Below are 55,304 nucleotides of genomic sequence, written 5' to 3'. Positions count from 1 at the left end.
TGGCCCTGGCCCTGATGGGCACCGTTCTGCTCGGCGCCTGCGATGGCGGGTCGGACAATCCCCTGGTGGGAAGCTGGAAGATGGTGCCGGAGAAGGGCAACGCCCTCTCGGAAGGCATCGGCTTCCTGATGCAGAACCAGACCCTGATCTTCACCGAAGACAGCATGATCACGGCGGGGGAGGCCACCAGGGTCACCTATGAGGCCGAGGGGGACCGCATCGTGGTCTATCCGGAGGGAAGCTCCAACCGCGGCACGGTCTATCTGGTACTGGGGGAGGACCGCATCGCCAACGAACTGCCCATGGGTCAGCGCGTCATCTTCCAGCGGGTCGAGCAGTAAGGGGCTGGCCCATGGCGCAGCAGGACAAGGTCGGCGTGCTGTTCGTCTGCACCGGAAACATCTGCCGCTCCCCCACCGCGCACGGGCTGTTCCGCCACAAGGTGCGGGAAGCCGGCCTTGAAGACCGGGTGCGGATCGAGAGTGCGGGCACCCACGACTACCATGTCGGGGAGCCGCCGGACCGCCGCTCCATCCGCCATGCGGCAGCGCGCGGGATCGACCTCTCGGACCTCCGCGCCCGCAAGGTGGGGGCGCAGGATTTCAGCCGCTTCGACCTGATCCTGGCCATGGATCGCGGGCATCTCTCCCATCTTGCCCGCATCGGCCCGCCGGGCGCGCAGGACAAGCTTCACCTGTTCCTGGGCTTCGCCGTAGGTCCCGCCAGGGGCCGGGACGTGCCCGATCCCTATTACGGCCATGCCGACCATTTCGACGAGGTGCTGGAACTGGTGGATCAGGGGGCCGAGGGGTTGCTGGCGGAGGTCAGGCGGCGGCTCGGGGACTGAGCGCGCCTACCATTTGCGCCGGATCATGACCACGGGGCAGATCGCCTCCACCCTTTCATCGGACAGGGCCTCCGACTGTGCTTCCCCGGCCGGATCGAACCAGGTCAGCCGATGCCCATCGGGGCGATGCCCGTCGTAACGGCGCAGTGCCACCGGCCCGTCCGCACGCACCACATAGACCAGATCGCCCTCCAGCGCCCCCATGCCCTGGAAGGCGTAGCAGACGAAGCCGGCCCGCACCCCTTCCGGCAGCAGGCCGTCATCCGTCGCCAGCACGGCCAGGGGCTGCTCCGGCCGCGGGTCGGGCGGGGCGGGCAGGCGCACGCCGAGCGTCCGGGGCCGGTACCAGCCGCCCTCGGGCAGCGCCGTCAACCCGATCACGGGAAGCCCCTCGGCCGACTGGGTGGCCGCACTGCGGCGCATCTCTCCCTGGCCGGTGGCAAGCCAGTCCAGGCTGACGCCGGGACCGCGGGCCAGCCGGGCCATTACCTCGAAGGGCGGGGCGCTGCGGCCCTGGGCATAGCGGGTGATCTGGTCTGTGGAGACGCCGGCCGCCGCCGCCGCTGCCCGCCGGGTGGGATAGAGATCCAGAAGCTGGACGATGCGCTCCGCCAGCGCGTCGTTGGATTCCCCGATGGCCTCGGCCACGCTCATGCACAGTCCCCTGGAACTGCAATTGGATGCCATGGGACGCCGTACCGGCCTGTCCCGTCTGCCAGGAAGCTAGGCCGCAATCCAATGCAGGCAAGCCTTGCCGCGATGTCCCGCCCCCCGTCCCGACGGTTTGAGCGCAGGCGGCCGGGATGGTAGGGTGGCCCGCCTTTCCCGATACCGGTCCAGTTCCGCCCGTGCCCGACGCCCGCACCACCGCTGCCGATACCGCCTCCAGCACCGGCCCCGTCACGCCCATGATGGCTCAGTATCTGGAGATCAAGGGCCAGCATCCGGACAGCCTGCTGTTCTACCGGATGGGCGATTTCTACGAGCTGTTCTTCGACGACGCCGTCCAGGCCGCCGCCGCCCTGGACATCACCCTGACCCGCCGCGGCCAGCACCAGGGGGAGGATATCCCCATGTGCGGCGTGCCGGTGCACAGCCATGAGCAGTACCTGTCCCGGCTGATCCGCTGCGGCTTCCGCGTCGCCATCTGCGAGCAGACGGAGGACCCGGCGGAGGCGAAGAAGCGCGGTTCCAAATCCGTGGTGCGCCGCGATGTCATCCGCGTCGTCACCCCCGGCACCATCACCGAGGACGGGCTGCTGGACGCCCGCGCCAACAACTACCTGGCTTGCCTGGCGGAAGCGGCGGGGGAGGTGGGCATGGCCTGGCTGGACCTGTCCACGGGCGAGCTGACCCTGCAGCCGGTGGACCGCGGCGGCCTGCCCGCGGCCCTGGCCCGCCTTTCGCCCGGCGAGCTGCTGATTCCCGAGCGGTTGGCCCAGACGCCCGACCTGTTCGAGCTGTGGGCGGAGGTGAAGGACAGGCTGACGGTCCAGCCCAATGCCCGCTTCGACAGCGAGAACGGCCGCCAGCGCCTGCTGTCCCTGTTCGGCGTCGGCACGCTGGACGCCTTCGGCGAGTTCACGCGGGCGGAGGTGGCCGCGGCCGGCGCGCTGGTCGATTATGTGGAGCTGACCCAGAAGGGCAGGCTGCCCCGCCTGGACACGCCGAAGCGCCTGGCCGGCGGGGAGGTGATGGAGATCGATCCCGCCACCCGCCGCAACCTGGAACTGGCCCGCACCCTGACGGGGGATCGCAAGGGCAGCCTGCTGGCCTCCATCGACCGCACCGTGACCGGCGGCGGCGCCCGCCTGCTCTCCGCCTGGCTGGCCGCCCCGCTCACCGATCCCGGCGCCATCGCCGGCCGGCTGGACATGGTGGCCTTCTTCGCCGGCGAGACGCATCTGCGCCTGGATGTGCGGGAGGATCTGAAGCGCTGCCCGGATGTGGAGCGCGCCCTGTCCCGCCTGTCGCTGGGGCGGGGCAGCCCGCGCGATCTGGCGGCGGTGCGCGACGGGCTGCTGGCGGCGGCCACCCTGCGCGGCCGGCTGCGGGGAGAGGGGCTGTCCACTTTGCCGGGCGGCCTGACCGGCCTTGCCCGCGAGCTGGGCGACCATGAGGATCTGATCCGCCACCTGACGGAAGCGCTGGGGCCGGACCTGCCGCTGCTCGCCCGCGACGGCGGCTTCATCGCCCGCGGCTTCAGCGCCGGGCTGGATGAGCTGCGCGACCTCCGCGACGACAGCCGCCGCCACATCGCCAACCTCCAGGCCCGCTATGCCGAGCAGACCGGGATCGGCACGCTGAAGATCAAGCACAATAATGTGCTGGGCTATTTCATCGAGGTCACCGCCACCCACGCCGACAAGCTGATGTCCGGCGCCAACCGGGAGCAGTACATCCACCGCCAGACCATGGCCGGAGCCGTGCGCTTCACCACGGTGGAGCTGTCGGAGCTGGAGCGCAAGGTGGCGGAGGCCGGGGACCGGTCCCTGGCGCTGGAGCTGGAGCTGTTCGAGAAGCTGGTGCGCGCCGTGCTGGACCAGGCCGATGGGGTGGCGCTGGCGGCCCGCGCTTTGGCCGGGCTGGATGTGGTGTCCTCGCTGGCAGAGCTGGCGGCGACCCGCGACTGGACCCGGCCGGAGGTGGACTCCAGCCTGGAATTCCGGATCGAGGGCGGCCGCCATCCGGTGGTGGAGGAGGCGCTGAGTGTCGCCGCCGACGCCCAGAGTTTCGTCGCCAACGATTGCGACCTGTCGCCGGCGCAGCGGCTCTGGCTGCTGACCGGCCCGAACATGGCCGGTAAATCCACCTTCCTGCGCCAGAACGCCCTGATCGCCGTGCTGGCCCAGATGGGCAGCTTCGTGCCGGCCCGCCGCGCCCGCATCGGCGTCGTCGACCGGCTGTTCAGCCGCGTCGGTGCGGCCGACGACCTGGCCCGCGGCCGCTCCACCTTCATGGTGGAGATGGTGGAGACGGCGGCGATCCTGAACCAGGCCACATCCCGGTCGCTGGTGATCCTGGATGAGATCGGGCGCGGCACCGCCACCTTCGACGGGCTGTCCATCGCCTGGGCCTGTGTGGAGCACCTGCACGAGGCGACCCGCTGCCGCGGCCTGTTCGCCACCCACTATCACGAGCTGACCACGCTGGCCGGCAAGCTCCCGGCCTTGAGCCCGCATACCATGCGGATCAAGGAGTGGAAGGGGGAGGTGGTGTTCCTGCACGAGGTGGCGGCGGGATCGGCCGACCGCAGCTACGGCATCCACGTGGCCCGTCTGGCCGGCCTGCCGAAGCCGGTCGTTTCGCGGGCGGAACAGGTTCTGGAGGTGCTGGAGAAGGGCGATCAGGCCGGCGCCGTCTCCCGCCTTGCCGAAGATTTGCCCCTGTTCAGCGCCTTGCTGAACCGCCCGCCCCCGCGTAGCGCCCAGCCTGTTGCGGACCCGGAACCGTCCCCGGTGGAAGAGGCGTTGAAGGCCGTCAACCCCGACGACCTGTCCCCGAAACAGGCGCTGGAGGAGCTGTACCGGCTGCGGGCCCTCGCTCTTGGCGGCCGGGGATGACCTGTTGGCGGGTTGCGCCTGCCCCTGCCCAGAGTTGTCGGTGACCTGCACGCAGGGAGGTATATGAAAGTTTCATATCCCGGTTGCGTATGCAGATTGACAAGCACTCGCCAGATCGGATGATGCAGTCTACCTGAATTAGCCCCGACGGCTGATCGCATCATTCGAGATGGAGAGTCATATGCCCCGCGTAGTCTCCTGGAACATGCTTGGTGGCGGCAACTGGACCTATATGAGGCAGATGCTGACCGCCACCGATCCCGACGTGCTGTGCGTCCAGGAATGCGGGCAGGCTCTCTACAACTTCACGCCGACCGGTGTCGCCGGGGTGCAGCAGGCGCTCGTCAACTTCGGGACCGCAGACAGTCCCCTTGTCTACGAAATCTATCATTGGGCGAACCCCAGCACGCAGTACAGTCTGGCGATCCTCACCCGGATAACGCCCACCAATCTGTTCCTGAATGCCGCTCCCGCCATTGCAGGCGTAGGCGCCGGGGCTCTTCGACCGATCCTGGGTATTGGAGTCAATCTGGCCGGAGCCAACTGGACCATCGGCAACCTGCATGCCCCGTCGGTCTTCAGTGCGACCGGGCCGCAGATCGTGGCATATGGTCAGGCGGCCTATGCCGGCGTTGCTGCTGCAGCCCCGATGGGCGCGCCTTGGGCCTGCCTTGGGGACTGGAACACCAGTTCCGCAGCGCTTCTGGCAGGCATCGCGGGCAATGCGGCGGTCAATGCGCCTTATGCCACCCACCAGGGCGGCTATGCCATCGACTATCTGGTGACCACCAATCCGATGCCGGCGGCCATCAATCCCGTTGGTTACAGCAACTTGCCTTTTGCTGCGGACCACGTGCCTGTCGCTTTCCAGTGGTGACAGGCATCCGGCCGGCGTCGGAGCCGTAGTGGCGGTTCTGACGCCGGCTTCGGCGGAGAGCGTCGGCATGCTACGCTGGCTCTGTTCCTGGGACCGGATCGGGGCTGGCGATGCGCAAGGCGGACAAGCGGGTGCTGGTCGGCGTTGGTGAGTTCATCGCCTGGGAAGACCAACAGCAGGAAGAAGCGCGCGGACTACGCCCTGATCCCATCGGTTCAGTACATCCTGCTGGTCGATGTGGAGGAGCGCCGGGTGGAGCTGGACCGGCGGGAGGGGGAGGATTGGATCAGGGAGACCCTGACCGACGAGGGAGAGCTTGACCTTACCCGCCTGGATGTCACCCTGGACATGGACGACATCTACGCCGGCTGAAACCGCGGGAACGGCGGGCCGGCTCCAGGGAGAGGATGCCTGCCCATGACCATGCCCAGCAGCCAGTTCGACCCGGACGGCGCCCGCCTGCCGGTCAAGATCGATACCACGACGAACGGGGAGTTCGCCCCCATCGCCCTGCCGCCCCACATCGTCAAGGCGGTGGAGGAGGCGCACCGGGCGGCGGGAGAGAATGCGCGGCGGCTGAACCTGCCGCGTCGCCGCTTCCTGACCGGCGCCTGCGGGGCGGCGACCACGCTGCTGGCGCTGAACCGGGCCCATGCCGCGGCCGGACGCACCGGCGGCTGGTTCGACCTGCCGAATGAGGCCGGGCTGGATGCCCAGGTCGCCGAGGCGGCGCTGGCCAAGCGGGAATTCATCTTCGACGTCCAGGGCCACCATGTGAACCCCACCGGCGCCTGGATCGGCAAGCTGCCGGAGGGGGCGCGCCCGCTCGCCTCCCTGCCCAATGCCGGCTGCGACGCTGCGACGGGGGAGGCGCTGGACTATCTGCGCTGCTTCAATGCCGACCGGTTCGTGAAGGACATCTTCCTCGATTCGGACACGGACATGATGGTGCTGAGCTTCGTGCCGGCCCCCTATGACCGCCAGCCCCTGACCATGGAGGAGGCGGCGGCTACGCGCGCCCTGGTCAAGGCCTTGGACGGCACCGACCGGCTGCTGCTGCACTGTCCCATCAATCCCAACGTGCCCGACGGGCTGAAGCCCATGGAATCCGCCCTGGCGGAATATCCTATCGCTGCCTGGAAGACCTATACCCAGTTCGGGCCGCAGGGACCGGCCAGCGGCTTCCGGCTGGACAGCCCCGTTGGTCAGGCCTTCATCGACGAGGCGAAGCGGCTCGGCGTGCCGCTGATCGCCATCCACAAGGGCATCCCCTTCAGCGACCAGGGCTATGAATTCTCCACCTGCGCCGATGTGGGACCGGCGGCGGCGGCGAACCCGGATGTCCGCTTCCTGATCTACCATGCCGGCTACGACCCCGACATCGAGGAGGGGCCGTACGATCCCGGCAACCGCGGCGGCATCGACACGCTGGTGCGCAGCCTGGAACAGGCCGGGATCGGCCCCGGCGGCAACGTCCATGCGGAATTGGGAAGCACCTGGCGCTTCCTGATGCTGCGCGACCCGACCCAGGCGGCCCACGGCATCGGCAAGCTGCTGAAGGCGGTCGGGCCGGACAATCTCCTCTGGGGCACGGACAGCATCTGGTACGGCAGCCCGCAGGACCAGATCCAGGCCTTCCGCGCCTTCCAGATCGCCCCGGAGCTGCGGGAGAAGTACGGTTATCCCGAGCTGACGCCGGAGCTGAAGGCCAGAATATTCGGGCTGAACGGGCTGAAGGTCTACGGGCTGGATGGGCCGCGTTTCCTGAAGCGGGCGGAGAACGACACGGTGCAGCGCATCCGCCACGCCTACCGCGACAATCCCGACCCGGCGTTCGAGACCTACGGGCCGAAGACGAGGCGAGAATTCCTGGCGTTCCAGCGCCTGCACGGCCAAGGCCACTGAAAGGCTACAGGGCGGGCCGGCGTTCCTCCGCATCCTGCTGGGCGCGGATCCAGGCATCCAGCGTGCGCTTCAGCCGGGCCGCGGCCTCGCGCTGAAGCTCCAGCCGGAAGGCCGCGTCGGCGTCGAACAGCGCCAGCACCTCCGCATGCTCCCGCAGGCAGGCCTCGTACATGTCCAGCGCCTCGCGGGACCGGCTCATGAACTCCGCATCCGCCGTGCTCGGACCGGCCAACTCCGGCACCGGGCAGATGCCGGCGGCTGCCGCAGGGCTGGCGGCAAGAAGCTGCCATGTGAGCAGCACAAAAAGGCAATTTCTTGGAATCTTCATGATGGGCATTCTAATGCGGAGCGGAGTGCCCAGACTCCTGTTCCTTGGGTGAGGACAGCGGCGCGTGCCGGGAATTGATTGCGCGGACGGGCGTTACGGCCGGTGATTATTGGTTCTCAAGGGTTAGTTCCCTTCCTTCTACTGGCCAAAACCGCCACTTTTGAGCGCTTGCCGCAGCGCACAACACCGGTAACGGTGCCGCGATGAGGAAAAGGAGCAGAAGAACCCATGCGGACATGCAAGGCCGTGTGCGCCCGGACACTGGGCTTGGCCCTGACCTGTCTCGCGGCGCTTGTCGTCTCCCCCGCCCTGGCGCAGACCGGGCCGTCGGGGCAGGGAATGGGCTCCGCCGCGGGCGGACCCGTGCGTCTGGGGCCGCCTGCCGCGCCTGCCGCGGAAAATGCGCCGGCCGTCCAGCCGCAGCCCGATCCCTATGGCACCCGATCCCAGTCCGCCGCCATCCCGTCCCCGGATCTGACCGTTCCGCAGGATGACCGGGAACGCTCCAGCGGCGCGGCTCCGCCGGGTGCGCGGCAACCGGCCCAGCCTTCGCTGCTTCCGCCGGGCACGCTGGGGCAGGTTCAGGCCGATTACGAGGTGCATGGGGAGCTGGTGCTGGTCTCCGGCCAGTTGCAGGGCTTCAATGAGACCTGCGGCTTCGGCCGTCGTCCCGACCGGGAAGAGCTGCTGCAATGGTATGAGCACTACGACCTGGCCCGGAACATGTCGCGCATCCGCGGCATCTGGGAGCTGGGGGTGGAGTTGGGGCGCGAGGGCCCGTGCACGGTGGAGCAGCATCAGGCCCTGGTCGGCTATTGGGAATCCCTGCTGACCCGCACCCGCACCTACGTGCAGAACTACCGCTGACGGCGGAGCTGGAGGCGATCCGCCGTTACTGCGGCTCGCCTTCATTCAGCTCCGGTCCTGGCGGCAGCGCGCTCGCCTCGTCTCCGGTCGGGGCCTCGCCTTGCGCGGCACCCAGTTCACGCTGGCGGGCGCGGCCCAGGATGCTGCGCCGTTCCTCCAGCAACTGGTCGCGCTCCGCCCGCGACGCGGCCGTCTGCCCCTCCGCGCGGGCGGTGGCGAGGCGGATCTCCGCCAGGGCGGTGAGATGGCGGAGTTCCTCGATCTCCACATCGCCCAGTGCGCCCTCCGCCCGGGACAGGGCCACCTCCACCTCCGCGAAGCTCGTGGGAGCCAGGGACGGCAGGTTGGTCTGGCGGAGCTTCTGCACCTCCGCACGCAGATCGTTCAGGGGCTGATAGCTGTCCGGTTTCGAGGAACAGGCGGTAACCAGCAGCGCCGCGGCGAACCCGACGGCCAGAAAGGGCTTGTGACGGGCGGAATGGTCCGGGAACAGGCGGATCATGGCTGCACTCCTCCGGCCGAGCCGCGGGATGGGGGCTGTACGGGGGGCTGGGCCGCAGGCTGTTGGATCGCCGGCGTCGGCGGCTGGGGCCGTCCAAGCCCCACCTCTTCGCGCAGGCGGACGATGGTGGAATGCACCGTGTCCCGCTCCACCCGCGCCGCGTCGGCGGCGAACATGGCTTCCACCAGGCGCAGGGTCGCCAGCGCCTCTTCCGCATAGAATTGGGCCTGCCGCCGTTCCCCACGTTCCCAGGCCACATCGGCCATGGCGACCAGCCGGTCGAGATGGGTCAGTTGCGGGCCGGCGATCTGAGCGGCCCTGACCCGGTCCAGGCTTTCCTGGGCGGTTCGGGCAGCGGTCAGGCTGGCAGGGGTCGGGCCGGGGCTACTGCTGGAACACGCTGCGATCAGGCAGCACAGAAGCCCCAGCAGGATCGCACGCATGCGGAAATAAGCTGGGTTCGGCATGCCGAACGAACGTGGATGCCGCCTCATCTGTTCCGCGGGCCGGTCCGCAAAGAAGGGGTAGTAGGTCCGGGCTGGACTCACCCTCCGGTCCGTGCCCGGCGGGCAGCACCGCTCAACAGCCGCTTCTCGCCCTCCACCACCAGGAACAGCAGCAATGCCAGCCCGGCCAGCCACAGCCAGTCCAGGGGCCGGGCCGGCACCGTGTCGAACAGGGTCTGGAGGGGCGGGGCGTAGGTGAAAGCCAGTTGCAGCACGATGATCCCCGCCGCGGCCTGGAGCGCCAGCCGGTTGCCCAACAGCACGCCCATACGCAGCGCGCTGCCGTAAAGGGCGCGGCAGTTGAACAGATAGGCCACCTCGAACAGGACAATGGCGTTCACCACCAGGGTCCGCGCTTCCTCCACCGCCCGGCCGTCATCCATGGCGCGGGCGAAGATGAAGGCCGCCCCGGCCACCATCAGGCCGGAGACGAACAGCACCCGCCAGACCAGGAACGGGGTCAGCAGCGGCGTGCCGGGCAGGCGGGGCGGGCGGCGCATCAGGTCGGCCTCGGCCGGGTCGAAGGCCAGGCTGATGGACAGGGTCACCGCCGTCACCATGTTGACCCACAGAATCTGGGTGGGCGTGATCGGCATCATGGTGCCCAGCAGCACCGCCAACACGATCACCCCCGCCTGTCCGAAGCTGGTGGGCAGAATGTAAATCAGGGCCTTGCGCAGATTGTCATAGACGGTGCGGCCTTCCTCCACCGCATGGACGATGGTGGCGAAATTGTCGTCGGCCAGAACCATGTCGGATGCCTCCTTCGCGGCCTCCGTGCCCTTCGCCCCCATGGCGACGCCGACATCCGCCCGCTTCAGGGCCGGGGCGTCGTTCACCCCGTCGCCGGTCATGGCGATGATGCGCCCGCCCCGGCGCAGCGCCTCCACCAGCTTGATCTTGTGTTCCGGCGTGGCGCGGGCGAAGACGGCGTTCTCCTCCGCCGCACGGGCCAGGGCGGCATCGTCCATCCGGTCCAGCTCCGGCCCCGTCACCACCCCGCCGGTCAGCCCGACCGCCTCCCCGATGGCTTTGGCGGTGGCGCCGTGATCGCCGGTGATCATCTTCACCTCGATGCCGGCCTCCCGGCACCGGGCCACGGCCAGCACCGCCTCCTCCCGCGGGGGATCGATCAGCCCGACCAGCCCCAGGAGGACCAGCCCCTCATCCAGCTCCGCCGGGTCCAGCCCTGCGGCGTCATGCATGAGCTTGCAGGCCACGGCGATCAGCCGCCGTCCCTCCGCCGCCTCCCCATGCACGGCGTCCAGCCAGCGCTGCCGGTCCAGCGGACGGGGGCCGTCGGCGTGCATCTCGGCCGCGCAGCGCCGCAGCAACGCTTCCGGCGCGCCCTTCACATAGGCCACGGAATGGCCGTCGGGCGTACCGTTCAGCGTCGCCATATAGGCCCGGTCGCTCTCGAACGGGACGGCATCGAGCTGGGGATAGGCCGCCAGGACGGGCCGCCGCTCCATGCCCAGCTTCCCGGCGAAGGCCAGCATGGCCCCGTCCACCGGGTCGCCCTCCACGCCCCAGCCATCATCCCCCTGGAAGATGCGGGCGTCGTTGCACAGCAGGACGGCGCGGGCGAGTTCGGTCAGCAGCGGGTCGTCGATGGCTGTGCCGCCGCCATCCAGCACCGCACCCGTCGGGGCATAGCCGGTGCCCTCCACCGCATAGCTCTTCACGGCCGTCCGGGCGGAGCGGACGGTCATCTCGTTGCGGGTCAGGGTGCCGGTCTTGTCGGTGCAGATCACGCTGACCGCCCCCAGCGTCTCCACCGCCGGCAGGCGGCGGATGATGGCCTTGCGCCGGGCCATGCGGGTGACGCCGATGGCCAGCGTGATGGTCATGATGGCGGGCAGCCCTTCCGGGATCGCGGCGATGGCCAGCCCGACGGCGGCCCCGAACATCTCCTCCGCCGTATAGCCGCGGAACAGCACCCCGACCGCGAAGGTCGCGGCCCCCAGTCCCAGGATCGCGGCGGTCAGCCAGCGCCCGAACGCGCCGAGCTGGGCCATCAGCGGCGTCTCGCCCTGCTCCGTCCGTGCCAGCAGCGCGCCGATGCGGCCGATCTCCGTGGCGTCGCCCGTGGCCACCACCACCCCGACCGCCTGTCCCCGCGCCACCAGCGTGCCGGAATAGAGGCTGGAGCGGCGGTCGCCCAGAGCGGCATCCTCCGCCACCGGGTCGGTGTGCTTGCCCACAGGCAGGCTCTCGCCGGTCAGGGCCGCCTCCTGCACCTGGAGCCCACGCGCCTCCACCACCCGCAGGTCGGCCGGCACCTTGTCGCCGGAGGCGAGGTGGACCACGTCGCCGGGTACGAGATGCTCCGCCGGGATGGGCTGGCGCGCGCCCTGGCGCACCACGCTGGCCTGGGGGCTCAGCATGTTGCGGATGGCCTCCATGGCCTTCTCCGCCTTGCCCTCCTGGATGAAGCCGATGGCGGCGTTGATCAGGACGACGCCCGCCACCACCGCCGCATCCACCCAGTCGCCCAGCATCGCCATCACCACGGCCGCCGCCACCAGGATCAGGATCAGCGCGCTGGCGAACTGGCGCAGGAAGCGCCGCAGGGACGAGACAGGGGCCGGCGGAGTCAGCCGGTTCGGCCCGTGCCGTTCCAGCCTCCGGGCCGCCTCCTCCGGATGCAGCCCCTCCGGTCCGCTGTCGAGCTGGCGGTAGACATCGTCCCGGTGCAGGGCATGCCAGGGGGCGGGCTCCGTCTTCGGCGCAGGGTTCAGGCTGTCCATGGCAAGGGCTCCGCGGTCTTCCGGTCGATCTTCCTCGTTTCTAGACGGCTGCGGGCGGGCCCGCATTGATCCGGCTCAAATCATGCTCCCTCCGATCCGTTTTCCGGCGAAAGCATCGGTTTGCCGGGAATTGGGACGTGTTGCTTTTGTTTTTGACTTGGATTGGAAGCTGGGGTAACCATCTGCATGGCTACAGGCCCGTTCCTACCGAGAGTCTAACGCACTCTCCGGCGCCCTTCCCAGGGGCGGCGTTACCGAGGCCTGATCACCGACACCTTCGCTGACCTGCTCCGCCGGATCATAGCCGGTTCGATCGGGTCCAGCCCGCCCCGGACCCGGCCAGGGTCCAACCCACCTGCCACCCTCCCGCATTGCCCAACCGTACTACCGGACCCCGATGAATCTTCAGGACCTGAAGGCCAAGACGCCCGCCGAGCTTCTCGCATTCGCGGAGGAGCTCCAGATCGAGAATGCCGGCACCCTGCGCAAGCAGGACATGATGTTCGCGATTCTCAAGCAGCTCGCCGACAACGACGTTCCCATCTATGGGGAAGGCGTGCTGGAGGTCCTGTCCGACGGCTTCGGCTTCCTCCGCGCGCCGGAGAGCAACTATCTGCCGGGCCCCGACGACATCTATGTCTCCCCCAGCCAGGTGCGCCGCTTCGGCCTGCGCACCGGCGACACGGTGGAAGGCCAGATCCGCGCGCCCAAGGATGGGGAGCGGTACTTCGCCCTGCTGAAGGTCAACTCCATCAACTTCGACGCGCCGGAGAAGGTGCGGCACCGGATCAACTTCGACAACCTGACGCCGCTCTACCCGGATGAGCGGCTGAAGCTGGAGGTCGAGGTCGATCCCACGGCCAAGAAGAAGGACATGACCACCCGGGTCATCGACCTGGTGGCCCCGCTGGGCAAGGGCCAGCGCGCCCTGATCGTCGCTCCGCCGCGCACGGGCAAGACCGTGATGCTGCAGAACATCGCCCACTCCATCGCCACCAACCATCCCGAGGTCTATCTGATCGTGCTGCTCATCGACGAGCGGCCGGAAGAGGTGACCGACATGGCCCGCTCCGTCCGGGGCGAGGTCATCAGCTCCACCTTCGACGAGCCGGCGACCCGGCACGTCCAGGTGACGGAGATGGTGCTGGAGAAGGCGAAGCGGCTGGTCGAGCACAAGCGCGACGTCGTGATCCTGCTGGACAGCATCACCCGCCTCGGCCGCGCCTACAACACGGTGGTGCCGTCGTCCGGCAAGGTGCTGACCGGCGGTGTCGACGCCAACGCCCTGCAGCGGCCGAAGCGCTTCTTCGGTGCCGCCCGCAACATCGAGGAGGGCGGAAGCCTGACCATCATCGCCACGGCGCTGATCGATACCGGCAGCCGCATGGACGAGGTGATCTTCGAAGAGTTCAAGGGCACCGGCAACAGCGAGATCGTGCTGGACCGCAAGCTGTCCGACAAGCGCGTCTTCCCGGCCATCGACATCCAGAAGTCGGGCACCCGCAAGGAGGAGCTGCTGGTGGACCGCGGCGCCATGGCGAAGATGTGGATCCTGCGCCGCATCCTGAACCCGATGGGCACCCAGGACGCCGTGGAATTCCTGGTCGACAAGCTGAAATCCTCGAAGACCAACAACGAGTTCTTCGACAGCATGAACCAGTAGCCCGATCCCGAACGATCAGGCGGAAATGCAGGCGCCCCGGACCATCCGTCCGGGGCGTTTCTGTTTCAATGCTGCCCGGCGGAGGTACTTCTGTGGCCGCATCCCGAAAAGGACTCCGTCCGGACATGTGCCTGTAATCCAGGTGGAGCATTAATCGCTCGCCGCTCCGACGGGCGGCAGGACCGTTCGGACGCCTGCGTCAAGACGGGCGCCGATTTTCTGTGAGGAAGCATTGCCATGAGCGAGCACATCCGCGAGCCGAAGCTGCACGAATTGCTGGACGATCCCCTGGTGCGTCTGGTGATGGCCCGCGACGGGCTGTCGCCTGACGAGGTGCGCCGCGTGGTCGAAGCCACCTCCGACCGCCTCTCCCGCCGGCGGCGGGAGGAGATGCGGACCGCCGCCTGAATCAGAATGAATGCCCCTCTCCCCGCGGGGGAGAGGGGGCCGGACACCCTCAAGGTCGCCAGTAATCCTCCAGATGCAGGGGCCAGCGCCCCGGCAGCACGATCATCAGGTCGAAGCGGGGCGTATGATCCCGCACGCCTCGGCGGGCCGCCTGCACCTGCCCCGCGGCCCGCGCCAGCCGCTGCCAGCTCGACCGGCCGACGGCGGCATGGGCCAGCTCCTCCCGGCTGCGGGCCTTGACCTCCACCACGGCCAGTACGGGGCCGAACCGGGTGCGCCGGGCGGCCAGTATGTCGATCTCCCCCGCCGGAACCCGCACCCGCGAGCCCAGGATACGATAGCCCTTCAGCCACAAGGCCAGCCGGCAGAGCCATTCCGCCCGCCGCCCCAGCCCTTCGGCCCGTTCCCGGTCGCGCCTGCTGCGGGCGGGAGCGGCCATCTCTATTCCTTCGACAGCTCGAGCGCCCTGGCATAGACCGCCTTTTTGGGCTGCCCGGTCACGGTGGCCACATGGGCGGCGGCGTCGCGCACGGACATGCTGGCCAGGGCATCGCGCAGCAGCCGGTCCATGTCGGCGGCATCGGCCTCCGCCTCTCCCTCCGGCGGGGGGCCGATCACCACCACCACCTCGCCCTTGGGCGGGCCGGCCTCGCGGTAATGGGCGGCCAGGTCCGGCAGGGTGCCGCGCCGCACCTCCTCGAACATCTTGGTCAGCTCCCGCGCCACCGCCGCCTCGCGGCCGCCCAGCACCTCGGCGGCGTCCTGGAGCAGGTCCTCCAGCCGCTGCGCGCTCTCATACAGGATCAGCGTAGCCTTGACCGGCCTCAGCCCTTCCAGCTCCGCCCGCCGCGCCCCCTGCTTGTTGGGCAGGAAGCCCGTGAACAGGAAGCGGTCGCTGGGCAGGCCGGACAGCACCAGGGCGGTCAAAGCGGCGCTGGCCCCCGGCAGATGGGTGACCGGCAGGCCCTGGGCCGCCGCGTCGCGCACCAGCTTGTAGCCGGGGTCGGACACCAGCGGCGTGCCGGCGTCGGACACCAGCGCGATGGCCTCCCCCGCCGCGATGCGGGACAGGATCTGCGGCCGCATCTTCGCCGCGTTGTGATCGTGGTATGGAACCAGCCGGGTGCGCACGCCGTATCGCTGCATCAGCTTGCCGGTGACGCGTGTATCCTCGCAGGCGATGGTGTCGACGCCCTTCAGCGTCTCCAGCGCCCGCAACGTGATGTCGCCGGCATTGCCGATGGGGGTCGCGACGATGTACAGGCCGGGGGACGGTTTACGTGCGGCGGCGGTGCCGTTAGGCTCCGGCGCATCGGTGGTATCATCCGCCCGATCGTCCGGATCGGCGGTTCCCGGAATGTTGCTTGAACAGGTCGGGCCGTCCCGGTCCGGGGGAGTTGAAGGAGCCATGGCGGAGATGACGATGTCCAAGGGTACGGGTGCGGCACGGATGCGCCTTCTGGCGGGGGCGCTTGCGCTCACGGGGCTGCTGGGCGCTTGCTCCAGCGGGTCCAACGTACCGGCCCCGGCCCCGACGCCGCAAGTCCCGCCGCAGGTCCAGCTTCCGGAGCCTGCTCAACCGGTTCCCGTGGAAGACGGAAAGATCAGGGTGGCGCTGCTGGTGCCGCTGTCCGGACCGGGGGCCGTGGTCGGCCAGTCCATGCTGGATGCCGCGCAGATGGCCCTGTTCGACGTGGCGGACGACCGTATCCTGCTGCTGCCCCGCGACACCGGCGGAAATGCCGGGGGTGCGACCGCCGCGGCCGGCGACGTGCTGGAGAAGGGGGCGGACCTGATCCTCGGCCCCCTGTTCAGCCCCGATGCCGCCGCCGTGAAGCCGATGGCGGCCTCCGCCGGGGTGCCGGTCCTGGCCTTCTCCAATGACTGGAACATCGCCGGCGGCGGACTCTGGGTGCTTGGCCTCCAGCCGCAGGAGCAGGTGGCGCGCGTCGTCGGCTATGCGGCGGCGCAGGGCTATTCCACATTCGGCGTCCTGGCCCCCACCACGCCACACGGTCAGGCCGTGGTGGACAGCCTGACCCAGACCGTCGCCCGCACTGGCGGCGAGGTCACGAAGGTGGAGCGCTACACCCCCGGCCAGACCGACGTGACGGAGGTGGTGAAGCGCCTGTCCGACTTCGACCAGCGCCGCCAGGCGCTGGAGGAGGAGCGGGCGAAGCTGGCCCAGCTGGCGGAACAGGGCGACGGGGCGGCCAAGCAGGCCTTGCGCCGGCTGCAGAACGCAGAGACCTTCGGGGACCTGCCCTTCCGCGCCGTGATGCTGGCGGAAGGCGGTCAGTCCCTGCGGGAGCTTGCGGCCCTGTTCCCCTTCTTCGACGTGGACCCCGGCCCGGTGAAGTTCCTGGGCACCGGCCAGTGGGATGAGCCCGATCTCGGGCGGGAACCGGCGCTGGTCGGCGGCTGGTTCGCCGCCCCGCCGCCGAGCGCCAGGGCCGATTTCGAGAAGCGGTACGAGCAGATCTACGGGCAGCGCCCGCACCGGCTGGCCACGCTGGCCTACGACGCCACGGCCCTTGCCTCCGTCCTGGCCCGCGGCAGCATGGACGACCGCCCGTTCGAACCGCACGACCTGACCAACCCGAACGGCTTCGCCGGTATGGACGGCATCTTCCGCCTGATGCCGGAGGGCATCACCGAGCGGGCCCTGGCGGTGATGGAGGTGACGCGCAACGGTTCGGTCGTCATCGATCCCGCCCGCGAGACCTTCGAGACCCAGGCGTTCTGATTTACGGCCAGAGGCCGTGGCGGCTCAGCCCCGGTAGGGGTGCCGCCCGCCCCTGGGATCGGTGACGGTCCAGGCGTCGGGCTCCGCGCCCGGCTCCAGGTAGTCCGGCGTCAGCGGCACTTTTCCATGGCCGCCGGGGATGTCCAGCACATAGGTGGGCTGGCACAGGCCGGAGACATCGCCGCGCAGCTCCCGCATCAGCGCCCGGCCCTCCGCCACGCTGGTCCGGAACTGCGCCGTTCCCTTGGCCAGGTCGCCATGGTGCAGGTAGTGCGGCTTCACCCGCGCCTGGACCAGGGCGCGGAAAGTGCGGGTCAGGGTCGCCGCATCGTCGTTGACGCCCTTCAGCAGCACGGTCTGGGCCAGCATGGGGATGCCGGCATCCACCAGCCGGCCGATGGCGGTGCGGGCCTGATCCGTGATCTCCCGCCAATGGTTGGAGTGCAGCATCACCCAGGTGGCCGCCCGGCCGCCCTTCAGCGCATCCACCATCTCCGCCGTGACGCGGTCGGGGTCCACCACCGGCACGCGGGTGTGGAAGCGCACAATGCCCACATGCGGTATATCGTTCAGCCGCCGCACGATCTCCCCCAGCCGGCGGGGCGACAGCACCAGCGGGTCGCCGCCGGTCAGCACCACCTCCCACACCTCCTCGTGGTCGGCGATGTAGGCCAGGGCGGCGTCCAGCTCGGCCGTCGTCAACGCCTCCGACCCCGGCCCCACCATCTCCCGCCGGAAGCAGAACCGGCAATAGACCGGGCATGCATGAACCGGCTTCAGCAGCAGCCGGTCGCGGTAGCGGTGGACGATGCCCTTCACCGGGCTGTGCGGATCGTCCCCGATGGGATCGTCCATCTCCTCCGGCCTGACATCCAGCTCCGCCCCGGTGGGCACGAACTGGCGGGCGATGGGATCGGCCGGGTCGGTGGGATCGATCAGCTCCGCCATGGCCGGAGTGACGGCGACGGCGAAGCTTTCGGCCACCCGTTCCAGCTCCGGCAGGGCGTCGGGCCGCACCAGCCCGGCAGCCTCGAGCTGGGCGGGGGTGCGCAGGGTGCGGGGGATAGGGGCTTTGTCGCGCGGCATGGGGCGGATAGGTCGGCCTTGCCGCGGCGGGTGTCAAGGGCCGGCTGCGCGGGGCACCCCGGCATAGGAACAAAGGAGAACGGAACCCGCGCCTGCGCCTCTGGTTGTCCCAGGGAGATTCCCGGAAAGGCGGCCTGGGCCGCGGCGGAGGAGGGAGCGCGCATGGACCTTGATGCCGTCGTGGATGCCCTGAATGATCTGATCCGTGCTGCGGAAGACACCCATCTGGCCCTGCAACGGGGGGAGGAGGATCTGGAAGATCCCGACCTCAAGGCCCTCTGCGCCGCCCTGGCCGACCGCCGCGGCAGCATGATCCGCGACATGCAGGAGCGGGTCGTGGCCATCGGCGGGGCTCCCGACGCGACCGGAACCCTGCTGGGCGGCGCCCGCCGCATGGTGGCGGAGTTCGGGGTAGCCATCGGCGCCCGCGGCGCCGACGACATACTGGAGGGGCTGGAACGGTCCCAGCAGGACTTTCTGGAGCAGCTTACCGCCGCCCGCGCCGGGGATCTTCCGGACGAGGTCGGGGCGGAACTGGACCGCTACGCCGAATGCGTGATCGAGGACCGCAACCGGCTCACCCGCGCCCGCGCCACCGGAAAACTTGCCGCCGGTCAGGCCTGACCGCCCGCGAAAAGCGTTCAACCACCGGCAATATCCTGGATTTAAGGAGAATATACATGGCCACCAACGCAGAAATCGCCGCGAAGCTGCTGCGCGATGCCGCCGAGTTCTTCCGCCATGTCGGGGAACAGAACGATCCCATCCGGCCGCAGATGGACCACAATGCCCGCGCCTTCGAGGTGGTGGCCGATCTGGTGGAAGAGCGGCCGACCGCCGAATTCGACGCCGAAGAGCGCTGATCCCGACGAAAGGGGCGGCTGGTCCTGCGACCATTCCATAGCTTGCGTGTTTATCCCTTATCCCGAAGACGAAAGGGTGCACGCATGCCGGGCCGATCCGCCCCGATCCCCCTGATCGCCCTCTCTCTGTTTCTCGCCGCCGGCGCCGCCCTGGCGCAGGATGGCGAGGATCGGCGTCCGCCTCTGCCGTCTGCCCAGGCGGCGGGCGATGCGCCCGACGCACTTCCTCCCGATCCGGCGCCAACCGCCGGCTCGCCCGCGGTGGTCGCCCCCCGTGCCGATGAAACGGGTCCAGGGCCCACCAGCTGGGCTGATGACGCCGACAACACCCTCGATGACCCCCGGCCCGGCGGGCGCACCGTTCCGCCGCCGCCCCAGGCCGACAGCCGTAGCGCCGTCGGCGCCAGCCAGTCATCCAGCATCGAAGGCCCTTCCATCTTTCCCATCCCGACCGAGCCGGCCGGCGTGGAGGACCAGCCGGCCGGCGTGAACGCCGCCTGCACCGCTCTGACCGACGCGGTGGAGCGGGACCGCTGCCGCACCGGCAGCGTGGCCGGCCAGCCGGACCTGCCGCCGACGCCGGAGTGAGGGCGGCATGGGCGGCCCTCCACCCGCGCGACGCAAGCCCGTCCGCCTGTCCGCCCGCCGGGTCCTGGCCGGGCTGACGCTGCTGGCCACGGGTCTGGCGGCCGCCGGGTCGCTGGCGCAGCACGCGCCGATCCCGCCTGCCGGGAAGGTGGAGCCGTCCGGGCGGGGACCCACCGAGCCCGATCTGATGAACGGACAGTATGTGATGACCTCCGGCGGCAGTGCCGGGCACAAGGGCGCCTGTCTCTACTGCCATGGCGCCCTGGGCGAGGGGGACGGCGCCTCCGCCGTGCCGCGGCTTGCGGGCCTTCCGACGGGCTATCTGCGCAAGCAGATGCACGGCTATGCCCGTGGAACCCGCCCGAACGAGGCGATGACCCCCATCGCCATGGCCCTCACGGAAGCCGAAATCCTGGACGTCTCCGCCTATTTCGAAGCGCAGACCCCGCCCTTTCCGCCGCCGCCGCCGGCCCCTCCGGAGATGCTGGAGCAGGCGCGCCGTCTGGCCCTGGAGGGCGATCCGCAACGGGGCCTGCGTCCCTGCGCCGCCTGCCACGGGCAGGAAGGGGAGGGCGCTCCCCCCGCTATTCCCTATCTGGCCGGCCAATGGGCCAGCGTGATCGAGGGGCAGCTCATGCTCTGGCGCAACGGGGTGCGGAACAACGATCCGCTGAACAGCATGCGGCGGGCGGCCCTTCTTCTGACCTACGAGGAGATCCAGGCTCTGTCCCTCTATTACGCCGGACTGCGGGGCGGCGACGCTCCGCTCCGCGGCGACGGTCCGGGCTGAGGGGGCGGACGATGCGGCTGCCCGTCCTTTTCCTGCTCTTCCTGACGCTCACCGCCTGCAACGAGGCGGCGACGGAGCGGCCGGCGTCCGAGATCGCGCGCCATGTGGCGGGCGGAGATCCCGAGATCGGCCGCCGCATCCTGAACGACCGCGATTACGGCTGCGGCGCCTGCCACGCCATCCCCGGCGTCCGGCACGCCCGCGGCAGCGTCGGGCCGCCGCTCCATGGCATGGCGGTCCGGGGCTATGTCGCCGGCCGGCTGCCGAACTACCCGGAAAATCTGGTGAACTGGATATACGATCCGCAGCGGATCGACCCGCAGAGCGCCATGCCGAATACCGGGATCAGCCGCGAGGAGGCCACCCATGTGGCCGCCTATCTCTACACGCTGCAGGAGTTGCCGCGATGAGCCGCCCGGGTGGCCGCAGGGTCCTGGCCCTGGCGCTTCCGCTGCTGCTGGCCGGCTGTTCCGGCATCCAGTCGGCGCTCGACCCGCGCGGGCCGCAGGCCGATGCCATCGCCACCCTGGCCTGGGTGCTGTTCATCGGGGCGGCCCTGATCTTTGTCGCCGTGATGGCCATGGCGGTGGCCGGCTTCATCTGGCCCGACCAGCTCAGCCGCGTGAATCCGCGGCGCTTCATGGTCGGCGGCGGGGTGGTCTTCACATCCAGCGTCCTGGTGGTTCTGACCGTCTACAGCACCTGGGTCGGCAGCCGCGTGTCCGACGCCTCCGACGTCAACATCATCGGCGCCGGCACCCGTATCCAGCCGGACGAGGACAGGCTGGTGATCGAGGCGGTGGGATACATGTGGTGGTGGGAGTTCCGCTATCTCGGCACGCCCCATGGCGACGTGGTGCTGGCGAACGAGGTGCATATCCCGGTCGGCCGGCCCGTGGAATTCCGGCTGAAGGCGGCGGATGTCATCCACAGCTTCTGGATACCCAGCCTGCATGGCAAGCGGGACATGATCCCCGGCCACAATAACCTGATCGTCATGCAGGCGGAAAAGCCCGGCCTGCTGCGCGGCCAGTGCGCGGAATTCTGCGGCGACCAGCACACGCTGATGTCCTTCTTCGTCATGGCGCACGAGCCGGAGGAGTTCGAGGATTGGCTGGCGGCCCAGGCCCGCCCGGCCCGCGAGCCGGATACGCCGGAACTCCAGCGGGGGGCCGAGGTGTTCCTGGAACAGGGCTGCGGCGCCTGCCACGTGGTGCGCGGCCTGTCCGATGGCCCGCTGCAGGCCGTGGGTCAGTTGGGGCCGGACCTGACCCATGTGGGCAGCCGTCTGTCGCTCGGGGCCGGCGCCATGCCCAACGGGGTCGGCCCGCTGGGCGGTTGGATCGCCAATGCCCAGGGGATCAAGCCCGGCAACCGCATGCCGAACTTCGACCGCCTGCCGTCCGAAGACCTGACCGCCGTCGCGCGGTATCTGGAGAGCCTGAAGTGAGACCGCCCCGCGCCCGCCTCGAGGCCTCGCCATGCCGCTGACCACCGAGCAGATCATCGCGGCCCAGGCCCACAGGCCGGAGGACCCGCTCCCCGCGCTGGAGGAGATGGAGCGCGCCTGGGCGCAGCCGAAGGGCTGGCGCGCCTTGTCGGAGGTGAACAACACCTTCATCGGCCAGTGGTACATCGTCACCGGCCTGATCTTCCTGATCCTGGGCGGCGTGCTGGCGATCATGATCCGCACGCAGTTGGCCATCCCGGAAAACGACTTCCTGACGGGGGACAAGTACAACCAGGTCTTCACCCTGCACGGCTCCACCATGATGTTCCTGTTCGCCGTGCCGATCATGGAAGCGGTGGCCGTCTATATCCTGCCATTGCAGATGGGAGCCCGCGACCTTCCCTTTCCCCGGCTCTCCGCCTACGGGTTCTGGTGCTATGTGTTCGGCGGGTTCATCAGCTATTCCAGCATCTTCTTCTGGGTGGCGCCGCACAGCGGCTGGTTCCTCTATCCGCCCCTGTCGTCCAAGGAGTTCAGCGCCGGGATCAACAACGATTTCTGGCTTCTCGGCATCGGCTTCATCGAAATCAGCGCCATCGCCCAGGTGGTGGAGGTCACGGTCGGGGTGATGAAGACCCGGGCGCCGGGGATGTCCATCGACCGCATCCCGATCTATTCCTGGTACATCCTGGTCACCGCCCTGATGATCGCCTTCGCCTTCCCGGCGCTGATCCTGGGCGACATCCTGCTGGAGCTGGAGCGGGCCATGGACTGGCCCTTCTTCGATGCCGACCGCGGCGGCGATCCGCTGTTGTGGCAGCACCTGTTCTGGCTGTTCGGCCATCCCGAGGTCTACATCATCTTCCTGCCGGCGGCGGGGCTGGTCAGCACCATGATCCCGACCTTCGCGCGGGTGCCGCTGACCGGATACACCTGGATCGTGCTGGCGGCGGTGACGACCGGCTTCCTGTCGTTCGGGCTGTGGGTCCACCACATGTTCGCGACCGGCATCCCGCATTTGTCGCTCAGCTTCTTCTCCGCCGCCAGCATGGCCGTGGCGATCCCCAGCGGCATCCAGGTCTTCGCCTGGATCGCCACCATCTGGGCGGGCAAGCCGGTCCTGAAGCTACCCATGCTGTACCTGCTGGGATTCCTGTTCGTCTTCGTCGGCGGCGGGCTGACCGGCGTGATGGTGGCGTCCGTGCCCTTCGACTGGCAGGTGCATGACAGCTACTTCGTGGTGGCGCACCTGCACTATGTGCTGATCGGCGGGATGGTGTTCCCGCTGCTGGCGGCCATCATCTACTACATGCCGCTGCAATCCGGCCGCATGATGTCGGAGCGGCTGGGGAAATGGTCCTTCTGGCTGATCTTCCTCGGCTTCAACATCACCTTCTTCCCCATGCACATCATGGGGCTGCTGGGCATGCCGCGGCGGATCTACACCTACCCGGCGGAGTTCGGCTGGGACTGGCTGAACCTGATCTCCAGCTTCGGCTCCTACATGCTGGCGGCGGGATTCACCCTGTTCTTCTGGGACCTGGTCGCGCATTTCCGGACCGGCCGGCCGGCGGGCCGGAATCCCTGGGGGGCCGGCACGCTGGAATGGGCGACGGAGCTGCCGACGCCGCAGACCGGTTTCCAGTCGCTGCCCTTCATCAGCGGGCATTATCCGCTCTGGAGCGACCCCGACCTGCCGGGCCGGATCAGCCGCCGGGAAGGGCTGCTTCCCACCTCGCCGGAGGCGAAGCGCGAGACGCTGCGCACCAGCACGGTGGATGCCCGGCCGGAGCAGGTGCTGCGTCTGCCGCATCCGACCTTCAAGCCGCTGATCGCGGCGGTCTTTACCGCCGTCACCTTCATCGTGGCGATCTGGCATCTCTGGTGGGTGTCGCTGGCGGGGGCGGTGCTGATGCTCGCAGCACTCCTGGCCTGGGCCTGGCAGTGCGAGGAACTGCCGGCCGAGAGCCATCGGGACATCGGCCATGGCATCGTGCTGCCCTACCGCGTCACCGGCCCGTCCAGCCATGCCTGGTGGGCGGCGGTGATCATGGTGCTGGTGGACGGGGCGGCCTATGTCAGCCTGGTCTTCGCCTATTTCTATCTCTGGACCGTCAGCCCCGCCTGGCCGCCTCTGGGCGGGGAGGACAGCCTGTCCACCGGCTTGGCGGTGCTGACAGGGGTTGCCGCCGTCGGGGCGGGGCTGCTGGGCTGGCTGGCGGTGCGGATGGACCGGATGGGCGCCACGCCGCTGGTCGCGCTGTTCGCCGGCATCGGCGGGGTGGCGGCGCTGGGGGTCTTCATCCCCGGAACCCTGCTGCTGACCAGCAGCGGGCTGGAGCCGACGGTGCATACCTACAACGCCGTGGTCTGGGTGATGGTCTGCTTCCCGCTGGCCCATCTCGGCATCAGCGCGGTCATGCTTCTGCTGACAGCGGCCAAGGCGGCGGTGCGGCCCAAGGGCTGGGGCTGGTCGCTGACGGCGGAGTGCACGATGATCTGGACCCTCTGGTCGGCCGCCCAGATGGCGTTCAGCCTGGCCGTGATCGTCATCGCCCCGGACTGGCTCTAGGCGGGGAGCGAAGAAGCGATGCCGAACCTTCTCGCCCGCGACAACCCGATGACCATCGTGATGGGGCCGATCGTCTGGGGCGCCCATTTCGTGCTGGTCTATGTCTTCAACGCCATCGCCTGCGCCAAGGGCGCCGGGGGGACACGGTGGCTGGGCCTGCCCATGGTGGCGGTGGTGGTTTCCCTGCTGACGGTTCTGGCGCTGGCGCTGATCGGCTGGCTGGCCTGGATCGCCTGGAAGCGGTACCAGCCGGTGCGCGACGCCGCCCACCTTGTGCAGGAAAAGGACATCGACCGGTCGGTCCCGGCGCGGCAACGCTTCTTGGCCTATGCGGCGCTGCTGCTCTGCGGGCTGTCGGCCCTGTCCACCTTCATGGTCGGCATGCCGGCCCTCTGGGTGCCGGCATGCGGATAGGGTACACCCTGGGGCTCGGCCTCGCCCTGCTGCCCACGGCGGCGCTGGGCCATGCGGGAGCCGGCTGGATCGGGCCGAACGAGGTCTGGCACGCCTGGACGCTGGACCCGCTGGTGCTGGTTCCGATGGCGCTGGGCTGGTGGCTCTACGGCCGTGGAATGGCGCGGGAGCCCAGGTTCCGCGACAGCCGTGCCGTAGCCTTCGCCGCCGGGATGGCGCTGCTGGCGCTGGGGCTCGTCTGGCCGCTGGATGCGATGGGGGAGACGCTGTTCAGCGCCCACATGGCCCAGCATATGGTGCTGACCGTCTTCGCCCCGCCGCTGCTGCTGCTCGGCCGGCCGGCCGGGCCGGTGCTGGTTGCATTGCCGATCCGCCTGCGCCGGACCATGGCCATCGCCGCCCGCAAGCTGCGGCGATGGATCGAGCCCTTGCTGGGTCCGACGACCGCCAGCCTGCTGCACGGGGCGGCTGTGTGGGCGTGGCACGCGCCAGTAGCCTTCGACGCTGCCCTGGCGGATGAGTGGGTGCACCGGGCCGAGCATGCCAGCTTCTTCCTGACCGGGCTGCTGTTCTGGGCCATGGTGCTGCGGGCCGTGCGGGCGCGCGACCGGATGGCGGCCCCCGCCGCCGCGGGCGCGCTGCTGTTCACATTGATGCATAGCGGGCTGCTGGGCTGCCTCATCGCCTTCGCCCCGGAACCGCTCTATGCCTATGGCATCCGCCCCACGGCCTGGGGCATCAGCCCGTTGACCGATCAGCAGTTGGCCGGCTTGGTCATGTGGGTGCCGGCCGGCTTCGCCTATATCGGGGCCGGGGTCGGGCTTCTGGCTTTGTGGCTGAACCGGATGACGCCGGCGGAACATCATGTCCCCGGCGGAGCGTTCCACAAGGGATGAACCGAACAGGACAGGTGGGATGATGGCCGGGATCGCGGCGAAAGTGGCGGGCACTGCGGCGGCGGCGATGCTGGCCGCGGGTGGTTTTGCGGGGCAGGCGCTGGCCCAGATCGTCAGCAACGACGTGACCTACGAGATCGAGGGGCAGCCCTTTCAGGGCTTCTTTGCCCGCAATGCCGGCTTTCCGGGAGAACGGCCGCTGGTCATCATCATTCATGACTGGGACGGGCTCGGCGACTATGAGAAGCAGCGCGCCCGCATGCTGGCGGAGCTGGGATATGCCGCTTTCGCCGTCGATCTCTACGGCCAGGGCGTGCGCCCCGACCGGGAAGAGGACAAGAAGGCCCGCTCCGGCGAACTCTACAAGGACCGCGTCGCCATGCGCCGGCGTCTCGGCAAGGGGCTGGAGGTGGGGCGGCAGCAGCCCGGCGTATCCAAGGCGCCGGCCGTGGCCATGGGCTACTGCTTCGGGGGCGCTGCCGTCCTGGAATGGGCGCGGACCGGCGACAAGCTGGCCGGCTTCGTCGCCTTCCACGGCACGCTGGACACCCCGCCCGACCAGAGCTGGCAGGGCGTTGCCGCCCCCGTCCTGATCCTGCACGGCACGAACGATCCCTACGCGCCCATGGGTCAGGTGGCGGAACTCACCACCGCCATGGACGCCGCCGGCGTGAACTACCGGATGGAACTCTATGGCGGCGCCAAGCACGCCTTCACCGTCTGGGGCACGCCCGCTACCGACGCGCTCGGCTACGATCCTGCCGCCGATCTGGAAAGCTGGAAGGAAACATTGGGCTTTCTGGAAGAGGTGCTGGACTGATGCCGCGCCCTGCGGCAGCCTGACCATTCCGGGAATTTTTCTTTCGCCTTCGAAGCGGGGCGGCTAGAGTCCCGATCCCGTCCCGCCGCGGCCTTTCCATGCAGGTCTATCTCCCCATCGCCGAACTCTCGGTCAACGCCTTGCTGATCCTCGGGCTGGGCGGGCTGGTCGGATTCCTGTCCGGCCTGTTCGGCGTCGGCGGCGGCTTCCTGATGACGCCGCTGCTGATCTTCATCGGAATCCCGCCGGCCGTGGCCGTGGGCACCCAGGCCAACCAGCTCGTCGGCGCCAGCGTCTCCGGCGTGCTGGCCCACTGGCGGCGGCGCAACGTGGATGTGCGCCTCGGCTCCATCATGCTGACCGGGGGCGTGATCGGCACCGTGCTGGGCGTCTGGCTGTTCGGCCTGCTCCAGAGCCTTGGCCATATCGATCTCGTGATCAGCCTGTCCTACGTGTTCTTCCTGGGCACCATCAGCTCGCTGATGCTGTGGGAAAGCGTGCGGGCCATCCTGCGCGGGCGCAATCCCGCCGCCAGCCGATCCAAGCTCCACCGTCACAACTGGCTGCATGGCCTGCCGCTGAAGATGCGCTTTCCGCGCTCCCGCCTCTACATCTCGGCGCTGCTGCCGGCGGGGATCGGCTTCATCGGCGGCATCCTTGTGGCAATCATGGGCATCGGTGGCGGATTCCTGCTGGTGCCGGCCATGATCTACCTGCTGGGCATGCCGACCGCCCTGGTGGCGGGCACCAGCCTATTCCAGATCATCTTCACCACCGGCATCGCCGCCTTCATGCAGGCCAGCCTGAACCAGACGGTGGATATCGTGCTGGCGCTGCTGCTGCTGGTGGGCGGGGTGGTCGGCGCCCAGTTCGGCACCCGCGCCGGCACCCGCCTGCGGGGCGAACAGGCCCGCGCCCTGCTGGCGCTGATGGTGTTGGCGGTCGCGGTGAAGCTGGCCGTGGACCTGATCGTCCGGCCGGAGGATCTCTACACCATCACATTGCCGGCCATGTGAGGCGTCGAGGCATGACCGACGGCACCTTCCCGGCGCGCTCCGCCTCCCGTACCCGGACCATGGCGTCGGCGCTGCTCCTCCTGCTGGCGCTTGCGGCGTTCTGGCCGCGGCCGGTGCTGGCGCAGGCGCTGGTCGCGAACCTGTCCGACCATCTGATCGCCATCACCACCGGCTTCACCGGCACGGACCTGCTGATCTACGGCACTACCGACGGGCCGGGAGAGGTCGCCATCGTGGTCCAGGGGCCGGAGGGGGAGGTGGTCGTGCGCCAGAAGGACCGGGTGGCCGGCATCTGGATGAACACCGAGAGCATGACCTTCGACCGGGTGCCCGGCTTCTATGCCGTGGCTACCAGCGGCGACCTTACGGAGGATGTGAGCCCGGCGGTGCTGCAGCGGCATGAGATCGGGCTGGACCATGTGCGGCTGGTGCCGGAGGACGAGGCCTCCGCCGAGGATGTGGCCCGGTTCCGCGCGGCCCTGATCCGCAACAAGCAGAAGCTGAGCCTCTACAGCACGGAAGCGCAGGAGATCACCTTCCTGGGCCAGCGCCTGTTCGATGTCCGCATCCACATTCCGGCCAACGTGCCCACCGGCATCTACACCACGACCGTGTTCCTGATCCGGGAGGGGGAGGTGGTCAGCGCCCAGACCATCCCGCTCTCCGTTTCCAAGATCGGCTTCTCCGCCAATGTGTTCGAGTTCGCGCAACGTCTGCCCGTGCTCTATGCCATCGTCGGCATCCTGCTGGCCGTGGCCGCCGGCTGGCTGGCCGGCGTCGTGTTCCGCAAGTCCTGATCCCTGATCGGGGAGAGACGTCATGACCCAACCCATCGCCACCGAAATTCATCAGCGCATTTTCCTGGTCGTTGTGGACGAGAGCGAGGAAATGACCGTCGCGCTGCACTACGCCGCCCTGCGCGCCCGCAATTCCGGCGGGCGGGTGGCATTGCTGCATGTGATGGAGATGGGGGAGCTTCAGCAGTGGGGCGCCGTGGAAGCCCTGATGAAGCAGGAGGCGCGGGAGGAGGCGGAGCATCTGCTCCAGCGCCTTGCTAAGGAGGTTGTGGATATCTCCGGCTTCCTGCCCTGCCTCTATATCCGCGAGGGAACGCGGCGCGACGAGCTGCTGAAGCTGATCGAGGAGGAGCCTGGGATCTCCATCCTGGTGCTGGCCGCCGGCGCTGGCCGCGGCGGCCCCGGCCCCCTGATCAGCCACATCGTCGGGCAGATGAGCGGCACCTTGCGCATCCCGGTCACGGTCGTCCCCGGTACGCTCACCGACGCCCAGCTCGACGCCATCACCTGATGCCCCACCGTCCAGGTCCACAGGCCCGTAGGTCGGTCACGCGCAGCGTGGCCGAAAGCCTTCGCCTGTGTTCCGGGCCATTCGACGCCGTCCTTCCTGTGGAGAGGCCTGATTTAGGGTATTGGCAAGGATGAATAGGATGGATGGGATGGCGCGCTGGACCGGCGGAGCCAGTCCTGTATCACCAGCCCGCACCAGCGGATGAGGTGCTCTCCTTCATCCTATTCATCCTTGCCTGATAACCGATTGTCTGCCGGAGCTGGCGCGGGCAGGATCGAATGGTCGGGCCGGTGACATCTAGAAAGATGAAAATGATGAAGAGGATGAAAATGATGGTGCAGGGCCATTCGGCTGTCGCCTCAGCTTCTGCCCGGTCTTCATCACTGCCTGCGGCGCTCTCGGTTCATCATTTTCATCCTCTTCATCCTTTTCATCATTCATGATGTCTCGGACCCCGACGCCGAAGCGCGGACAGTCCTGTCGGCCACGCTGCGCGTGACCGACCTACTCCAAACATTGGTCCGTTGCGGCCCCGCCGCCCGGGCTCGTACACCGCGGAGCCGTAGGTCGGTCACGCGCAGCGTGGCCGACAGCCTTCGCTCTTCCGCGCCATTGGGCGCCGTCCTCCCCGTGGAGAGGCTTGATTAGGGATATGGGAAAGGATGAATGGGATGGATAGGATGAGGGAGAACACCTCATCCGCCGGTGCGGGCTGGTGATACAGGACTGGCTCCGCCTGTCCAGCGCGCCATCCTATCCATCCTATTCATCCTTGCCTGATAACCAACCGGCCCGCGCGGACAGGGTCGAATGGCCAGGCCGGTGACATCTGGAAAGATGAACAGGATGAAGAAGTCGGTCCATTCGGCTACGGATCAGCCCTGACCGGTCTTGATCACCGCCTGCGGCGCGCCCGGTCCATCAATTCCATCTTTCCCATCCTTTTCATCTTTCTAGATGTCGCGGACCCCGACGCCTTCACCTTCCAGAATGCCGCCGGCCCCGACAGCAGGGCACAAGAACCCGCGGTCACCCCAGCAGCGCCGGTAAGCGCGCTTCACGGCTCAGCCGGCGGGCGTTGGCGCGGGTGGCCTTGTGGATGGGGGCCAGGCCCAGGCCGGCCAACCGGCTGACACCGACCGCCATATGGGCGCTGGCCTCTTCCGCCGCGGTGAGGGAACGGTCGAGGAACCGGCTCTGCGCCTCGATCAATGCGCCTGGATCGCGGGCCGTCGCCACGGTCATGGCCAACTGCTCCCACGCCGTGGCCTGGATGCCGGCCCAACTCCAGACCCCATCCAGTACCTCGCGCCAGCCCTCGCCCAGGGCGAACACGGCCTGGGAGGCGGCGACCAGCTTTTCCTGGCCCATGCGGCGGAATTCGGGATCGTGCATCGTCTTCGGGTCGGCCATGATCCCGGCCATGCGCACCAACCGGTAGGTGATCGTCTGCTGTGCGGCCGTCGCCATTTCGGCAAAGACCATGGACGTCTCGGCCAGCTCCACCCCGACCTGCGCCATCCGCACAGCCTTCTTGGGGTCTGCCGCCGTCCTGCTGTTCCGTCCCATATCCTGCTCCGCCAAATTATGCTGCACTGCAACATAAGCATCCTGGCAGAGTTCCGCTACGGCGTCGCGCGGGCAATGGTGGGTGCGGCGGATTGGCAGCGCCCATCCCGGCGCTCTCCCCGCCTGCGTGAAACGGGGAGAGTGCCGGGCCAGGGATCAGGACGCCGACAGCGCGCGGGTCAGGTCGGTGATCAGGTCGGCGGGATCTTCCAGGCCTACGGACAGGCGCACGGTGCCGGGCAGGATGCCCAGGGTGGCCCGCTCCTCGTCCGTCAGGCGCTGGTGGGTGGTGGTGGCGGGATGGGTGATCAGGCTCTTGCTGTCGCCCAGATTGTTGGAAATCTTCACCACCCGCAGGGCATTCATGACGCGGTAGGCCGCCTGCTTCTCCGTTTCGCCGTCGCGGGGCACCACGTCGAAGCAGATCAGCGTGCCGCCGGCCGCCATCTGGCGGATGGCGAGATCATGCTGCGGATGGCTCTTCAGCCCCGGATAGCGCACGCGGGCGGCCGACGCGCTCTCCTCCAGCGCGGTGGCGACGGCAAGCGCGCTGTCGCACTGGGACTTCACGCGCAGCTCCAACGTCTCCAGCCCCTTCAGCAGCACCCAGGCGTTGAACGGGCTCATGGACGGGCCGGTGTGGCGCAGGAACAGGCCCAGCTTGGCCGCGATCTCCGCATCGCACAGGATGGCCCCGCCCAGGCAGCGGCCCTGGCCGTCGATATGCTTGGTGGCGGAATAGACGGTAACGTCCACCCCCAGCGGCTTCAGGCGCTGCAGCACCGGGGTGGCGAACACATTGTCCACGACCACCTTGGCCCCGGCCGCCTTGGCCAGCTTCACCACCGTCTTCAGATCCACCACGTCCAGGCAGGGATTGCTGGGGCTTTCCAGAAAGACCATGTCGGCCGGCCTGGACAGCGCCTCGGCCCACTGGGCGTTGTCGGTCCCGTCCACCAGCACCGTTTCGATACCGAAACGGGGCGCGATCTCCTTGACGATGTAGAGGCAGGAGCCGAACAGGGCGCGGCTGGCGACGATCCGGTCGCCGGCCTTCAACTGGCCCATCACCGCGGCGAACACGGCGGCCATGCCGCTGGCCGTGCCGAAGCAGCGCTCATACCCCTCATAGGCGGCCAGCCTGTCCTCGAACATGGCCACGGTGGGATTGCGGAAGCGGCTGTAGACGAAGCGCGATCCCTCGTTCGCGAAGGCGTTCTCCGCCTCCTCCGCGCTGTCATAGACGAAGCCGGAGGTGAGGAACATCGCCTCCGACGTTTCCTCGAACCCGCTGCGGCGGGTTCCGCCATGCACCATCAGGGTGCGCGGCCGGCAATCCTCGGGAAGGGTATCGGGCTGGGGGAGCTTGGTCGTCATCGCCGTATCCACTGGTGAAACGGGCCGACCGTCAGGATCGAGGCCCATCGCTGCGCGGTGCGCGGCTGGATCGGCTTCAACCTTTTAGCAGCTTGTTTATCGTGGCCTGCAATCCGGTCGCCCAAATCACCACGCCGCGATAGACAAGCCCTCCAACCCCCGTCTGTCAAGCCGTGCTCTCGCATGCGTGGGGCGCGCGCGAGTACGGACCCGGTAGGGAAAGCTCGGCGGCGGTTGCGGCAAGGGGCTATCCGTGCTAGTCCCGCCCGGCCATTTGGGCCGGTTCCAGCGGTGCCGATCGTCGGGCCGGCCGGCCATCCGGGGCATTGAAGGAGTTCGAGGACATGAGCGACGAGACCAACAGCAACGACCTCCCCGCCGGCGGCCAGGACCAGGGGCAGCAGGCCGGCCCGCGCGCCGTGTCGGTCGTCGTCAATGCCCAGTACCTGAAGGACCTGTCCTTCGAGAACCCGAACGCCCCCCAGAGCCTGGTCGGCGGCGGACAGCAGCCGCCGAAGATCGAGATGGCGGTGGACGTGCAGGCCCGCGGCCTGGGTGAGAATGTGGCCGAGGTGGCGCTGACCCTGCGCGCCGAGGCGACCCAGAGCGAGCGCACCGCCTTCATCGCCGAGGTGGTCTATGCCGGCGTCCTCTCCATCCCGCCGCTGCCGCCGGAGCAGGCCAAGGCCCTGCTGCTGATCGAGGGGCCGCGCCTGCTGTTCCCGTTCGCCCGTCAGATCCTGGCCACGGTGGTGCAGCAGGGCGGCTTCCCGCCGCTGATGCTCCAGCCCATCGACTTTGTGGACGTCTACCGCCGCCAGACGCTCGGGCCCCAGGCCCAGCCGACAGCCAACGACGCCCCGCAGGGCACCGCCTGATCCAGGCCTGATTGGCGGATGTGGAAAGGCCGGGGGCATTTGCCTCCGGCCTTTTTCATGCGCTCCTGGCGCTGTCCACGACGGTCTCGACCACCAGCCGGGCCGCCTGCTCGATCCCTTCCAGCGGCCAGCCGGTGCGGCGGCCGCGGTCGGCCGGGGTCAGCAGGTCGGGGGTGGGGGGCACATGGATGAAGCCGGCGGGGATATCCAGCCCCTGCGTCTCCAGCCAGTGCCGCACCCGGAAGAACAGGTGATTGCAGACATAGCCGCCGGCATCCCGCGACGGCTTTGCCGTCAGTCCGGCCGAGTTCAGCCGGTCCAGGATCAGGTCCACCGGCAGGCTGGACCAGTAGCCCATCGGTCCGTCCGCCACGATGGGCCGGTTCCGGCGCACGGCGCCCTCACTGTCCGGACTGGCGGCATCGTCCAGGTTCAGGGCCAGCCGTTCCAGCCGGACCTCGTCATAGGAATAGGCCAGCCCGAACAGCAGCACGGCGTCCGGCCGCACGGCCTGGAACGCCTCCACGAAGGCGTCGGCCGCCCGGTCGAAGGCCACGGGCAGCTTCACCCCGTGGATGCGCGCTCCCGCCACCTCCGCCCCGTCCAGCCGCTCGGCCAGCAGGGCGGTGGGATTGGCGGCGTGGGTCAGGAAGGGTTCGAAGCCGGTCAGCAGGATGCGCATCACGGCCGCAGCAGCCCGACGATGTCCTTGATGGCATCCATGTTCTTCGCGGCGATCTCGTTGGCGCGGTCGGAACCCTTCTTCAGGATGCGGTCGATCTCCGCCTTGTCGGACAGCAGCCGGTTCATCTCCGCCGAGATCGGGGACAGCTTCGACACCGCCACATCCACCAGCGCCCCCTTGAAGGCGGAGAACTGGGAACCGGCATGCTGGGCCAGCACCTGCGCCCGGCTGCTGTCGGTCAGGGCCGCGTAGATGGTGACCAGATTGTCGGCCTCCGGCCGCTTCTCCAGATCCTCCACCGTCTCCGGCAGCGGCTCCGGATCGGTCTTGGCCTTGCGGACCTTCAGGGCAATGGTGTCGGCGTCGTCGGTCAGGTTGATGCGGCTGTAATCGCTCTCATCCGACTTGGACATCTTCTTGGTGCCGTCGCGCAGGCTCATGATGCGGGTGGCCTCGCCCATGATCTGCGGTTCCGGCTGGGGGAAGAACTCCACCCCGTAATACCGGTTGAAGGCGCCGGCGATGTCGCGGGCCAGCTCCAGGTGCTGCTTCTGGTCCTCGCCGACCGGCACATGGGTGGCCTTGTACAGCAGGATGTCGGCAGCCATCAGCGTGGGATAGCTGTAAAGGCCCAGCACCGCGTTCTCCCGGTGCTTGCCCGCCTTCTCCTTGAACTGGGTCATGCGGTTCAGCCAGCCCAACGGCGTATGGCAGGCCAGGATCCAGTTCAGCTCCGCATGGCCGGTCACGGTGGACTGGTTGAACAGGATGTTCTTCTCGGGATCGATGCCGGCCGCCACATAGGCCGCGGTGACCTCGCGGATGTTCTCGCGCAGCACCTCGGGCTTGTGCTCGATGGTCAGGGCGTGCAGGTCGACCACGCAGAAGATGCACTCATACTCGTTCTGCAAGGCCACCCAGTTCTTCAGCGCCCCCAGATAATTGCCGAGGTGGAGCTGGCGGGTGGGCTGCATGCCCGAGAAAATGCGGTTCATCACGGCCTCTGCTGGCGGAATGGTGTCAGACCGCCGCGTTTATGGCGCTGTTCCCGCAGGCCGGTCAAGCGGGGCAGGGACGGTTGGTCAGCGGTCCAGCTCATCCCCTGGCATGGGCGGGTTCGCCGCGACCTTGTCCAGCAGCGTGTTCAAGCCCGAGCCGCTGGAGCCCTGTGCCCGCCGCTGGAAGAAATCGGCCGCTTCCACTGCCCCGACTTTCTCCGCCACTGCCGTTGCGATCCACTGGTCCAGGGAAACGCCGTCCTGCTCGGCAAGGCGTTCCGCTGCCCGCTTCAGGGAATTCGGAAGGTTCAGGGGATAGCTGCTCATGAGCCGAGTTCCTTCAGCAATTGCCGGGGAGTCCGCAACCCGATTCCAAACCGCTCCGCCCCGGGACTGAAATCCTTGATATTGAACGTGACCAAGGCATCGGCCCCGCCATTGATCGCCGCCTCGAGAACCATCTCATCATTGGGATCGCGGAGCTGAGGACGCCAGCGGAAATTCAATTCGACCGGTTCGATCAGGGCAGCCAATTCCGTGAGTACCGCGTCGACAGTATCCGGTGACAGGTGGTGGGCTGCCAACTGGTTGGGCCGCTTCAGCACATCCTCATATTCGAGGAATAGCGGAGGCGTCGCCAGAAGCCGAAGACGCCTGTCGCCAATGGCCCTGAGCACCAGGAAGCTTGCCCCCAGCGAACTGCGAAGTCCCGCGATCAGAACACTGGTATCCAGAACGATCCGCCTCATCCGAGGAGGTTAGCGGATGCATCCTCGGAAGCAAGCCCACCACCTCAGGTGCAGTGTGCCGCCCAGCCGCTTACCGCCGCTTCCACCAGGGAGCGCGGGCGCGGTTCAGGGCGCGGGTGACCAGTTCCAGCTTTTCTTCCAGATAGTCGGTGCGGTGCTGCAAGCCATCGCGCTGGCGGCGCATCAGGGCCGCTTCCTGGGTTTCCTCCAGCAGGCGGGCGTTGGCGGCATCCAGCTCGCCGCGCAGCCGGTCGATTTCGCGCCGGGCCGCGGCCAACTCCTGAGTCGCGTCGGCAAGCAGGGCCACGGCCTCTTCCGCCGCCGCCCCCGCCGGGTCGCCATTGCTGCTGCGGCGGTTGCGCGCGCGGCGCTGGCGCTGGGGACCGCCGGCCGGCTTCGTCTCCTTGCGGGGCTGGCCATCGCCGGCACGCTCGGTTGCGGAGCTATCGCCGTTCGGACTGCCATCCTCCATGACCGTATCGCCGCGCCTCTGCTGAATCTGGCCGTTCTCGCGCAGGGCCTGGGCCGCGTCGCTGAGGGCCGTGGACCGGGCACGGTCATGCAGGGAATTGAGGTCCGTGTTCATGGGTCACCGCTGGTTCCGGAAGGCCCGGAACTTTCGCCCACCCTGTAACCCGCCTGCAACGGTGAAGGGCTTTCTGCTCCCTGGTCATTAGGGGTGCGCCACCCCTTCCGGTCCTAGCGGCGGCGCAGCAGCGCCTTGGCGTCGGCCAGCGATCCCGCGCCCAGAAGCAGCACCAGGGCACCATAGGCCGCCCCGCCCACCGCGATCAGGCCGGCCAGCGCCGGAATGCGGATATAGGCCGCGGCGGTGAACAGGTCGTGCAGCAGCATCTCCAGCCCCGCCAGCACCAGCCCCATGCCGGCGGCGGCCAGGATGATGCGGGGAATGCGCCGTTTCACCTGGGCGTCCAGCTTCAGGATGCCCTTGCGGTGCAGGGCCAGCCCCAGCAGCCCGATATTCAGGAAGGCGGCCAACCCGCTGGCCAGGGCGATGCCGACATGGCCCAGATACTGGCTGAGCAGCAGCGCCAGGGCGGTATTGATCAGCAGGGTGATGATGGCGGCCTTGACCGGGGTGCGGGTGTCCTGGCGGCTGAAGAAGGCGGCGTTGAAGACCTTGCTGGCCACATAGGCGGGGATGCCGATGGCATAGGCCTGCAGCGCCATGGCCGTGGCCGCCGTCTCGGCGGGGCCGAAATTTCCGCGCTGGAACAGGGTGGTAAGGATCGGCTCCGGGATCACGGCCAGCGCCACGGCCGCCGGCAGGGCCAGCATCAGCCCGAACTCCATGCCCCGGCTCAGATAATGACGGACCTGATCCTGCCGGCCGGCCTGCACATGGCGGGACAAGGTGGGCAGCAGCGCCGTGCCGATGGCGATGCCGATGACGCCCAGCGGCAACTGGTTCAGCCGGTCGGCATAGTAGAGGTAGGAGACGGAGCCCGCCGGCAGCAGGGAGGCGATGTGGGTGCCGACCAGCAGGTTGATCTGGATGACGCTGGCGGCCAGGGCGCCCGGCGCCATCTGGCGGAAGAGTTGCCGCACCTCCGGGCTCAGCCGCGGAACCGTGATGCGCAGGGTCACCCCGGCTCGCCAGCAGCTCACCGACAGCCAGAGAAGCTGCGCCACCCCCGACACGGTGAAGCCCCAGGCCAGCGCCGTATTCGGTTCCACCCCATAGGCCCAGGACACGCCGATGGCGGCGATCATGCACAGATTCAGCATGATGGGCGCTGCCGCGCCCGGCCCGAACCGCCCCAGCGCGTTCAGCACGCCGGTCTGAAGCGCCACGACGGAGATCAGGATCAGATAGGGAAAGGTGATCTGGCCCAGCCTGACAAGCTGGGCGAACACCCCCGGCTCCTCGGCATAGCCGCTGGCGACCAGCAGCATGATACCCGGCATGGCCACCATCATGACGACGGTGAGCGGCAGCAGAACCGTGACCATCATGCTCAGCGCCTGGTCGGCGAAGGCATCGGCGGCCTTCCGCCCGTCCTTCTCCAGCCGGGCGGAATACATGGGCACGAAGCTGACGGTGAAGGCGCCCTCCGCGAACATGGCGCGGAACCAGTTCGGGATGCGCTGGGCCACGAAGAAGATGTCGGCCGCCGTGCCCGCCCCCAGCACCCAGGCCGTCAGCATGTCCCGCACGAACCCCGCGACGCGGGACAGCATGGTCAGACCGCCGACAGTGGCGATGGCGCGCGCAAAGCTCATGGGAGGGGCAGGCCGGTGCAGCGGAAGGGGACGGGCAGCGGCTTACCGGAAAATCGCGGCGGCGGGAAGGCGACCTTTAAGGGGCCGCCGCACCTTCCATCGGGCCGACCCTACAGCAGGGCTTTGACGATCTTCTCGATGATGTCGACGACCTTCTTCACCTTGTCCGTGATCGCGACCATCCGGTCGAGCTTGTTCTGCTCCTTCTTCAGATCGTCGGCCAAGCCGTGGAGTTCGCTGATCGCCTCTGCCCAGTTCTCCGCCTCGGCGCGGGCAAGGATTTCATCCGTCCAGAGCTGCGCATCCAGGTTCTGAAGCCGGATGATTTCATGCTGAAGCTGCATGAATGCGACTTGCTGCTTTACGTTCTTCGGCAGTCCCGCGATCTCATCCCGATGATCACGAAGCGTTTCCAGCTTCGCACGTATTTCCGCGCGCACCTGTTCAATGGCGGAGAGGGCGTTCAGGTCGCTCATGGTCCGACACTCCCGTGCTCAGCTTCGGACGCCGCGACGGCATCGTCTGTGTTCGTCTGTTGATGCGGAATACGTGCCGGGGCCGGCTCCGATTTCCTGAGGGCTGTTTCCAGTGCATCGTGGGTTTCGGTGATCTTTGCGAGGGCTGGCCTGGGATCAGCCATGAGCAGGGCGTTCAACGCATCCAGATCATCCTCGATTGCCAACATGATGGCGACCCGGGCGGCCTGGACCGCGGCAGTCACGCTGCCTGCCGCTGCATCCCCTTTTTCTTCCGCGGCCAGTCCCACGGAAGTGATCTGGCTAGGGCTGATGCTGGCGAGAAGACTGCGCATGCTTTGGATTCTGGTCCAGCGGTCATGGACCGCGCCATCATGCGCCTGATCCAAGGGAGGGGTTATCCGATCGATTGCCTGTTTGAGAAGACCGTGCTCACCGACCCGCGTGACCGCTTTGCGCAGGATTGCCTGCTGCCGATGCTCGACGAGTCTGCCGGTGACGAAGCCGACAATCCGGGCGGCCACGCCCAATTCGGCCTTGACGGAGTCGATCGGCGCTTTGCTCGCGCCCGCGAGGTTCGTCACGGACTTGGCAAGCTCTTCGGAAGCCTTGTCGAGCTTTTCGCCCGTATCGGCCTCCGCGATCATTTTCAATGCCGATCCATATGCAACCAGCGCTTCGGCATAGGTTTGCAGAGCGACTTCGGCATCCTGGCTGGACGGGGTGGCGGTTGCGGGCCCGCTTTCCTCCGGCACCAAGGTACAGGCCCCGTCTTTGGGCCTGGTCCCGCTTTGCCCGCAGACGATGGAGATAGCATCCCCGGCCATGGCCCTTTGCAGCATGTTGGATGATGCCGAAGCCGTATGGCTTGCATCGCTGCTTGAGGCGACCAGACCCGGCGCTGCATCTGCGGCAGCGGCAAACGCCAGGACGGCATCTTTCGGCCGTGGCGTTCCACAGGCCGATAGAAGCAGCACGAAGCTGGCGGTGGCCAGCAACCGCAAACATCTTTCCATTATCATCGGTGGAGATACACCTGAGTTGACACATCCTCACAGTGCTAGCTCAGGTTTCCGCCGTCGAGTGGAAATCAACTTAAACTATAAGCAGGGCTTAAGCCGCTCTCTTCCGTCCTGCCTTCCTCGGCTCGGGATCGGGGTCGGCCAGGGCGGCCAGCAGGGCTTCGCGAACCTGCTTCAGCTTCGCTTCATGGGTGATCTTCAGGCCGAACACGTCCTTGACGTAGAAGACGTCCACCGCCGCCTCCCCATAAGTGGAGATTTTGGCAGAGGCGATCTGGAGGTTGAGCCCGGTCAGCGCGCGGGTCAGGTCATAGAGCAGGCCGGAACGGTCGCGACCGTTCACCTCCACCACTGAATGGCCGGAGGAAACCTTGTTGTCCACGAGCACGCGGGGAGCGACCTTGAAGGCGCGGTGGCGGGAACTCAGGGCCGCGCGCCGCTTGGCCAGCTCTTCGGCCAGCCGCACTTCCCCGGCCAGCGCCTTGTCCACAATGACGGATAGACGGGCCAGCTTGTCCGGGCTGTCGAACATGCCGCCGGTGGAGGCCTGGACGGTGAAGACGTCCAGCGCCATGCCGTTGGTCATGGTGAAGATGCGGGCATCCACGATGTCCGCCCCGGCCAATGCCAGCGCGCCGGCAAGGCGGGAGAACAGTCCGGGATGGTCGGCCGTATAGACGGTCACCTCCGTCACCGCCCGTCCGCGGTCGATCCGGGTGTCCAAGGTCAGCGGCGCCTTGGCCCGCTCCGCCTCCCGGATCAGCCGCGCCTGCCGACCCAGCGTGGCGGTATCGGAGCTGAGCCAGTAGTTGGGATAGCCGAGCGCCAGATGCGCCTCCACATCCGCTGCCGGCCAATCCGCCAGTTCCTCCCGCAGGGTGGACTGAGCGGCGGCCACGCGCCGCTCCCGCCCCTCGTCGCCGATGCTGCCGGACATGATCTCCACGGCCCGGCTGTAGAGCTGGCGCAGCAGCGTAGCCTTCCAGCCGTTCCAGCGGCCGGGGCCGACAGCCCGGATATCGGCCACGGTTAGGCAGAGCAGCAGCTTCAGCCGCTCCGGGCTCTGCACGATCTCCACGAACTGGCGGATGGTCTGGTCGTCGTCCAGGTCGCGCTTGAAGGCCACATGGCTCATCAGCAGGTGCCAGCGCACCAGCCAGGCCACCGTCTCCGTCTCCTCCTCCGTCATGCCGAGACGGGGGCAGAGCTTGCGGGCCACCTTGGCGCCCAGGATGGAATGGTCGCCGCCGCGGCCCTTGGCGATGTCGTGGCAGAGCACGGCCACGTACAGGGCGCGGCGGGACGCGATCTCATGGATCACCTCCGCCGACAGGGGCGTCTCGTCGTTCAGCTGCCCGGCCTCGATCCGGTGCATGATGCCCACGGCGTACAGCGTGTGCTCGTCCACCGTGAAGTGGTGGTACATGTCGAACTGCATCATGCCGACGGTACGGCCGAAATCCGGCACGAAGCGGCCCAGCACGCCGGCCTCGTTCATCCGGCGGAGCGTCAGCTCCGGGTCCTTGCGGCTGGTCAGGATCTCCAGGAAAAGCCGGTTCGCTTCCCTGTCCTCCCGCAGCTTCGGACCGATCACGGACAGCGCGCGGGTGATGGCGCGCAGGGCGTTGGGGTGGATGTCCAGATCATGGACCTGGGCCACGCGGAAAAGCCGGATCAGGTCCAGCGGATGGTCGCGGAAATGCCGGTCGGAACGCACGTTGAGACGCCCGGCATCCAGCGCGAACCCGTCCACCTCCCCGCGGGTGAAGGCACGGAACAGGCGGGTGAAGCGGGGCGGGCGCCTGCTCTCCTGCTCCAGGTTGGCGCAGAAGATGCGGGTCAGGTCGCCCACATCCTTGGCAGTCAGGAAGTAGTGCTTCATGAACCGCTCCACGTCCGAGGTGCCGGCGTGGTTGGTGTAGCCAAGGCAGCGGGCGATTTCCGGCTGCACGTCGAAGGTCAGCCTGTCCTCCGCCCGGCCGGTCAGGTAGTGGAGCTGGCAGCGCGCCGTCCACAGGAAGTTCTGCGCCTTGGCGAAGCGCTGCGCCTCCTCCTCCAGCAGGACGCCCCTGGCGACCAGCTCCTCGACCTCATCGACCTGATAGACGTATTTGGCGATCCAGAACAGCGTCTGCAGGTCGCGGAGCCCGCCCTTGCCCTCCTTCAGGTTCGGCTCCAGCACATAGCGGCTGTCGCCCAGCTTGCGGTGGCGCTCGTTGCGCTCGTTCAGCTTGGCCTCGATGAAGGCGGGGGCGCTGCTGGCCACGATCTCCTTCTGGAAGCGGGCGCGCAGCTCGTCGAACAGCTTCTCCTCGCCCCACAGGAAACGGGTCTCCAGCAGGCCGGTGCGGATGGTCATGTCCGTGCTCTGGCGCAGGCACTCATCCACGGAACGGACGGCATGCCCGACCTTCAGCCCCAGGTCCCAGAGCATGTAGAGCATGTACTCCACCATCTGCTCCACCCGGGGCGTGCGCTTGTATGGCAGCAGGAACAGCAGATCCACGTCCGACAGGGGCGCCAGCTCGCCCCGCCCGTAGCCGCCGGTTGCGGCGACGGCGAAGCGCTCGGCGCTGGTGGGCTCCGCCGTGGGATAGACCGTCTGCATGGTGAAGTCGGCCAGCGCCTGGATCAGGCTGTCCATCAGGCGGGACAGGGCGCGCACCGTCGTCTCGCCCCGGTGCTGCGCCTCGAACTGGGTCCGCAGCGCTGCCCGCCCTTCCTCCAGGCACGATTTCAGCTCCGCCAGCACGGGCGTGCGCAAACTGTCCACCGAGCCGTCATGGGCATCCACCCTGGCCGCGATCCGCATGGCAATGGCCGCGCGGCCGGGGGGCTTGGCATGGATGGCGGCGGGCGTATGGATGTCGGGCATGGCGGACCGGTCCGGTTGTATGGGCGCACTATGCCATGGAGTTGGTGCGTGCGCGCAAAGGATCATACCCCTCCCGATGTATCGCCGTGATGCCGCGGCGACATGCCGATGATTCCGCTGCGAATTCCGCGACGTGCAGGAACTCGGCAATGCGGGCTCGGCGTCCGGGCAAGGGAAACGAGGTCAAGAACCTGAAACAAATGGTTCGTCCATCTGTCATCCCGGTGCATGGACAGGAGGACAAGGCTTCATGACATATGCCAAGGCAGGGCTGGTCGAATCCACCGTCCCGGCGCGCCTGGGGCAAGTCTTCACCCTGCTGCTGGGGTTCGAGGTTTTCCTGATCGGCATGTACTGGCTGATGACGGTCACGGGGTCCTGGACCTTGTCCCGCTGGTTCGACCTGGATGCGGAGCTGACCGTGGCCTCCTGGTTCGCCGCATCCCAGCTTCTGGCGGTGGGGCTGCTGATGCTGGCCGCCAGCCCCTTCAGCGAGCGGAAGAACTGGCCCACGCCGCTGTTCTGCCAGATCGTCGGCTTGGGATTCGTCTTCCTGTCGATGGATGAAGCCGCGATGATCCATGAGCGGATCACCGCCATCGGCCGCGATCAGGCCTGGGTGCCGCGCTTCAACGATACGCACGGCAGCTGGATATTCCTCTACGCCCTGATCGGGGCGGCGCTGGCGGCATTCACCTGGCGCAACCTGATGACCATGCTGGTCCACCACCGCCAGACGGCGCTGCTGATGGGCGGCGGCTTCGCCCTTCTGGTCGCGGGCGCCGTGGGGGTGGAGGTGATGGGCTATTACGGGCTGTTCGGAAGCCCGCCCCTCCAGGTCGCGCTGGAGGAGTTCCTGGAGATGCTGGGGGTGACGGTGATGCTGATGGGCGCGCTGACCTTCTTCAACCGCACCGTCGCCCTGCGCCCGGCCGATTGAGCCGGGCGCGTCCCCACAGGCGTCAGGAGTAGCGCTGCTCCGTCCAGGGGTCGCCCTCATTGTGGTAGCCGCGCTCCTCCCAGAAGCCGGGCTGGTCCTCGGCCACGAACTCGATGCGCTTCACCCACTTGGCGGATTTCCAGAAATAGTATTTGGGGATGATCACGCGCACCGGCCCGCCATGCTCGGTCGTGATCGGCTTGCCTTCCCAGCTATGGGCCAGCAGCACGTCCTCATCGTTGAACACCTCCAGCTTCACGTTGGTGGTGTAGCCGTCATGGCTGTGGAAAACGATGTGCCGGGCGTCGGGCTTGGGCTTCACCACGGACAGCAGGTGCCGGGCCGAGACGCCGTCCCAGTGGTTGTCGTAGCGCGACCAGGCGGTGACGCAGTGGATATCGGTCAGGAACTGCTGCTGCGGCTGGGCCTGGAACTGCGCCCAGTTCCAGGTCACCGGATTCTCCACCAGCCCGTCCACCGTCAGCTCCCAGCTCTCCAGCGGAATCTCCGGCTGGATGCCGAGGTCGAGCACGGGCCAGTTCTTCACTTCCCGCTGGCCGGGCGGAAGGCGGTCCTTGCCGCCGCCGCCGGTCAGGAGGTGGCCCGCCTTCGCCAGCTTCTCCTTGGTGTCCACCAGCTTCTGCCTGATCTGGCCGGTCGTATCGTCCTGGGACATGGGTCTGTTCGCCTGATGAAATGAGCGCTTGGGGCCTAACATAGCGGCGGGTGCCGGGTTTCGCGAGGGGGCGTCATGCAGCTATGCCCGGACATGCCGGCGCCGGCGGTGAAATTCAAAAGGGGTAGGCGGGTTGGCAGGAGAGAGGCCCCCGGCTACTCTGCGCCTTTCCCGAACGATGTTGCAGAGCACCGGATGTCTTCGACGACCCGCGCACTCCGCGCGATGCTCCTCCTCTTTCCGCTTCTCCTCCTGCTGCTGGTTCCAGCGTTGCCCGCCTGGGCGCAGAGCGCGGCGCCGGCGCCTGCCGCCACGGCGGCCGAACCGAGCGCTGCGGAGCTGGAGGAGCTGATCGCGACCATCGAGGATGAGGGGCGGCGCAAGGTCCTGCTCGGCCAGCTCCGCACGCTTCTCGCCGCACAGGCGGAAGGGCAGGCGGAGGAGGAGGAGACGCTGGGCACCCGGCTCCTCTCGGAGCTGTCGGAGCGGGTGGAGGCATTCAGCGGCCAGATCAGCGCAGCCGGTCGCACCCTGGCCGACGCGCCGCGTGCCGCGACCTGGCTGCGCAACCAGATTTCCAACCCGCAGCAGCGGCAAACCTGGGCCGGCCTGATGCTGGCGCTGGTGGTGGTGGTGGTGGCCGGCTATGCCGCCCGGCTGATCATCATGTGGCTGTTGCGCGGCCCGCGGCGGGCGCTGGGCGCCCGCGATCCGTCGGGCTGGTTCACCCGCATCCTCCTGCTGCTGCTCCGCGCGGTGATGGATCTGCTGCCCGTGGCCGCCTTCGCGGTGGCCGGATACGGCGCCCTTTCGATCACCGATCCGCCGCGCGTGGTGCGGCTGGCGGCGATCACCTTCCTGAATGCCAGCCTAGTGGTGCAGGGCGTGCTGGTCCTCGCCCGCGCGCTGGTCTCACCCGAACAGCCGAACCTGCGGCTGCTGCCGGTCTCCGACGAGACGGCCCATTATCTGGTGATCTGGACCCGCCGCATCGCCGTGACCGCCGTCTACGGCTATTTCCTGGCCCAGGCTGCCCTGCTGCTGGGCCTGCCCCGGGATGCCTTCAACGCGCTGCTGAAGCTGGTCGGGCTGGCGGTCACGGCCATGCTCGTCATCCTGGTGCTGCAGAACCGCAAGCATGTTGCGGACTGGTTGCGCGGACGGCGGGACGGCCACACGGACAATGCCGATGACATCGCTCTGGCCGCCGCGCTGTCCGGGGAGGCGACGGTCACGGAAGCCGCCGGGCCGGCCGCCGCCAGCCCCGGCACGGCCCCGGACCTGACGCCAGCGGAGGAGGGAACCGGCCAGCGCCGCAGCCGGGCTCTGCGCGCCGCCCGCCGCCGGCTGGCGGAGATCTGGCACGTCCTGGCCATCGTCTACATCGTCGCGATCTACGCCATCTGGGCGTTGCGGATCGAAGGCGGCTTCGAATACATCGTCCGGGCCACGGTCACGACGCTGATAACGCTGGTGGCCGCGCGCTATATCGGCGCCGCCGTGGACCGGCTGATCCGGCGGGGCTTCGCCATCGCGCCGGAGCTGAAGGCGCAGCACCCGAGGCTGGAGCAGCGGGCCAACCGCTATCTGCCCATCCTGCACCGGGTGCTGAAGGGCGCGATCTGGGTGGTGGCCGCCCTGGTGGTCCTGCAGGCCTGGGGCGTCGACAGCTTCGGCTGGCTGGGTTCCCCCTTCGGGCAGCGGGTCAGCGCCTCCCTCGTCTCCATCCTGCTGATCCTGGTCATGGCGCTGGCCGCCTGGGAGGTGGTGAGCGGCCTGATCGAGCGCTATCTCAGCGCCACCGACAAGCAGGGCAAGACGGTGGAGCGGAGTGCGCGCATGCGCACGCTGCTGCCGCTGATGCGCAACGCCTTCCTGGTGCTGCTGAGCACGCTGGTGGTGTTGACGGTGCTGTCGGAAGTGGGGATGGACATCGCGCCGCTGCTGGCCGGCGCCGGCGTCATCGGTCTGGCCATCGGCTTCGGCGCCCAGACGCTGGTCAAGGACGTCATCACCGGCCTGTTCATCCTGATCGAGGACTCGATCAGCGTGGGCGACGTGGTGAATGTCGGCGGGATCGGCGGGTCGGTGGAGGCGATCAGCATCCGCTCCCTGCGCCTGCGCGACATGACCGGCACGGTCCACACCATCCCCTTCAGCAACGTCACCAACGTCGCCAACCTGACCAAGGATTTCAGCTTCTACGTCTTCGATGTCGGCGTCGCCTACCGCGAGGATACAGACCGGGTGGTGGACGTGCTGAAGCAGCTCGGCAGCGAACTTCAGGCCGATCCGGCGTACGGGGCCGTGATCCTGGAGCCGCTGGAGATCATCGGCGTGGACGCCTTCCGCGACAGCGCCGTCATCATCAAGGCCCGCTTCAAGACCAAGCCGATCAAGCAGTGGATGGTGGGGCGCGAGTTCAATCGCCGCATGAAGAAGCGCTTCGACGAGCTGGGGATCGAAATCCCGTTCCCGCACCAGACCGTGTATTTCGGCACGGACAGGGATGGCAGGGCGCCGGCGGCCCGCGTGCTGCTGGAGAATGCCGACCTGTCCCGGACAGTGACCAGCGCCGCCAACCAGGAATAGGCGGGCCGGTCAGGACCCGGCGCTTCCCCCTGGCCCGCAGCGATCCGCAAGAGGAGGGGGAGCGCCGCGCAATGTCTACCCCATCCTGCTCCGCACCCGTTATCATGCCCGCTCCCGCCTTCCGGAGCCGTCATGACCCGTCCCGCCATCTTCACCCTGCCGCCGACCCTGCCCTTCGTGGATGCGCTGGCGGCGGGAATCGTGGAGCGTATCGGGGAGGAGCCGCTGGCGCTGAGCCGGGCAACCGTGCTGCTGCCCACCGCCCGCGCCGTCCGCTCCCTGCGGGAGGCGTTCCTGCGGCTGTCGGACGGGCGGCCGGTGCTGCTGCCCCGGCTGGCCCCGCTGGGGGAGGTGGATGCGGACGACATCTCCCTGACCATGGAGGGGCTGGCGGGCAGCGCCGGCGGGCTGGACGTGCCGCCCGCGATCTCCCCCCTGCGCCGCCAGCTCCTGCTGACCCAGCTCGTCAAGAAGGTGCCAGACCTGGCCGCCACCACGGCCCAGGCCGCCAATCTGGCCAAGGAGTTGGCGAAGCTGCTGGACCAGGTGCAGACGGAGCGGCTGGATTTCGCCCGGCTGCACGATCTGGTGCCGGAGGATTATTCCGAGCACTGGCAGATCACGCTGAAGTTCCTGGAAATCCTGACCGAGCTCTGGCCCGGCATCCTAGGGGAGCTGGGGCTGGTCGACCCGGCGGTGGAGCGCAATGCCCGGCTGGCGGCGCTGGCGAAGGCGTGGGAGGCGGTGCCGCCCCAGGGGCCGGTGATCGCCGCCGGCTCCACCGGCTCCATCCCCGCCGCGGCGGATTTGCTGGCCGTGGTGGCGCGGCTGCCGCAGGGCTGCGTGGTGCTGCCCGGCCTGGACTTGGAAACGGACGCCGCTACCTGGGCCGCGCTGGACGAGGCGCACCCGCAATATGGCCTGAAGCAGCTCCTCGCCCGGCTGGGGGTGGAGTGGGAGGAGGCGCGGCCCTGGCCGGTGCCGGACCATGTCCACCACCGCTCCAGCCCCGCCCGCACCCGCCTGCTCGCGGAGGCGCTGCGCCCGGCGGAGACGACGGAGGCTTGGCGCGACCTTCCGCCCGTGGGGCCGGAGGTGCTGGACAACCTCTTCCGCCTGGACGCCCCCAGCTCGCAGGAGGAGGCCGGAACCATCGCGCTGATGTTCCGGCAGGTGCTGGAAACGCCGGGCCGCACCGCCGCCCTGGTCACCCCGGACCGCAATCTGGCCCGCCGGGTGGCGATGGAGATGCGCCGCTGGGGCATCGAGGTGGATGACAGCGCCGGCCGACCCTTGGCCCAGACGCCGGTGGGCAGCTTTCTGCGCCTGCTGGCCGATGCCGCCGCCAACCCGGCCCCTGTGCCGCTGCTCTCCCTGCTGAAACACCCGCTGGCGGCGGCGGGGATGGAGGGCGGCGAGTTCAAGCTGCGGGTGCGCGACCTGGAACGCGCCGTGTTCCGCGGCCCCCGCCCGGCAGAGGGTCTGGACGCGCTCCGCAGCGCCATCGAACTGGCGGAGGATCGCAGCTTCGACCGGCCGGCACTGCGCGGCGCGCTGGTGGCGCTGGTGGACCGGCTGCGGGAGCGGATGGGTCCGATGCTGGAGGCCATCGAGGACGGGGTGGAGCTGCCCCTGACCGGCTGGCTGCGCCTGCACATCCAGTCGGCGGAAGCGCTGGCCCAGACGGCGGAGGAGACCGGGGCCGCCCGTATCTGGCGGCATGAGGATGGCGAGGCCACGGCCCGCTTCATCGACGAGCTGCGCGAGGCGGCGCACGGCTTCCCCGCTTTGAAAGGTCCGGACTACGCCGCCCTGATCGAGGTGCTGATGAGCGGGCTGTCGGTGCGCCCGCGCTTCGGCCTGCATCCGCGGCTGCACATCTTCGGCCTGATGGAGGCGCGGCTGCAGCAGTTCGATCTGGTCGTGCTGGCCGGGCTGAACGAGGGCACCTGGCCGCCGGCCCCCGCCGCCGACCCGTGGATGAGCCGGCCGATGCGCACCCGCTTCGGCCTGCCCAGCCCGGAGCAGCAGATCGGCCAGACCGCCCACGACTTCGCCATGGCCGCCGGTGCCGGCGAGGTGGTGTTGAGCCGCGCGCAGCGGGTGGAGGGCACGCCGACCGTGCCGTCCCGCTGGCTGCTGCGCCTGGACGCGGTGCTGGACCGGGCCGGGCTGGCCGGGCGGCTGCGGGCACCGGCGGCGCGCTGGCTGGGCATCCAGGCGGGGCTGGACTGGCCGGCGGAGGTGAAGCCCTGCGCCGCCCCGGCGCCGAAGCCGCCGGTGGAGGCGCGGCCGCGCAAGCTGTCCGTCACCCAGATCGAAACCTGGATGCGCGACCCCTACGCCATCTATGCCCGCAAGGTGCTGAACCTCCAGGCGCTGGAGGAGATCGACGCCGATCCGGGTGCGGCGGAGCGCGGGCAGATCCTGCACCAGGCCCTGGACGAGTTCGTGCGGGCCTGGCCGGACAAGCTGCCCGCGGATGCGCTGGACCAACTCCTCGCCATGGGCCGCCGCGCCTTCGGCCCGCTGCTGGAGCAGCCCGGCGTCTACGCCTTCTGGTGGCCGCGCTTCGAGAAGGTGGCCCAATGGTTCATCGGGATCGAGCAGGAGCGGCGGCGCGGCGGCACCCATCCGCTGGCAACCGAAGTCTGGGGCAAGGTGGAGCTGCCCGGCCCCGCCGGCCCCTTCACCCTGACCGCCAAGGCGGACCGCATCGACCGGCTGGGCGATGGCGGGCTCGGGCTGGTGGACTACAAGACCGGCACCCCGCCCAGCCCCAAGGAGGTCCGCCTCGGCATGGCCCCGCAATTGCCGCTCGAGGCGGTGATCGCGAAGGCCGGCGGCTTCGACGGGGTGGCGGCGGCCGATGTGGGCAACCTCGCCTTCTGGCGGCTGTCCGGCAACGACCCGGCCGGCGAGATCAAGGAGGTCAGGGAGGACCTGCCGGCCCTGGCGGAGGAGGCGCGGGCCGGTCTGATCGAGCTGATCCGCCTGTTCGACGATCCCGACACCGCCTACGCCTCCGTCCCCCGCCCCGGCTGGGCCCCCCGCTACACCGACTACGCCCATCTGGCGCGGGTGGCCGAGTGGTCGGCCGGGGGCGGGGAGGAGTGAGGGGGGCTTTTCGCCCAGGCTCACCCGGTAAGACCGCCCCGCCCTCGCCCTAGCCGCCTGCGGCGTCTGCCTTCGGCAACGACAGGCTCAGGGTGAGGGTGGGGCTCGGTGAAGATTTCTGGTTCAGGTTCTGGCTGAGGTCGTAGCCCCATCCCCTCACCCTGAGCCTGTCGAAGGGCGAGGGGATGGGGCGGGTGCCTTCGCAAGAACCCCGCTTACCCAGGAACCCCGAGGGCGGTGCTTGTGGCTCTGGGTCCCGGCTTTCGCCGGGATGACGGAGAGGAGAGCGGCTGTTTCACTTCCGGCGGGGCGGGGGCTCATCCCCCTACCCCTTCAAATGCCATCCCCGCCGGTACAGCGCCGCCGTCAGCGCATAAAGCCCGGCGATCACCAGAACCAGCACCGCCGCGGACAGCCAGGGGCTGGTCTGGGCGGTGCCCAGCATGCCGTAGCGGAAGCCGTCGATGGCGTAATAGACGGGGTTGGACAGAACCACCGTCTGGAACCAGCCCGGCATGCCCTCGATCGGGGCGAAGACGCCGGAGAGGAAGCTGATGGGCATGAACAGGAAGGTGAAGGCGGCGGCCATATGGTCCCACTTCTCCGCCGCCTGCCCCACCAGCAGCCCGGCCAGCGACATCATCAGCGCGCCGAGCGACGCGAACAGCAGCGCCGCCAGCGGATGCTCCACCGGCAACGGCCAGAGCAGCAGGGTGCAGAGCCAGATGGCGATGCCGGAGGCCAGCCCCGCCAGCATGCCGGCCAGCACATAGGCCAGCACCGTTTCCCGCGCGGAATTGGGGCTCATCAACTGGTCGGTGACCATGCCCTCGATCTTGGAATAGAGCAGGGAGAAGGAGGTGTTCTCCGCCCCCTTCAGCAGCACCGACAGCATCACCAGCCCCGGCACCAGGAAGGTCAGGACAGCGTCCCCCTCCGGCGTGCCGCGCTGCCCGCCGAGGCCGAAGGCGAAGCAGAGGAAATAGATCACCGACATCACCGCCGGGCCGATCACCACCATGCCGATCAGCTTCCTGACCCGCAGCAGCTCCCGCTCCAGCAGGGCCTGGAAGCCGGCCCAGTGGAAGGCGGGGATGCTGCGGCTGATGGCGGGGTTGAAGGCCCCGGCCACCCGGGCCGCGGGCGTGTCGGCTTCCAGCGGTTTCCGCATGGTCTCAGGCCTTCAGCTTGTAGCCGCTGGACAGCAGCCGCATCGCCACCGCCAGCAGGGCCGCGTTCACCGCCAGCAGCACCACGACCCCCTGCACCAGCGTGCCGTCCGTCTGGCCGATGAAGCCGTAGCGAAAGCCGTCGATGAAATAGAAGAAGGGGTTCAGGTGGGCGATGAAGCGGAACAGCTCCGGCACCGCATCGATGGAATAGAAGGTGCCGGACAGGAAGGAGAGCGGCGTCACGATGAAGTTCGTCACCGCCGCCATGTGGTCGAACTTCTCCGCCCAGATGCCGCCGATCAGGCCCAGCAGCGACAGCAGCATGGCCGCCATCACGGCATGGAACAGGATGAAGAACGGGTTGTGGATGCCCAAGGGCACGAACACCCAGATGGCGGCGGCCGTCACCAGCCCCACCATCAGCCCGCGGATCACCCCGCCCAGAACGAAGCCCGCCGCCAGTTCCCCGGCGGACAGCGGCGGCATCAGCACATCCACGATGTTCCCCTGGACCTTGGAGACCAGGACGGAGCTGGAGGTGTTGGCGAAGGCGTTCTGGGCGATGGACATCATGACCAGGCCCGGCCCCAGGAACTTCAGGAAGGGCACGTCCCCCACCATCCGCACCACCCCGCCGAGCGCCAGGGCGAAGACCGCGTAGAACAGCAGCGTGGTCACCACCGGGGCGGCGATGGTCTGGATCCAGACCTTCAGGAAGCGCCGCACCTCCCGCCCCAGCAGGGTCTGAAGCCCGATCCAGTTGACGGCGCCGACCTGACGCGGGGCCGGAAGCGGTTTCGGCAAGGTAGGGCTGGGCTGATGCATGAGATGTCCTGACGGGCTGACTTCGCCTGCGCGCCGGTGGGAACCGGTGTAGAAAGGTGACCGGGAAGTTAATCACCCGCGGCTGCGGGGACAATGGGGCGGCACGCATGACGGATGCCAGCGAACGGAACGGCGGAAGCGCCGGGGACAAGCGCGCCGGCCGGCAGGGGCCGAAGCCGCCGAAGCGGGTGAGCCTTGAATATCTGGAGCGCGCCGCGCTGCATTACCTGGAACGCTATGCCAGCAGCAGCGCCAATCTGCGACGGGTGCTGATGCGCAAGGTCCACCGCTCCGCCCAGTTCCACGGTACCGATCCGGAGGAGGGGGCGCGCTGGGTGGAGGATCTGGTGCAGCGCTATACGGGCAGCGGTCTGCTGAACGATACGGCCTATGCGGAGATGAAGGCGTCCGGCCTGCAGCGCCGCGGCGGCTCCACCCGCATGATCCGGCAGAAGCTGGCGGCCAAGGGCGTGGGGGCGGCGGAGATCGACCAGGCCATGGGCGGGCTGGAGGGGGCGGAGGAGGGCCGGGCGGAGCTGGAGGCCGCCATCGCCTATGCCCGTCGCCGCCGGCTCGGCCCCTTCCGCGACGCCGTGCGCCGGGACAGGCTGGCGGAATCGGGGGAGGAGCGGGCGCGGTTCGACAAGGATCTCGCCGCCATGGCCCGCGCCGGCTTTGATCTCGGCACCGCCCGCCAAGTGCTGGAGGCGGAAGACCCCGATATGCTCTGATTGCAGGGAAACCGGTTTCCTGTCCATATTGGGATAGGTCCGGCTGTGCGCTCCGCTCCAAAGAGCTTATGTCGCCGACTAGCGCGCTTCGCTAGAATTGATCAGATCATCAGCCACCCCTGGCTAGTAAAGCATGCTGTAAATCGCATGCAGAACGAGGTATTTTAGCGCAGAAATGCTTGTCGAATTCGGCACATTCGCGTTGCGATGCATTGACCGGGCGGCCCTGCTGGAGGGAATGGCGCGGCAGGCGGCGAGCGCGCTGGGGGCGGACCGGTCCCTGATCGCGCTGCGCGGCGCGGATGCGGACCTGTTCCGGGTCGAAGCCGTAACCGGCTGGCCGCAGGACATGATCGGTCAGCCCCTGACGCCTGACGGTATGGCCTTTCTGGCGGCCACGACCGGCGAGCCAACGGCGGGCGTGGATGATGTCAGCCGGGATCAGCCGCCCCCGCCCGGCCTCGAACTGCTGCGCCGGCATGGGCTTCGGTCCGCTCTGGCCGTCCCGGTGGGGACGGACAACAGCATTGTCGGAGTGATCGAGCTGGCGTCGACGGAGCTGCGCAGTTGGGACGACGGAGCGGACCTTCTGCGAGGATTTGCTTCCCTTTTCGGGGCCGCCCTGGACCGGCTCACGGCGGATGCGCGGCGGAACGAAACGCTGGCCCAGCGGGAGGAGGAGTTGCGGCGCTACCGCTTCATGGCGGAAATGCTGCCGCAGATCGTCTGGAGCGCCCAGCCGAACGGGATCGTCGACTATTATAACCAGCGCTGGACCCACTATACCGGCCTGCCGGCCTATTCCGGCAAGGAAGGGGAGTGGGCCGACGCGCTGCATCCCGATGACAAGGAGCAGACCCTGGAGGTCTGGCTACAGGCCGTAGCCACCGGCCAGGCCTATGAGACGGAACATCGGATCCGGCGGGCCGGAGGAGGATGGCGCTGGATGCTGTCCCGCGCCTGGCCGATGCGGGACGAGACCGGGCGGATCGTCCGCTGGTTCGGCACCGCCACCGACATCGACGCCGAGAAGCAGGCCCAGCAGGCCCTTGCCGCCGCCCGTGACGCGGCGGAGCGCGCCAACCGCGCCAAGTCCCGCTTCCTCGCCGCAGCCAGCCACGATCTCCGCCAGCCCCTGAACGCCTTCAGCCTGCTGGTGGGGACCTTGCGCGCTCGGCTGAGCGAACCGCGGAACGTCACGGTGGTGGAGCAGCTCGAGGACAGTCTGGCAGCGATGATCGAGCTGTTCGAGGGGCTGTTGGACCTCTCGAAGCTGGAATCCGAAGCGGTGCAGCTCGACGTGCGGCCGGTCGGCGTGCCGGCGTTGTTCGCGAAGCTGGAGCGGGATTTCGGCCCGACGGCGGATGCCAAGGGGCTGGAACTGCGTATGCGCCCGCTGAATCTGCGGGTGCTCAGCGACGGCACCCTGCTGGAACGCATCCTGCGCAACCTGCTGGCCAATGCGATCCGCTACACCGACCAGGGCGGCGTGCTGATGGCCCTGCGCCGGCGGGGGAACCGGGTGCGTATCGACGTTGTGGATACCGGCACGGGCATCCCGGAGGAGCATCTGGAGGATATCTTCCAGGAGTTCCAGCAGCTGGGCAACCCGGCGCGGGAGCGGGGCGGCGGGCACGGCATCGGCCTTGCCATCGTGCGCCGCGCGGCGGATCTGCTGAACCACCCGATCACCGTCCGCTCCCGCCCCGGGCGGGGGTCGCGCTTCTCCATCGAGCTGCCGGTCACGACGGAGCCGGAGCCCGGCGCGCCCCAGCCCGGCGCCCGCGTCGGTCGGCCGACCTTGCAGGAGGAACTGACCGTCCTGCTGCTGGAGGATGATTCCCTGGTGATGATGGCCACCCGGCTGCTGCTGGAGGCGACGGGTTGCAAGGTGCTGGAGGCGCGGACGGCGGCAGAGGCGTTGTCTCTGGTCCGCGGAGGCGCCCTGCCGGACCTGATCCTGACCGACTACCGCCTGCCGGGGGAGGTTGACGGGCTGGAGGCGGTGCGCCGCCTGCGCGACGCCGCGGCCCTTCCCCTGCCGGCGGTGCTGATCACCGGCGACGTCGCCGACGAGGTCGAACCGCTGGCCCGCGCCGCCGAGGTCCGGCTTCTGCGCAAGCCGGTAAAGCCGGAGGAGTTGCGGCAGTTGGTCCAGCGGGTGCGGGACGCCTGAACCGGGCTCAGGCCCGGCCGCTCTCCTCGGCCGTGGTCTTCGCCGGATAGCGGCAGAGGTCGATCACCGGGCACACGGGGCAGTCCGGCTTGCGGGCCTTGCAGATATAGCGGCCATGCAGGATCAGCCAGTGATGGGCGTGCACCCGGTAATCCTTGGGCACCACCTTCAGCAGCTTCTCCTCCACGGCCAGCACGTCCTTGCCGGGAGCAAGGCCGGTGCGGTTGGAAACGCGGAAGATATGGGTGTCGACGGCCATGGTCGGCTCCCCGAACGCCACGTTCAGGACCACATTGGCCGTCTTGCGACCGACACCCGGCAGTTCCTCCAGCTCCTCCCGCGTGCGGGGAACCTGGCCGCCATGCTTGTCCACCAGGATCTGGCTCAGCTTGATGACGTTGGCGGCCTTGGTCTTGAAAAGGCCGATGGTCCGGATGTGATCGCGCACCGTGGCCTCCCCCAGCGCCAGCATGGCGGCGGGGTTGTCCGCGATCTGGAACAACGCCTTGGTGGCCTTGTTCACGCCCACATCGGTGGCCTGCGCCGACAACACCACCGCCACCAGCAGGGTGTAGGGATTGGAGGATTCCAGCTCGGTCTTCGGCTCGGGCATCCGTTCCGCGAGACGGCGGAAGAACTCCACCCGCTCGGCCGGTTTCATGGTGCCGGCGCGGCTGGCGGGCTTGGCGGCGGTGCTGGTCACGGGCGGGAACTCCAGAATCGGAACGGACGCGGGCCTTTGTTGTTGGGCGGGAGAGTAGCCATCCGCTTCCACCCCCGCAATCGCCGCCGAATCTCCTCCTTTGCGCACGCTTCGCCCGCCCAACGATGCAGTCGCCGCCGCTTGTCCACAGGCCGGAGCGGTGCATATGATCCTGCCATGAGCCAGCCCTCGACATTCCCGGCGACGGATGCGGCCGGACGGGAAGCGTCGTCTTCCCGGACGAACCCGGTATTCCGCGCCGTCCTGCACCCCCACCGCAGCCTGAGCCCGCGCGGCATCAGGATGATCGTCGGCGGGGTCGGGGCGGCCAGCCTGATCCTGGGCGGGGCGTTCTTCCTTCAGGGCGCGTGGCCGATCTTCGGCTTCCTGGGGTTGGACGTGCTGCTTCTCTGGTGGGCGCTCTCCGCCAGCACGCGCAGCGGCCGGATGTACGAGACGGTGGAGCTGACCCCGGCGGAACTCCGGGTGGAGCGGGTGGTGCCGAAGCGGCCGGTGCGGAGCTGGAGCTTTCAGCCCTACTGGCTCCGCGTCAGCATCGAGGACCCGCCCCGCCACGAAAGCCACATCACCCTGACCAGCCACGGCCAGAGCCTGATCATCGGCGCCTTCCTGACGCCGCAGGAGCGTCTGGACTTCGCCAACGCCCTGCGCCGCGCCCTGGACGAAGTGCGGCGGCCGGAGCTGTCGGCGGTGTAGGGGCTGGCTACGTTTTG

The 55,304-nt window shown here is 68.5% G+C and carries 54 protein-coding genes and 1 riboswitch (1 of these 55 running past the window's edge); of the genes, 30 read left to right on the top strand and 24 right to left on the bottom strand.

Annotation, left to right across the window (positions count from 1 at the left end):
* Both DOL89_RS14510 and DOL89_RS14505 read left to right on the top strand, forming a co-directional pair.
* Positions 1 to 341, top strand: the 3' portion of a protein-coding gene (locus DOL89_RS14510; RefSeq protein WP_119679790.1) for a lipocalin-like domain-containing protein. It extends 19 nt beyond the left edge of the window; only the last 341 of its 360 coding nucleotides appear in the window; the start codon falls outside the window, past its left edge; it ends in the stop codon at positions 339 to 341.
* An 11-nt stretch (positions 342 to 352) separates the two neighbouring features.
* On the top strand, positions 353 to 847 hold the full coding sequence (locus DOL89_RS14505; protein ID WP_119679789.1) for a low molecular weight protein-tyrosine-phosphatase: 495 nt from the start codon (positions 353 to 355) through the stop codon (positions 845 to 847).
* Between the two features lie 6 nt (positions 848 to 853).
* On the opposite strand, the gene DOL89_RS25385 is transcribed toward DOL89_RS14505, so the two are convergent.
* Entirely contained in the window at positions 854 to 1,501 is a 648-nt protein-coding gene (locus tag DOL89_RS25385) for a helix-turn-helix domain-containing protein (protein WP_205574594.1), read from the bottom strand.
* Positions 1,502 to 1,650: 149 nt separating this feature from the next.
* Here DOL89_RS25385 and mutS point away from each other — a divergent pair, with 149 nt between their 5' ends.
* The 4 genes from mutS (at position 1,651) to DOL89_RS14480 (ending at position 7,192) form a co-directional block, all read left to right on the top strand.
* Positions 1,651 to 4,410 (top strand): DNA mismatch repair protein MutS, encoded by a 2,760-nt coding sequence (mutS, locus tag DOL89_RS14495; RefSeq protein WP_404813468.1) that lies wholly within the window; start codon positions 1,651 to 1,653, stop codon positions 4,408 to 4,410.
* A 241-nt stretch (positions 4,411 to 4,651) separates the two neighbouring features.
* A complete protein-coding gene (locus DOL89_RS14490) occupies positions 4,652 to 5,287 on the top strand; it encodes an endonuclease/exonuclease/phosphatase family protein (RefSeq protein WP_404813467.1) in 636 nt (211 codons plus the stop codon).
* 147 nt (positions 5,288 to 5,434) lie between these two features.
* Complete coding sequence (locus DOL89_RS14485) at positions 5,435 to 5,659, top strand: Uma2 family endonuclease (protein WP_162937534.1); 225 nt, start codon at positions 5,435 to 5,437, stop codon at positions 5,657 to 5,659.
* A 45-nt stretch (positions 5,660 to 5,704) separates the two neighbouring features.
* Positions 5,705 to 7,192 carry an amidohydrolase family protein gene (locus DOL89_RS14480; protein WP_205574593.1) on the top strand — a complete coding sequence of 496 codons (1,488 nt, stop codon included), beginning with the start codon at positions 5,705 to 5,707 and terminating at the stop codon, positions 7,190 to 7,192.
* A gap of 4 nt (positions 7,193 to 7,196) precedes the next feature.
* Here the strand turns inward: DOL89_RS14480 and DOL89_RS14475 are convergent, their stop codons facing one another.
* On the bottom strand, positions 7,197 to 7,520 hold the full coding sequence (locus tag DOL89_RS14475; protein WP_162937533.1) for a hypothetical protein: 324 nt from the start codon (positions 7,518 to 7,520) through the stop codon (positions 7,197 to 7,199).
* Between the two features lie 228 nt (positions 7,521 to 7,748).
* Here DOL89_RS14475 and DOL89_RS14470 point away from each other — a divergent pair, with 228 nt between their 5' ends.
* Positions 7,749 to 8,387 (top strand): hypothetical protein, encoded by a 639-nt coding sequence (locus tag DOL89_RS14470; RefSeq protein WP_119679785.1) that lies wholly within the window; start codon positions 7,749 to 7,751, stop codon positions 8,385 to 8,387.
* A gap of 25 nt (positions 8,388 to 8,412) precedes the next feature.
* On the opposite strand, the gene DOL89_RS14465 is transcribed toward DOL89_RS14470, so the two are convergent.
* From DOL89_RS14465 to DOL89_RS14455, 3 genes are all read right to left on the bottom strand, one after another.
* Positions 8,413 to 8,889, bottom strand: a complete 477-nt coding sequence (locus tag DOL89_RS14465; RefSeq protein ID WP_119679784.1) for a DUF4398 domain-containing protein — start codon at positions 8,887 to 8,889, stop codon at positions 8,413 to 8,415.
* A complete protein-coding gene (locus DOL89_RS14460; RefSeq protein ID WP_162937532.1) occupies positions 8,886 to 9,332 on the bottom strand; it encodes a hypothetical protein in 447 nt (148 codons plus the stop codon). Before DOL89_RS14460 ends, DOL89_RS14465 begins: the two co-directional genes overlap by 4 nt.
* A gap of 101 nt (positions 9,333 to 9,433) precedes the next feature.
* On the bottom strand, positions 9,434 to 12,145 hold the full coding sequence (locus tag DOL89_RS14455; protein ID WP_119679782.1) for a cation-translocating P-type ATPase: 2,712 nt from the start codon (positions 12,143 to 12,145) through the stop codon (positions 9,434 to 9,436).
* Between the two features lie 397 nt (positions 12,146 to 12,542).
* Between DOL89_RS14455 and rho the strand changes: the two genes are divergently transcribed.
* Together rho and DOL89_RS24955 are read left to right on the top strand one after the other, a co-directional pair.
* Positions 12,543 to 13,808 (top strand): transcription termination factor Rho, encoded by a 1,266-nt coding sequence (gene rho / locus DOL89_RS14450; RefSeq protein ID WP_119679781.1) that lies wholly within the window; start codon positions 12,543 to 12,545, stop codon positions 13,806 to 13,808.
* Between the two features lie 237 nt (positions 13,809 to 14,045).
* A complete protein-coding gene (locus DOL89_RS24955; RefSeq protein WP_162937531.1) occupies positions 14,046 to 14,216 on the top strand; it encodes a hypothetical protein in 171 nt (56 codons plus the stop codon).
* A gap of 49 nt (positions 14,217 to 14,265) precedes the next feature.
* Here the strand turns inward: DOL89_RS24955 and DOL89_RS14445 are convergent, their stop codons facing one another.
* Together DOL89_RS14445 and rsmI are read right to left on the bottom strand one after the other, a co-directional pair.
* Complete coding sequence (locus DOL89_RS14445) at positions 14,266 to 14,655, bottom strand: YraN family protein (RefSeq protein ID WP_119679780.1); 390 nt, start codon at positions 14,653 to 14,655, stop codon at positions 14,266 to 14,268.
* A gap of 2 nt (positions 14,656 to 14,657) precedes the next feature.
* Positions 14,658 to 15,647 (bottom strand): 16S rRNA (cytidine(1402)-2'-O)-methyltransferase, encoded by a 990-nt coding sequence (rsmI, locus tag DOL89_RS14440; RefSeq protein ID WP_225889811.1) that lies wholly within the window; start codon positions 15,645 to 15,647, stop codon positions 14,658 to 14,660.
* Between rsmI and DOL89_RS14435 the strand changes: the two genes are divergently transcribed.
* Entirely contained in the window at positions 15,625 to 16,962 is a 1,338-nt protein-coding gene (locus tag DOL89_RS14435; RefSeq protein WP_162937530.1) for a penicillin-binding protein activator, read from the top strand. The two genes, rsmI and DOL89_RS14435, sit on opposite strands and share 23 nt — an antisense overlap.
* Before the next feature lie 24 nt (positions 16,963 to 16,986).
* Here the strand turns inward: DOL89_RS14435 and DOL89_RS14430 are convergent, their stop codons facing one another.
* A complete protein-coding gene (locus DOL89_RS14430) occupies positions 16,987 to 18,048 on the bottom strand; it encodes a lysine-2,3-aminomutase-like protein (protein ID WP_119679778.1) in 1,062 nt (353 codons plus the stop codon).
* 162 nt (positions 18,049 to 18,210) lie between these two features.
* On the opposite strand from DOL89_RS14430, the gene DOL89_RS14425 reads away from it, so the two are divergent.
* From DOL89_RS14425 to DOL89_RS14365, 13 genes are all read left to right on the top strand, one after another.
* Positions 18,211 to 18,672, top strand: a complete 462-nt coding sequence (locus DOL89_RS14425; protein ID WP_119679777.1) for a PA2169 family four-helix-bundle protein — start codon at positions 18,211 to 18,213, stop codon at positions 18,670 to 18,672.
* Positions 18,673 to 18,728: 56 nt separating this feature from the next.
* Complete coding sequence (locus DOL89_RS14420) at positions 18,729 to 18,911, top strand: hypothetical protein (RefSeq protein WP_119679776.1); 183 nt, start codon at positions 18,729 to 18,731, stop codon at positions 18,909 to 18,911.
* Positions 18,912 to 18,995: 84 nt separating this feature from the next.
* A complete protein-coding gene (locus tag DOL89_RS14415; RefSeq protein WP_119679775.1) occupies positions 18,996 to 19,499 on the top strand; it encodes a hypothetical protein in 504 nt (167 codons plus the stop codon).
* A 7-nt stretch (positions 19,500 to 19,506) separates the two neighbouring features.
* Entirely contained in the window at positions 19,507 to 20,289 is a 783-nt protein-coding gene (locus DOL89_RS14410; RefSeq protein ID WP_119679774.1) for a c-type cytochrome, read from the top strand.
* An 11-nt stretch (positions 20,290 to 20,300) separates the two neighbouring features.
* Positions 20,301 to 20,699, top strand: coding sequence for a c-type cytochrome (locus tag DOL89_RS14405; protein WP_119679773.1), 399 nt, complete (start codon positions 20,301 to 20,303; stop codon positions 20,697 to 20,699).
* Positions 20,696 to 21,739, top strand: coding sequence for a cytochrome c oxidase subunit II (locus DOL89_RS14400; protein WP_119679772.1), 1,044 nt, complete (start codon positions 20,696 to 20,698; stop codon positions 21,737 to 21,739). The genes DOL89_RS14405 and DOL89_RS14400 overlap by 4 nt, the downstream gene beginning before the upstream one ends.
* A 31-nt stretch (positions 21,740 to 21,770) precedes the next feature.
* On the top strand, positions 21,771 to 24,311 hold the full coding sequence (gene ctaD, locus DOL89_RS14395; RefSeq protein ID WP_119679771.1) for a cytochrome c oxidase subunit I: 2,541 nt from the start codon (positions 21,771 to 21,773) through the stop codon (positions 24,309 to 24,311).
* Between the two features lie 18 nt (positions 24,312 to 24,329).
* Positions 24,330 to 24,725: a hypothetical protein gene (locus tag DOL89_RS14390; RefSeq protein WP_119679770.1), complete on the top strand. Its 396-nt coding sequence runs from the start codon at positions 24,330 to 24,332 to the stop codon at positions 24,723 to 24,725.
* A complete protein-coding gene (locus DOL89_RS14385; protein ID WP_119679769.1) occupies positions 24,716 to 25,621 on the top strand; it encodes a cytochrome c oxidase assembly protein in 906 nt (301 codons plus the stop codon). Before DOL89_RS14390 ends, DOL89_RS14385 begins: the two co-directional genes overlap by 10 nt.
* Positions 25,622 to 25,640: 19 nt before the next feature.
* Entirely contained in the window at positions 25,641 to 26,441 is an 801-nt protein-coding gene (locus DOL89_RS14380; protein WP_119679768.1) for a dienelactone hydrolase family protein, read from the top strand.
* A gap of 98 nt (positions 26,442 to 26,539) precedes the next feature.
* A complete protein-coding gene (locus DOL89_RS14375) occupies positions 26,540 to 27,457 on the top strand; it encodes a sulfite exporter TauE/SafE family protein (RefSeq protein WP_119679767.1) in 918 nt (305 codons plus the stop codon).
* 11 nt (positions 27,458 to 27,468) lie between these two features.
* Positions 27,469 to 28,254 (top strand): TIGR02186 family protein, encoded by a 786-nt coding sequence (locus DOL89_RS14370; RefSeq protein WP_119679766.1) that lies wholly within the window; start codon positions 27,469 to 27,471, stop codon positions 28,252 to 28,254.
* 22 nt (positions 28,255 to 28,276) lie between these two features.
* Positions 28,277 to 28,765: a universal stress protein gene (locus DOL89_RS14365; protein WP_119679765.1), complete on the top strand. Its 489-nt coding sequence runs from the start codon at positions 28,277 to 28,279 to the stop codon at positions 28,763 to 28,765.
* Positions 28,766 to 29,062: 297 nt separating this feature from the next.
* Here the strand turns inward: DOL89_RS14365 and DOL89_RS24950 are convergent, their stop codons facing one another.
* The 3 genes from DOL89_RS24950 to metZ all read right to left on the bottom strand — a co-directional run bounded on the left by DOL89_RS24950 (position 29,063) and on the right by metZ (position 31,711).
* A complete protein-coding gene (locus tag DOL89_RS24950) occupies positions 29,063 to 29,206 on the bottom strand; it encodes a hypothetical protein (protein WP_162937529.1) in 144 nt (47 codons plus the stop codon).
* A 588-nt stretch (positions 29,207 to 29,794) separates the two neighbouring features.
* Positions 29,795 to 30,334 (bottom strand): hypothetical protein, encoded by a 540-nt coding sequence (locus DOL89_RS14360; RefSeq protein WP_162937528.1) that lies wholly within the window; start codon positions 30,332 to 30,334, stop codon positions 29,795 to 29,797.
* Positions 30,335 to 30,490: 156 nt separating this feature from the next.
* Positions 30,491 to 31,711 carry an O-succinylhomoserine sulfhydrylase gene (metZ, locus tag DOL89_RS14355; protein ID WP_119679763.1) on the bottom strand — a complete coding sequence of 407 codons (1,221 nt, stop codon included), beginning with the start codon at positions 31,709 to 31,711 and terminating at the stop codon, positions 30,491 to 30,493.
* Positions 31,712 to 31,775: 64 nt separating this feature from the next.
* A riboswitch (SAM riboswitch) is annotated at positions 31,776 to 31,854 on the bottom strand.
* 201 nt (positions 31,855 to 32,055) lie between these two features.
* Between metZ and secB the strand changes: the two genes are divergently transcribed.
* Positions 32,056 to 32,589: a protein-export chaperone SecB gene (gene secB / locus DOL89_RS14350; protein WP_119679762.1), complete on the top strand. Its 534-nt coding sequence runs from the start codon at positions 32,056 to 32,058 to the stop codon at positions 32,587 to 32,589.
* 55 nt (positions 32,590 to 32,644) lie between these two features.
* On the opposite strand, the gene DOL89_RS14345 is transcribed toward secB, so the two are convergent.
* From DOL89_RS14345 to DOL89_RS14305, 9 genes are all read right to left on the bottom strand, one after another.
* A complete protein-coding gene (locus DOL89_RS14345) occupies positions 32,645 to 33,271 on the bottom strand; it encodes a pyroglutamyl-peptidase I family protein (protein WP_119679761.1) in 627 nt (208 codons plus the stop codon).
* Entirely contained in the window at positions 33,271 to 34,269 is a 999-nt protein-coding gene (trpS, locus tag DOL89_RS14340) for a tryptophan--tRNA ligase (protein WP_119679760.1), read from the bottom strand. Before trpS ends, DOL89_RS14345 begins: the two co-directional genes overlap by 1 nt.
* 87 nt (positions 34,270 to 34,356) lie before the next feature.
* Positions 34,357 to 34,599 carry a pilus assembly protein HicB gene (locus tag DOL89_RS14335; RefSeq protein WP_119679759.1) on the bottom strand — a complete coding sequence of 81 codons (243 nt, stop codon included), beginning with the start codon at positions 34,597 to 34,599 and terminating at the stop codon, positions 34,357 to 34,359.
* Positions 34,596 to 35,021: a putative toxin-antitoxin system toxin component, PIN family gene (locus tag DOL89_RS14330; protein ID WP_119679758.1), complete on the bottom strand. Its 426-nt coding sequence runs from the start codon at positions 35,019 to 35,021 to the stop codon at positions 34,596 to 34,598. The genes DOL89_RS14335 and DOL89_RS14330 overlap by 4 nt, the downstream gene beginning before the upstream one ends.
* Before the next feature lie 70 nt (positions 35,022 to 35,091).
* Entirely contained in the window at positions 35,092 to 35,607 is a 516-nt protein-coding gene (locus DOL89_RS14325; RefSeq protein WP_119679757.1) for a hypothetical protein, read from the bottom strand.
* Between the two features lie 113 nt (positions 35,608 to 35,720).
* On the bottom strand, positions 35,721 to 37,265 hold the full coding sequence (gene murJ, locus DOL89_RS14320) for a murein biosynthesis integral membrane protein MurJ (protein ID WP_119679756.1): 1,545 nt from the start codon (positions 37,263 to 37,265) through the stop codon (positions 35,721 to 35,723).
* Between the two features lie 110 nt (positions 37,266 to 37,375).
* On the bottom strand, positions 37,376 to 37,741 hold the full coding sequence (locus tag DOL89_RS14315) for a hypothetical protein (RefSeq protein ID WP_119679755.1): 366 nt from the start codon (positions 37,739 to 37,741) through the stop codon (positions 37,376 to 37,378).
* Positions 37,738 to 38,739 (bottom strand): hypothetical protein, encoded by a 1,002-nt coding sequence (locus DOL89_RS14310; RefSeq protein WP_119679754.1) that lies wholly within the window; start codon positions 38,737 to 38,739, stop codon positions 37,738 to 37,740. The genes DOL89_RS14315 and DOL89_RS14310 overlap by 4 nt, the downstream gene beginning before the upstream one ends.
* 115 nt (positions 38,740 to 38,854) lie before the next feature.
* A complete protein-coding gene (locus tag DOL89_RS14305; RefSeq protein ID WP_119679753.1) occupies positions 38,855 to 41,638 on the bottom strand; it encodes a [protein-PII] uridylyltransferase in 2,784 nt (927 codons plus the stop codon).
* 250 nt (positions 41,639 to 41,888) lie between these two features.
* On the opposite strand from DOL89_RS14305, the gene DOL89_RS14300 reads away from it, so the two are divergent.
* Positions 41,889 to 42,578, top strand: a complete 690-nt coding sequence (locus DOL89_RS14300) for a hypothetical protein (RefSeq protein WP_119679752.1) — start codon at positions 41,889 to 41,891, stop codon at positions 42,576 to 42,578.
* Positions 42,579 to 42,600: 22 nt separating this feature from the next.
* On the opposite strand, the gene DOL89_RS14295 is transcribed toward DOL89_RS14300, so the two are convergent.
* Positions 42,601 to 43,254, bottom strand: a complete 654-nt coding sequence (locus DOL89_RS14295; RefSeq protein WP_119679751.1) for a sulfite oxidase-like oxidoreductase — start codon at positions 43,252 to 43,254, stop codon at positions 42,601 to 42,603.
* 195 nt (positions 43,255 to 43,449) lie between these two features.
* On the opposite strand from DOL89_RS14295, the gene DOL89_RS14290 reads away from it, so the two are divergent.
* On the top strand, positions 43,450 to 45,846 hold the full coding sequence (locus DOL89_RS14290) for a mechanosensitive ion channel domain-containing protein (RefSeq protein ID WP_225889810.1): 2,397 nt from the start codon (positions 43,450 to 43,452) through the stop codon (positions 45,844 to 45,846).
* Positions 45,847 to 45,978: 132 nt separating this feature from the next.
* Positions 45,979 to 48,963, top strand: a complete 2,985-nt coding sequence (gene addB, locus DOL89_RS14285) for a double-strand break repair protein AddB (protein WP_119679749.1) — start codon at positions 45,979 to 45,981, stop codon at positions 48,961 to 48,963.
* A gap of 325 nt (positions 48,964 to 49,288) precedes the next feature.
* Here the strand turns inward: addB and DOL89_RS14280 are convergent, their stop codons facing one another.
* Both DOL89_RS14280 and DOL89_RS14275 read right to left on the bottom strand, forming a co-directional pair.
* Positions 49,289 to 50,134 carry an ABC transporter permease gene (locus tag DOL89_RS14280; protein WP_119679748.1) on the bottom strand — a complete coding sequence of 282 codons (846 nt, stop codon included), beginning with the start codon at positions 50,132 to 50,134 and terminating at the stop codon, positions 49,289 to 49,291.
* A gap of 4 nt (positions 50,135 to 50,138) precedes the next feature.
* Positions 50,139 to 50,960, bottom strand: a complete 822-nt coding sequence (locus DOL89_RS14275) for an ABC transporter permease (RefSeq protein WP_119679747.1) — start codon at positions 50,958 to 50,960, stop codon at positions 50,139 to 50,141.
* 107 nt (positions 50,961 to 51,067) lie between these two features.
* Here DOL89_RS14275 and DOL89_RS14270 point away from each other — a divergent pair, with 107 nt between their 5' ends.
* Together DOL89_RS14270 and DOL89_RS14265 are read left to right on the top strand one after the other, a co-directional pair.
* The gene (locus DOL89_RS14270; RefSeq protein ID WP_119679746.1) at positions 51,068 to 51,691 is read left to right on the top strand and encodes a regulatory protein RecX; all 624 of its coding nucleotides are present in this window, start codon (positions 51,068 to 51,070) and stop codon (positions 51,689 to 51,691) included.
* A 175-nt stretch (positions 51,692 to 51,866) separates the two neighbouring features.
* The gene (locus DOL89_RS14265; RefSeq protein WP_119679745.1) at positions 51,867 to 53,867 is read left to right on the top strand and encodes a hybrid sensor histidine kinase/response regulator; all 2,001 of its coding nucleotides are present in this window, start codon (positions 51,867 to 51,869) and stop codon (positions 53,865 to 53,867) included.
* A gap of 7 nt (positions 53,868 to 53,874) precedes the next feature.
* Here DOL89_RS14265 and nth read toward each other — a convergent pair whose 3' ends face one another.
* On the bottom strand, positions 53,875 to 54,528 hold the full coding sequence (gene nth, locus DOL89_RS14260) for an endonuclease III (protein WP_119680449.1): 654 nt from the start codon (positions 54,526 to 54,528) through the stop codon (positions 53,875 to 53,877).
* Between the two features lie 219 nt (positions 54,529 to 54,747).
* On the opposite strand from nth, the gene DOL89_RS14255 reads away from it, so the two are divergent.
* A complete protein-coding gene (locus tag DOL89_RS14255) occupies positions 54,748 to 55,287 on the top strand; it encodes a DUF2244 domain-containing protein (RefSeq protein ID WP_119679744.1) in 540 nt (179 codons plus the stop codon).
* Positions 55,288 to 55,304 lie beyond the last annotated feature (17 nt).

The organism is Indioceanicola profundi, assembly GCF_003568845.1.
Taxonomy (GTDB): Bacteria; Pseudomonadota; Alphaproteobacteria; order Azospirillales; family Azospirillaceae; genus Indioceanicola; species Indioceanicola profundi.
This window is presented reverse-complemented; position numbering and strand designations above follow the sequence as displayed.

Coding starts and splice junctions, on each gene's coding strand:
- DOL89_RS14505 (WP_119679789.1), top strand. CDS start 353: ATGGCGCAGCAGGACAAGGTCGGCGTGCTGTTCGTCTGCACCGGAAAC.
- DOL89_RS25385 (WP_205574594.1), bottom strand. CDS start 1,501: ATGAGCGTGGCCGAGGCCATCGGGGAATCCAACGACGCGCTGGCGGAG.
- mutS (WP_404813468.1), top strand. CDS start 1,651: ATGGTAGGGTGGCCCGCCTTTCCCGATACCGGTCCAGTTCCGCCCGTG.
- DOL89_RS14490 (WP_404813467.1), top strand. CDS start 4,652: ATGCTGACCGCCACCGATCCCGACGTGCTGTGCGTCCAGGAATGCGGG.
- DOL89_RS14480 (WP_205574593.1), top strand. CDS start 5,705: ATGACCATGCCCAGCAGCCAGTTCGACCCGGACGGCGCCCGCCTGCCG.
- DOL89_RS14475 (WP_162937533.1), bottom strand. CDS start 7,520: ATGAAGATTCCAAGAAATTGCCTTTTTGTGCTGCTCACATGGCAGCTT.
- DOL89_RS14470 (WP_119679785.1), top strand. CDS start 7,749: ATGCGGACATGCAAGGCCGTGTGCGCCCGGACACTGGGCTTGGCCCTG.
- DOL89_RS14465 (WP_119679784.1), bottom strand. CDS start 8,889: ATGATCCGCCTGTTCCCGGACCATTCCGCCCGTCACAAGCCCTTTCTG.
- DOL89_RS14460 (WP_162937532.1), bottom strand. CDS start 9,332: ATGCGTGCGATCCTGCTGGGGCTTCTGTGCTGCCTGATCGCAGCGTGT.
- DOL89_RS14455 (WP_119679782.1), bottom strand. CDS start 12,145: ATGGACAGCCTGAACCCTGCGCCGAAGACGGAGCCCGCCCCCTGGCAT.
- rho (WP_119679781.1), top strand. CDS start 12,543: ATGAATCTTCAGGACCTGAAGGCCAAGACGCCCGCCGAGCTTCTCGCA.
- DOL89_RS24955 (WP_162937531.1), top strand. CDS start 14,046: ATGAGCGAGCACATCCGCGAGCCGAAGCTGCACGAATTGCTGGACGAT.
- DOL89_RS14445 (WP_119679780.1), bottom strand. CDS start 14,655: ATGGCCGCTCCCGCCCGCAGCAGGCGCGACCGGGAACGGGCCGAAGGG.
- DOL89_RS14435 (WP_162937530.1), top strand. CDS start 15,625: ATGGCGGAGATGACGATGTCCAAGGGTACGGGTGCGGCACGGATGCGC.
- DOL89_RS14430 (WP_119679778.1), bottom strand. CDS start 18,048: ATGCCGCGCGACAAAGCCCCTATCCCCCGCACCCTGCGCACCCCCGCC.
- DOL89_RS14425 (WP_119679777.1), top strand. CDS start 18,211: ATGGACCTTGATGCCGTCGTGGATGCCCTGAATGATCTGATCCGTGCT.
- DOL89_RS14420 (WP_119679776.1), top strand. CDS start 18,729: ATGGCCACCAACGCAGAAATCGCCGCGAAGCTGCTGCGCGATGCCGCC.
- DOL89_RS14415 (WP_119679775.1), top strand. CDS start 18,996: ATGCCGGGCCGATCCGCCCCGATCCCCCTGATCGCCCTCTCTCTGTTT.
- DOL89_RS14410 (WP_119679774.1), top strand. CDS start 19,507: ATGGGCGGCCCTCCACCCGCGCGACGCAAGCCCGTCCGCCTGTCCGCC.
- DOL89_RS14405 (WP_119679773.1), top strand. CDS start 20,301: ATGCGGCTGCCCGTCCTTTTCCTGCTCTTCCTGACGCTCACCGCCTGC.
- DOL89_RS14400 (WP_119679772.1), top strand. CDS start 20,696: ATGAGCCGCCCGGGTGGCCGCAGGGTCCTGGCCCTGGCGCTTCCGCTG.
- ctaD (WP_119679771.1), top strand. CDS start 21,771: ATGCCGCTGACCACCGAGCAGATCATCGCGGCCCAGGCCCACAGGCCG.
- DOL89_RS14390 (WP_119679770.1), top strand. CDS start 24,330: ATGCCGAACCTTCTCGCCCGCGACAACCCGATGACCATCGTGATGGGG.
- DOL89_RS14385 (WP_119679769.1), top strand. CDS start 24,716: ATGCGGATAGGGTACACCCTGGGGCTCGGCCTCGCCCTGCTGCCCACG.
- DOL89_RS14380 (WP_119679768.1), top strand. CDS start 25,641: ATGATGGCCGGGATCGCGGCGAAAGTGGCGGGCACTGCGGCGGCGGCG.
- DOL89_RS14375 (WP_119679767.1), top strand. CDS start 26,540: ATGCAGGTCTATCTCCCCATCGCCGAACTCTCGGTCAACGCCTTGCTG.
- DOL89_RS14370 (WP_119679766.1), top strand. CDS start 27,469: ATGACCGACGGCACCTTCCCGGCGCGCTCCGCCTCCCGTACCCGGACC.
- DOL89_RS14365 (WP_119679765.1), top strand. CDS start 28,277: ATGACCCAACCCATCGCCACCGAAATTCATCAGCGCATTTTCCTGGTC.
- DOL89_RS24950 (WP_162937529.1), bottom strand. CDS start 29,206: ATGAATGATGAAAAGGATGAAGAGGATGAAAATGATGAACCGAGAGCG.
- DOL89_RS14360 (WP_162937528.1), bottom strand. CDS start 30,334: ATGGGACGGAACAGCAGGACGGCGGCAGACCCCAAGAAGGCTGTGCGG.
- metZ (WP_119679763.1), bottom strand. CDS start 31,711: ATGACGACCAAGCTCCCCCAGCCCGATACCCTTCCCGAGGATTGCCGG.
- secB (WP_119679762.1), top strand. CDS start 32,056: ATGAGCGACGAGACCAACAGCAACGACCTCCCCGCCGGCGGCCAGGAC.
- DOL89_RS14345 (WP_119679761.1), bottom strand. CDS start 33,271: ATGCGCATCCTGCTGACCGGCTTCGAACCCTTCCTGACCCACGCCGCC.
- trpS (WP_119679760.1), bottom strand. CDS start 34,269: ATGAACCGCATTTTCTCGGGCATGCAGCCCACCCGCCAGCTCCACCTC.
- DOL89_RS14335 (WP_119679759.1), bottom strand. CDS start 34,599: ATGAGCAGCTATCCCCTGAACCTTCCGAATTCCCTGAAGCGGGCAGCG.
- DOL89_RS14330 (WP_119679758.1), bottom strand. CDS start 35,021: ATGAGGCGGATCGTTCTGGATACCAGTGTTCTGATCGCGGGACTTCGC.
- DOL89_RS14325 (WP_119679757.1), bottom strand. CDS start 35,607: ATGAACACGGACCTCAATTCCCTGCATGACCGTGCCCGGTCCACGGCC.
- murJ (WP_119679756.1), bottom strand. CDS start 37,265: ATGAGCTTTGCGCGCGCCATCGCCACTGTCGGCGGTCTGACCATGCTG.
- DOL89_RS14315 (WP_119679755.1), bottom strand. CDS start 37,741: ATGAGCGACCTGAACGCCCTCTCCGCCATTGAACAGGTGCGCGCGGAA.
- DOL89_RS14305 (WP_119679753.1), bottom strand. CDS start 41,638: ATGCCCGACATCCATACGCCCGCCGCCATCCATGCCAAGCCCCCCGGC.
- DOL89_RS14300 (WP_119679752.1), top strand. CDS start 41,889: ATGACATATGCCAAGGCAGGGCTGGTCGAATCCACCGTCCCGGCGCGC.
- DOL89_RS14295 (WP_119679751.1), bottom strand. CDS start 43,254: ATGTCCCAGGACGATACGACCGGCCAGATCAGGCAGAAGCTGGTGGAC.
- DOL89_RS14290 (WP_225889810.1), top strand. CDS start 43,450: ATGTCTTCGACGACCCGCGCACTCCGCGCGATGCTCCTCCTCTTTCCG.
- addB (WP_119679749.1), top strand. CDS start 45,979: ATGACCCGTCCCGCCATCTTCACCCTGCCGCCGACCCTGCCCTTCGTG.
- DOL89_RS14280 (WP_119679748.1), bottom strand. CDS start 50,134: ATGCGGAAACCGCTGGAAGCCGACACGCCCGCGGCCCGGGTGGCCGGG.
- DOL89_RS14275 (WP_119679747.1), bottom strand. CDS start 50,960: ATGCATCAGCCCAGCCCTACCTTGCCGAAACCGCTTCCGGCCCCGCGT.
- DOL89_RS14270 (WP_119679746.1), top strand. CDS start 51,068: ATGACGGATGCCAGCGAACGGAACGGCGGAAGCGCCGGGGACAAGCGC.
- DOL89_RS14265 (WP_119679745.1), top strand. CDS start 51,867: ATGCTTGTCGAATTCGGCACATTCGCGTTGCGATGCATTGACCGGGCG.
- nth (WP_119680449.1), bottom strand. CDS start 54,528: ATGAAACCGGCCGAGCGGGTGGAGTTCTTCCGCCGTCTCGCGGAACGG.
- DOL89_RS14255 (WP_119679744.1), top strand. CDS start 54,748: ATGAGCCAGCCCTCGACATTCCCGGCGACGGATGCGGCCGGACGGGAA.